General features: G+C 31.6%; 57 protein-coding genes and 1 other annotated feature (2 of these 58 cut by a window edge). Of the genes, 32 read left to right on the top strand and 25 right to left on the bottom strand.

Annotated features, from left to right (window positions below):
- The 11 genes from B9N53_RS05695 to B9N53_RS05645 all read right to left on the bottom strand — a co-directional run.
- Positions 1–207, bottom strand: the 5' end (the start) of a protein-coding gene (locus tag B9N53_RS05695; RefSeq protein ID WP_094204073.1) for a DUF3783 domain-containing protein. It extends 333 nt beyond the left edge of the window; 207 of the gene's 540 nt are visible here — the first part of the coding sequence; it begins with the start codon at positions 205–207; the stop codon falls past the left edge of the window.
- A gap of 9 nt (positions 208–216) precedes the next feature.
- Positions 217–633: a hypothetical protein gene (locus tag B9N53_RS05690; RefSeq protein WP_094204072.1), complete on the bottom strand. Its 417-nt coding sequence runs from the start codon at positions 631–633 to the stop codon at positions 217–219.
- A 25-nt stretch (positions 634–658) separates the two neighbouring features.
- Positions 659–1,525 carry a hypothetical protein gene (locus B9N53_RS05685; protein WP_094204071.1) on the bottom strand — a complete coding sequence of 289 codons (867 nt, stop codon included), beginning with the start codon at positions 1,523–1,525 and terminating at the stop codon, positions 659–661.
- A 9-nt stretch (positions 1,526–1,534) separates the two neighbouring features.
- The gene (locus B9N53_RS05680) at positions 1,535–1,942 is read right to left on the bottom strand and encodes a conjugal transfer protein (protein ID WP_094204070.1); all 408 of its coding nucleotides are present in this window, start codon (positions 1,940–1,942) and stop codon (positions 1,535–1,537) included.
- A 214-nt stretch (positions 1,943–2,156) separates the two neighbouring features.
- Positions 2,157–2,531, bottom strand: a complete 375-nt coding sequence (locus tag B9N53_RS05675) for a GNAT family N-acetyltransferase (protein WP_242432417.1) — start codon at positions 2,529–2,531, stop codon at positions 2,157–2,159.
- Between the two features lie 139 nt (positions 2,532–2,670).
- On the bottom strand, positions 2,671–3,201 hold the full coding sequence (locus B9N53_RS05670) for a GNAT family N-acetyltransferase (RefSeq protein WP_094204069.1): 531 nt from the start codon (positions 3,199–3,201) through the stop codon (positions 2,671–2,673).
- 345 nt (positions 3,202–3,546) lie between these two features.
- Positions 3,547–4,575, bottom strand: coding sequence for a S66 family peptidase (locus tag B9N53_RS05665; RefSeq protein ID WP_094204068.1), 1,029 nt, complete (start codon positions 4,573–4,575; stop codon positions 3,547–3,549).
- Between the two features lie 43 nt (positions 4,576–4,618).
- The gene (gene rlmD / locus B9N53_RS05660) at positions 4,619–5,947 is read right to left on the bottom strand and encodes a 23S rRNA (uracil(1939)-C(5))-methyltransferase RlmD (protein WP_094204067.1); all 1,329 of its coding nucleotides are present in this window, start codon (positions 5,945–5,947) and stop codon (positions 4,619–4,621) included.
- The gene (locus B9N53_RS05655) at positions 5,947–6,207 is read right to left on the bottom strand and encodes a hypothetical protein (RefSeq protein ID WP_002835237.1); all 261 of its coding nucleotides are present in this window, start codon (positions 6,205–6,207) and stop codon (positions 5,947–5,949) included. The genes rlmD and B9N53_RS05655 overlap by 1 nt, the downstream gene beginning before the upstream one ends.
- A 78-nt stretch (positions 6,208–6,285) precedes the next feature.
- On the bottom strand, positions 6,286–8,532 hold the full coding sequence (locus tag B9N53_RS05650; RefSeq protein WP_094204066.1) for an ATP-dependent DNA helicase: 2,247 nt from the start codon (positions 8,530–8,532) through the stop codon (positions 6,286–6,288).
- Entirely contained in the window at positions 8,529–8,999 is a 471-nt protein-coding gene (locus B9N53_RS05645; RefSeq protein WP_094204065.1) for an acyl-CoA thioesterase, read from the bottom strand. The genes B9N53_RS05650 and B9N53_RS05645 overlap by 4 nt, the downstream gene beginning before the upstream one ends.
- A gap of 145 nt (positions 9,000–9,144) precedes the next feature.
- Between B9N53_RS05645 and B9N53_RS05640 the strand changes: the two genes are divergently transcribed.
- From B9N53_RS05640 to B9N53_RS05620, 5 genes are all read left to right on the top strand, one after another.
- On the top strand, positions 9,145–9,564 hold the full coding sequence (locus tag B9N53_RS05640) for a PPC domain-containing DNA-binding protein (RefSeq protein ID WP_002835234.1): 420 nt from the start codon (positions 9,145–9,147) through the stop codon (positions 9,562–9,564).
- A 9-nt stretch (positions 9,565–9,573) separates the two neighbouring features.
- On the top strand, positions 9,574–10,536 hold the full coding sequence (locus B9N53_RS05635; protein ID WP_094204064.1) for a lipoate--protein ligase: 963 nt from the start codon (positions 9,574–9,576) through the stop codon (positions 10,534–10,536).
- Entirely contained in the window at positions 10,529–11,383 is an 855-nt protein-coding gene (gene lipA, locus B9N53_RS05630; RefSeq protein ID WP_094204063.1) for a lipoyl synthase, read from the top strand. Before B9N53_RS05635 ends, lipA begins: the two co-directional genes overlap by 8 nt.
- A gap of 55 nt (positions 11,384–11,438) precedes the next feature.
- Positions 11,439–12,980, top strand: a complete 1,542-nt coding sequence (locus B9N53_RS05625; RefSeq protein WP_094204062.1) for an ABC transporter ATP-binding protein/permease — start codon at positions 11,439–11,441, stop codon at positions 12,978–12,980.
- A gap of 105 nt (positions 12,981–13,085) precedes the next feature.
- Complete coding sequence (locus B9N53_RS05620) at positions 13,086–14,111, top strand: YeiH family protein (protein ID WP_094204061.1); 1,026 nt, start codon at positions 13,086–13,088, stop codon at positions 14,109–14,111.
- Positions 14,112–14,324: 213 nt separating this feature from the next.
- Here the strand turns inward: B9N53_RS05620 and B9N53_RS05615 are convergent, their stop codons facing one another.
- Positions 14,325–14,762, bottom strand: coding sequence for a DUF523 domain-containing protein (locus tag B9N53_RS05615; protein WP_094204060.1), 438 nt, complete (start codon positions 14,760–14,762; stop codon positions 14,325–14,327).
- An 11-nt stretch (positions 14,763–14,773) separates the two neighbouring features.
- Positions 14,774–15,412, bottom strand: coding sequence for a Maf family protein (locus tag B9N53_RS05610; RefSeq protein ID WP_094204059.1), 639 nt, complete (start codon positions 15,410–15,412; stop codon positions 14,774–14,776).
- A gap of 70 nt (positions 15,413–15,482) precedes the next feature.
- Here B9N53_RS05610 and pfkB point away from each other — a divergent pair, with 70 nt between their 5' ends.
- From pfkB to B9N53_RS05580, 6 genes are all read left to right on the top strand, one after another.
- Positions 15,483–16,406 carry a 1-phosphofructokinase gene (gene pfkB, locus B9N53_RS05605; protein ID WP_094204058.1) on the top strand — a complete coding sequence of 308 codons (924 nt, stop codon included), beginning with the start codon at positions 15,483–15,485 and terminating at the stop codon, positions 16,404–16,406.
- Positions 16,396–18,267, top strand: coding sequence for a PTS fructose transporter subunit IIABC (locus B9N53_RS05600; protein ID WP_094204057.1), 1,872 nt, complete (start codon positions 16,396–16,398; stop codon positions 18,265–18,267). Before pfkB ends, B9N53_RS05600 begins: the two co-directional genes overlap by 11 nt.
- Before the next feature lie 52 nt (positions 18,268–18,319).
- Complete coding sequence (gene fba, locus B9N53_RS05595; protein WP_002835224.1) at positions 18,320–19,186, top strand: class II fructose-1,6-bisphosphate aldolase; 867 nt, start codon at positions 18,320–18,322, stop codon at positions 19,184–19,186.
- A 136-nt stretch (positions 19,187–19,322) separates the two neighbouring features.
- Positions 19,323–19,561, top strand: a binding site (T-box leader).
- Positions 19,562–19,609: 48 nt separating this feature from the next.
- Positions 19,610–20,968, top strand: coding sequence for a branched-chain amino acid transport system II carrier protein (brnQ, locus tag B9N53_RS05590; RefSeq protein WP_094204056.1), 1,359 nt, complete (start codon positions 19,610–19,612; stop codon positions 20,966–20,968).
- An 82-nt stretch (positions 20,969–21,050) separates the two neighbouring features.
- Positions 21,051–21,614: a chromate transporter gene (locus tag B9N53_RS05585; protein ID WP_242432416.1), complete on the top strand. Its 564-nt coding sequence runs from the start codon at positions 21,051–21,053 to the stop codon at positions 21,612–21,614.
- Positions 21,601–22,152 carry a chromate transporter gene (locus B9N53_RS05580; RefSeq protein ID WP_094204054.1) on the top strand — a complete coding sequence of 184 codons (552 nt, stop codon included), beginning with the start codon at positions 21,601–21,603 and terminating at the stop codon, positions 22,150–22,152. Before B9N53_RS05585 ends, B9N53_RS05580 begins: the two co-directional genes overlap by 14 nt.
- A 30-nt stretch (positions 22,153–22,182) precedes the next feature.
- Here B9N53_RS05580 and B9N53_RS05575 read toward each other — a convergent pair whose 3' ends face one another.
- The 6 genes from B9N53_RS05575 to scfA all read right to left on the bottom strand — a co-directional run bounded on the left by B9N53_RS05575 (position 22,183) and on the right by scfA (position 27,024).
- Positions 22,183–23,019 (bottom strand): antibiotic ABC transporter permease, encoded by an 837-nt coding sequence (locus B9N53_RS05575; RefSeq protein WP_094204053.1) that lies wholly within the window; start codon positions 23,017–23,019, stop codon positions 22,183–22,185.
- Entirely contained in the window at positions 23,012–23,716 is a 705-nt protein-coding gene (locus B9N53_RS05570; RefSeq protein WP_094204052.1) for an ABC transporter ATP-binding protein, read from the bottom strand. Before B9N53_RS05570 ends, B9N53_RS05575 begins: the two co-directional genes overlap by 8 nt.
- Positions 23,713–24,069 carry a GntR family transcriptional regulator gene (locus tag B9N53_RS05565; RefSeq protein WP_094204051.1) on the bottom strand — a complete coding sequence of 119 codons (357 nt, stop codon included), beginning with the start codon at positions 24,067–24,069 and terminating at the stop codon, positions 23,713–23,715. Before B9N53_RS05565 ends, B9N53_RS05570 begins: the two co-directional genes overlap by 4 nt.
- A 60-nt stretch (positions 24,070–24,129) precedes the next feature.
- The gene (locus B9N53_RS05560) at positions 24,130–25,374 is read right to left on the bottom strand and encodes an aminotransferase class V-fold PLP-dependent enzyme (protein ID WP_094204050.1); all 1,245 of its coding nucleotides are present in this window, start codon (positions 25,372–25,374) and stop codon (positions 24,130–24,132) included.
- Positions 25,367–26,725 carry a thioether cross-link-forming SCIFF peptide maturase gene (scfB, locus tag B9N53_RS05555; RefSeq protein ID WP_094204049.1) on the bottom strand — a complete coding sequence of 453 codons (1,359 nt, stop codon included), beginning with the start codon at positions 26,723–26,725 and terminating at the stop codon, positions 25,367–25,369. The genes B9N53_RS05560 and scfB overlap by 8 nt, the downstream gene beginning before the upstream one ends.
- Before the next feature lie 149 nt (positions 26,726–26,874).
- Positions 26,875–27,024, bottom strand: coding sequence for a six-cysteine ranthipeptide SCIFF (gene scfA, locus B9N53_RS05550; RefSeq protein ID WP_002835215.1), 150 nt, complete (start codon positions 27,022–27,024; stop codon positions 26,875–26,877).
- Positions 27,025–27,158: 134 nt separating this feature from the next.
- On the opposite strand from scfA, the gene B9N53_RS09340 reads away from it, so the two are divergent.
- The 9 genes from B9N53_RS09340 to B9N53_RS09330 all read left to right on the top strand — a co-directional run bounded on the left by B9N53_RS09340 (position 27,159) and on the right by B9N53_RS09330 (position 34,055).
- Entirely contained in the window at positions 27,159–27,644 is a 486-nt protein-coding gene (locus tag B9N53_RS09340; protein ID WP_242432415.1) for a hypothetical protein, read from the top strand.
- 6 nt (positions 27,645–27,650) lie between these two features.
- Positions 27,651–28,778: an ATP-binding cassette domain-containing protein gene (locus B9N53_RS05545; protein WP_242432414.1), complete on the top strand. Its 1,128-nt coding sequence runs from the start codon at positions 27,651–27,653 to the stop codon at positions 28,776–28,778.
- A gap of 23 nt (positions 28,779–28,801) precedes the next feature.
- Positions 28,802–29,620, top strand: coding sequence for a hypothetical protein (locus B9N53_RS05540; RefSeq protein WP_094204048.1), 819 nt, complete (start codon positions 28,802–28,804; stop codon positions 29,618–29,620).
- Between the two features lie 137 nt (positions 29,621–29,757).
- Entirely contained in the window at positions 29,758–30,675 is a 918-nt protein-coding gene (locus B9N53_RS05535; protein WP_094204047.1) for an ABC transporter ATP-binding protein, read from the top strand.
- A complete protein-coding gene (locus tag B9N53_RS05530; protein ID WP_094204046.1) occupies positions 30,672–31,442 on the top strand; it encodes an ABC transporter permease in 771 nt (256 codons plus the stop codon). Before B9N53_RS05535 ends, B9N53_RS05530 begins: the two co-directional genes overlap by 4 nt.
- Position 31,443: 1 nt before the next feature.
- On the top strand, positions 31,444–32,214 hold the full coding sequence (locus B9N53_RS05525) for an ABC transporter permease (RefSeq protein WP_242430243.1): 771 nt from the start codon (positions 31,444–31,446) through the stop codon (positions 32,212–32,214).
- A 28-nt stretch (positions 32,215–32,242) separates the two neighbouring features.
- The gene (locus B9N53_RS05520) at positions 32,243–32,617 is read left to right on the top strand and encodes a hypothetical protein (protein ID WP_094204044.1); all 375 of its coding nucleotides are present in this window, start codon (positions 32,243–32,245) and stop codon (positions 32,615–32,617) included.
- Positions 32,586–33,197: an ABC transporter transmembrane domain-containing protein gene (locus tag B9N53_RS09335; RefSeq protein WP_242432413.1), complete on the top strand. Its 612-nt coding sequence runs from the start codon at positions 32,586–32,588 to the stop codon at positions 33,195–33,197. Before B9N53_RS05520 ends, B9N53_RS09335 begins: the two co-directional genes overlap by 32 nt.
- A 12-nt stretch (positions 33,198–33,209) precedes the next feature.
- A complete protein-coding gene (locus B9N53_RS09330; protein WP_242432412.1) occupies positions 33,210–34,055 on the top strand; it encodes an ABC transporter ATP-binding protein in 846 nt (281 codons plus the stop codon).
- Positions 34,056–34,057: 2 nt separating this feature from the next.
- Here B9N53_RS09330 and B9N53_RS05510 read toward each other — a convergent pair whose 3' ends face one another.
- The gene (locus B9N53_RS05510) at positions 34,058–34,966 is read right to left on the bottom strand and encodes a DMT family transporter (RefSeq protein WP_094204043.1); all 909 of its coding nucleotides are present in this window, start codon (positions 34,964–34,966) and stop codon (positions 34,058–34,060) included.
- A gap of 113 nt (positions 34,967–35,079) precedes the next feature.
- Between B9N53_RS05510 and B9N53_RS05505 the strand changes: the two genes are divergently transcribed.
- Complete coding sequence (locus tag B9N53_RS05505; RefSeq protein ID WP_094204042.1) at positions 35,080–36,621, top strand: ABC transporter ATP-binding protein; 1,542 nt, start codon at positions 35,080–35,082, stop codon at positions 36,619–36,621.
- Entirely contained in the window at positions 36,614–38,143 is a 1,530-nt protein-coding gene (locus B9N53_RS05500) for an ATP-binding cassette domain-containing protein (RefSeq protein WP_242432411.1), read from the top strand. The genes B9N53_RS05505 and B9N53_RS05500 overlap by 8 nt, the downstream gene beginning before the upstream one ends.
- 32 nt (positions 38,144–38,175) lie before the next feature.
- Here B9N53_RS05500 and B9N53_RS05495 read toward each other — a convergent pair whose 3' ends face one another.
- Together B9N53_RS05495 and B9N53_RS05490 are read right to left on the bottom strand one after the other, a co-directional pair.
- Entirely contained in the window at positions 38,176–39,327 is a 1,152-nt protein-coding gene (locus B9N53_RS05495; RefSeq protein ID WP_094204041.1) for an iron-containing alcohol dehydrogenase, read from the bottom strand.
- Between the two features lie 95 nt (positions 39,328–39,422).
- Entirely contained in the window at positions 39,423–40,865 is a 1,443-nt protein-coding gene (locus B9N53_RS05490) for a threonine synthase (protein WP_094204040.1), read from the bottom strand.
- Positions 40,866–41,087: 222 nt separating this feature from the next.
- On the opposite strand from B9N53_RS05490, the gene B9N53_RS05485 reads away from it, so the two are divergent.
- The gene (locus tag B9N53_RS05485; protein WP_094204039.1) at positions 41,088–42,662 is read left to right on the top strand and encodes an ATP-binding cassette domain-containing protein; all 1,575 of its coding nucleotides are present in this window, start codon (positions 41,088–41,090) and stop codon (positions 42,660–42,662) included.
- A 28-nt stretch (positions 42,663–42,690) separates the two neighbouring features.
- Here B9N53_RS05485 and hydF read toward each other — a convergent pair whose 3' ends face one another.
- The 3 genes from hydF to hydE are packed head-to-tail and all read right to left on the bottom strand — an operon-like array spanning position 42,691 to position 46,256.
- Complete coding sequence (hydF, locus tag B9N53_RS05480; RefSeq protein WP_094204038.1) at positions 42,691–43,842, bottom strand: [FeFe] hydrogenase H-cluster maturation GTPase HydF; 1,152 nt, start codon at positions 43,840–43,842, stop codon at positions 42,691–42,693.
- Positions 43,817–45,223: a [FeFe] hydrogenase H-cluster radical SAM maturase HydG gene (gene hydG / locus B9N53_RS05475; protein ID WP_094204037.1), complete on the bottom strand. Its 1,407-nt coding sequence runs from the start codon at positions 45,221–45,223 to the stop codon at positions 43,817–43,819. The genes hydF and hydG overlap by 26 nt, the downstream gene beginning before the upstream one ends.
- Before the next feature lies 1 nt (position 45,224).
- Positions 45,225–46,256 (bottom strand): [FeFe] hydrogenase H-cluster radical SAM maturase HydE, encoded by a 1,032-nt coding sequence (gene hydE / locus B9N53_RS05470; protein ID WP_158520788.1) that lies wholly within the window; start codon positions 46,254–46,256, stop codon positions 45,225–45,227.
- A gap of 185 nt (positions 46,257–46,441) precedes the next feature.
- Here hydE and B9N53_RS05465 point away from each other — a divergent pair, with 185 nt between their 5' ends.
- From B9N53_RS05465 to B9N53_RS05425, 9 genes are all read left to right on the top strand, one after another.
- Positions 46,442–46,909 carry a complex I 24 kDa subunit family protein gene (locus B9N53_RS05465; protein WP_094204035.1) on the top strand — a complete coding sequence of 156 codons (468 nt, stop codon included), beginning with the start codon at positions 46,442–46,444 and terminating at the stop codon, positions 46,907–46,909.
- A complete protein-coding gene (locus B9N53_RS05460) occupies positions 46,909–48,489 on the top strand; it encodes an NADH-ubiquinone oxidoreductase-F iron-sulfur binding region domain-containing protein (RefSeq protein ID WP_094204034.1) in 1,581 nt (526 codons plus the stop codon). Before B9N53_RS05465 ends, B9N53_RS05460 begins: the two co-directional genes overlap by 1 nt.
- A gap of 9 nt (positions 48,490–48,498) precedes the next feature.
- Complete coding sequence (locus B9N53_RS05455) at positions 48,499–50,238, top strand: NADH-dependent [FeFe] hydrogenase, group A6 (protein WP_094204033.1); 1,740 nt, start codon at positions 48,499–48,501, stop codon at positions 50,236–50,238.
- 110 nt (positions 50,239–50,348) lie between these two features.
- Entirely contained in the window at positions 50,349–51,488 is a 1,140-nt protein-coding gene (locus tag B9N53_RS05450; RefSeq protein WP_094204032.1) for a YibE/F family protein, read from the top strand.
- A gap of 102 nt (positions 51,489–51,590) precedes the next feature.
- Positions 51,591–52,706 carry a YibE/F family protein gene (locus B9N53_RS05445; protein WP_094204031.1) on the top strand — a complete coding sequence of 372 codons (1,116 nt, stop codon included), beginning with the start codon at positions 51,591–51,593 and terminating at the stop codon, positions 52,704–52,706.
- The gene (locus B9N53_RS05440; RefSeq protein ID WP_094204030.1) at positions 52,706–55,045 is read left to right on the top strand and encodes a cell wall-binding repeat-containing protein; all 2,340 of its coding nucleotides are present in this window, start codon (positions 52,706–52,708) and stop codon (positions 55,043–55,045) included. The genes B9N53_RS05445 and B9N53_RS05440 overlap by 1 nt, the downstream gene beginning before the upstream one ends.
- Before the next feature lie 112 nt (positions 55,046–55,157).
- Positions 55,158–55,880, top strand: a complete 723-nt coding sequence (locus B9N53_RS05435) for a hypothetical protein (protein WP_094204029.1) — start codon at positions 55,158–55,160, stop codon at positions 55,878–55,880.
- 105 nt (positions 55,881–55,985) lie between these two features.
- The gene (locus B9N53_RS05430; protein WP_094204028.1) at positions 55,986–57,059 is read left to right on the top strand and encodes an ABC transporter substrate-binding protein; all 1,074 of its coding nucleotides are present in this window, start codon (positions 55,986–55,988) and stop codon (positions 57,057–57,059) included.
- Positions 57,060–57,137: 78 nt separating this feature from the next.
- On the top strand, positions 57,138–57,671 hold the 5' portion of the coding sequence (locus tag B9N53_RS05425) for an ABC transporter permease (RefSeq protein ID WP_094204027.1). Its footprint extends 1,062 nt past the window's final position; the window shows 534 of its 1,596 coding nt (coding positions 1–534); it begins with the start codon at positions 57,138–57,140; its stop codon lies off the right edge, out of view.

Genomic DNA, 57,671 nt, shown 5'->3' with positions numbered 1-57,671 from the left:
CTTATTAATCATTAGAAAATTAATATCCACACCTTCTTCAGCACACTCAATTTTGTCACCGTCTTCTTCTTTTAAAAGCACAGATATTTTAGTGCACAAATCAGAATCGTCACATTCAATAATTTCAAAATCGTGCTTTTCAGATTCTATCATCAAAAATTCTTTAATATTTTCAGGCATATTGTAAATTAAAATCGATCTAGCCATAAAACCTCCTTAAATATTCATATCTTCCCAATCAAAATCATCACTCAAAGGCTTTTTATTATAAAAGTCCTTGAACAAATCCTTTGTGTCTTCGACACTCACATCATCGACACACTTCACCAAGCTATCAGCAATATCCTTCATATATTCAATATGATAGACACATTCATCTGCTGCAGGAATAAAAGTCGCCTGGATGAAACTTTTACCAACAAACTCCAAAGAGAAAAAGTAAGTCTTCTTACCAGATCTCACTTCCTTGTAATTTCTAAGTGCATCCTCTGAAATCTTGTCTATCTCATCTATAACCTTATCAAAAGGGGGAGAGTCAAATGTTTTTTCCGAAGTTTTTAAAATCAATTTACTCTTTTGTTCCAAAAACTCATCAGTTCCTTTAAAAACTCCTTTTTTCAAAAACTCAAGCATAAAAACCTCCTTAAAAATTATACATTTAATTGGTTAAACTAATAGTATATAATTCATACTTCGTTATGAAATTAAAACCCACACTTTCAACTATTTTTCTTTCCTTTTCTTCAACAAAAAATGTAGTATGTTTTTGATTATCTAACTTTGATATATTCAAGCATTTAATCAATAAATTTCGCATTATATTTTCGTCAAAATCATCCTTATAATCAATCCCGAAAACTTCCATAAGTAAAGGCGTGTACACAAAATAAATACATCCTTTTAAAATATTTTTTTCGTAATATAAAAAAATATTCCATTTCTTATTTGACTTTGAATTTAAAGCGCTGAAAAGTCTATCGGAATTCCAGTAAATATCACTTGTTTTATCATGTAAATTTCGAAAATCATTCCAATTCTCAATATTAACACTAACTATGTCTCCATCACATTCTAAAGGAGAATATTTTTCAAAACTTAAAGTGTATACGTAGTTTTCGTCAATTTTTTCAGAATTTATACTTTTTAAATACTCAATACTTAGTGTATTATCTGAAGGAAAACCAAAATAAATAGTATAGTTTGGATATCTGGATTTTGAATATTCAATAAATTCTTCAATAGCTTCTTGTTGATTATTTTGAATATTAAATACATTAAAGCCTAAATAATGGTCTTGTTCAATCCAATAATAATCAATCCAACCTAACACTTCATCATTATTTATAAATAAGAGTATTTTTGAATTTGATTTTGAAAATGATGAATATGCTGATTTGTAAAAATCATTTTTAGTTTTGATACCATCCAAATAAGTTGGGGATGCTGAAGTTGTCAAATCTTGTGATAAATTATATGAAAAGTTCAAATACTTTTCTATATCTTGCAAAGTCGCTTCTCTTAACATATACTACCATTAGAAATCATCCCTGAATTTAGGTGTTTTTCCATTTTCATAAGGATTGTAGGTGTTGATATCACATTGAAATTCTTTTAGTTCAATAATTTTGTCTGAATCATTCCATAAAATAAGCGAAATTCCTTCAAAACTTGAAAAGTCACCGTTACTCATTTTACATTCAAAAATCCACTGAACAACTGATTGGTTTTCATGATGAAATATTTGTAAAATATCCCATTTTATAACCTTACCGCGAGTATTCCATTCATCAAACCATATCTTTATAGTTTTTTTATCTGGGTACCTTGGACCCCAACATTCTGTGTAGACAACATTATCAGCAAAAATGTTATCTATTCCAAAGTCTTTTTGTTCTAGCCACATTTTAAACCACAATTTTATAATTAATTCTCTATTATTCATCATAATCTCCCTTAAATGATTTCTGTCATATATTAATGATACCACAAATCAAATAAATTACGGTAATTAAATCAAAAACACAATATCGTACAATGCAATATTACGATATTGTATATTACGATGTTGCATTTAAAATATCAATATAATAATGAGTTAAAAAGTTTTGAAATAGTTTAGTAAATTTTTGAAACAAAAAAAGCGACAAGTTCGTCGCTTAAAATTTGTATTCAAATAATTCTTCATCGATTTGCTTAAAGCCTACAGCTTCAAACATTTTTTTGCTTTGATGATTAAAAGCATAAATTTTTGCCGTAACAGATTTCAATCCCTTTTCTTTTGCTAATTCCAAAATCTTTTTGACACAATTTCGTCCGATATGTTTGTTTTGAAATTCTTTGAACACAACTATCGTTATTTCATTGTCATCAGTCAAGGAAATATCTCCAACTAATTCGTTAATATATTCAATGTAGTACAACTTTCCATGAGTATTCAAATAATTGTACATTTTTTGAAGCCTATCAATATCGTATACGAAATCAATGTTGTCGACTTTTTTGCACACATCCCTATCTTCGTACCACTTCAAAGTCGTTTCATAATTTTCAAAATAGGGAACAAGTTAGATGTTTTCATTTACGGTAATTGTGTCCATGTTATTTTCCTTTAAATTAGATCAAATTTTACGATCCATCACAATTTGATTAAATCGAAAAGTTATTTTATCTTCAATCAGTTATATCAATCCAATATCGTTGCATTGTCTTACCATCTGAGTTTACAAACTCATTTTCAAGTACTCCACCATTTTTTACAATAGACTTAGCTGATCCGATATTTTCTTTATCACAAATCATGAGTACTCTTTCAATTCCCAATTTTTTACACTCTATCAAAGCTAGTCTTACCATTTCTGTTGCATAGCCTTTTTTTCTCTCACTAGGTCTTATTCCATCTCCAATATGGCCACCTTCTTTCAAAAGTGACTCATTTAAATAGTGACGAATATTTACAGCTCCTAAAAGCTTGTCTCTTTCTTCATCTAAAAGAAAGAAAGCTGAATCTGGAACTTTATTTTCGGTTTTAGATTTTATTTCTAAGTTATTTAGATAATAGTCAAAATTATGGTAATCATTTTTAAATATTGACCACGGAGAAGTGTTTGTGTTATTCATTTCTTGGTCAATCTTCCATTCATCAATCATTTCACCAAGTTTTAATTCATACTCTTTAGTTAGTTTAATTAATTTTAGTTTCATATATTTTCCTTAACTCCATACTTACCGTGCACACAACCTACCCAATATCCAAAATGTAGCTACAAACAAGAATTTGAAGGAAATTTCCGATCACTAATTTCAAAATACTAACCTTTTAATAATAAATCCACAAAATCAAGGATTTACTTATTTCAAGCACTCAGGTTTTTCTAATTCTTCTCCAACAACACAACAGCTTCGCAGTGGCTTAGGTGGTCAGTATAGATAAGATTTGATGTTTTCAAAAACCTCGTATGTGGGAATAGGTCAATCAGTAAATATCATGTAATTTATTACGTCTCTCTAAAGTAAAGAAAAACAGCCCATAGCTCAGATCAATTTCGTTTAATAATTAAAGGAGATCATTTGTTTGCTTACATTTACTTCTGCTTCTACCCCAAAAGGAATTATACATCTTGGTGTTGAGTGTCCAATATTTATATTATAGACAATTGGTAAATCTTTATTAGTGATTTCTTCTAATAAAATAGATTTATACTCCTCGTAATAGATTTCATTTTGAGGTTTACCTACTAATACTCCTGCTAATACATCAAACAAGCCGTAGTCTTTTAGAGCAAGTATCATTTTTCTATATAAATCTGGTTTTGATTTTTCTTCGCTTGATTCTATTAGTAAAATCTTATTTTCCCATTCCTCAAGGGCTGGAAATAAATTATATTTACTACAAATTTCTACTGTATCGTTAAATCTAGAATTATCGAACATATCATATATTGTTTCTATGCATCCGCCTAAAATTTTTCCACTAAATATAGGATTTCCTCTTAAAAGCTCAAAACCGGTATTAGGATGACTTTTCATTTTTACTCCTATAGCTTTCTTGCTAAAATCTTTCCTTTCTTCATACCACACTTCACTTGGATGTATCTCATTTATTTTTCCTGTTTTTATAAATTCCAAAAAGTATTTTTCTGTATAAGCTAACATACTATCAGATAGTTCACATACATCTGGCAAAAAAGCTTGACCATAAAATGTTTTTATGTCAAGCTTATTTAGCATAAAGTGATTCATTGTTGAGTCAGAAAATCCTAAAAAAAGTTTTTGTTTAACAATATTTTTTAATCTATCTCTTTCAAATAAATAAGGAGCTAACCTATAGGTATCTTCTCCACCAATAGCACATAAAATCATATCAATAGTGTCATCTTCAAAAGCAAGCAGCAAATCATTCGCCCTAAGTTCTGGATTATTTTTTAAAAAGTCTATGCCTTTCAAAGAATTAGGTAAAAATTCTATTTCTACTCCTAGCTTATTTAATCTGTCTATTCCTATTTTTATTTCATGCTCAACAAAACTTTCTCCCAAAACACCACTTGATAAGCTCACAACTCCTATTTTCTTTATCATTATTTCCTCCAAATTTCTAATAAAGTAAAAATTTCCTATGTTCTTAATTTCTTGACATAAACACAACAGCTTCGCAGTGGTAAGTTCTTGGAAACTGATCGAAGAACTCCAATGACTTGATTTTATATTCTTTTTCGATAAATTTGTCCAGGTCCATTCTTTGTGTTATCGGATTGCATGAGATGTAGATGAATTTATCGGGATTGATGTCGATTAATCGATCGATTGCTTTTGGGTGAATTCCATCTCTTGGAGGGTCGAGGACTACTACGTCTTTTTTCTCAACTTTTTCCATAAAATTCAAGCAATCATCGCAGATGAACTCTGTGTTAGTCAATCCGTTTAGTTTTGCGTTTTCTTGTGCTTTTTCGACTGCTTCAGCAACTATTTCGACTCCAATCACGCTTTCGGCTTTTTTTGCAAAAATTTGTGCGATGGTTCCAGTTCCACAGTATAAATCGTAGACGTTTTTCCCTGACAAATCACCAGCTAATTCCAAGGCTCTGTTGTAAATTTGCTCTGCTTGTTGAGGATTTGGTTGGAAGAATGAAAATGGGGAAATCCTAAATTCCAAGCCATTTATTTTTTCTGTCAAATATTCTTTGCCGTACAACAATTCTAATTTGTCGACTATTACTGCGTCTGAAATATTATCGTTAATTGTGTGATAAATAGATACGATTCTGTTGTCGATTTGCTTTGCAAATTCAACGAAATCATTCACATCAAACTTATCACTTGTCGTTACCAAATTAATCATGTACTCATCATCACTGAAACTTTTTCTGATTATGAAGTGTCTCAAAAGGCCAGTGTGTTTTATTTTTTTGAAAAATTCGTAATTTTTGTCGCGAAAATATTCTTGGACAGTTTGTCTGATTTTGTTGAAGCCTTCATCAATGATATTGCAATCTACGGTGTCTGTTATTTCGTAGAATTTGTTTTTCGTGTGAAGTCCCAAAACAAGTGGACCACCTTTGACTGAATCTCCAAAAGTGTATTCCATTTTGTTTCTGTAGCCTTGTAAGATAGGCGATGGGTGAAACGTGATTTCTTCATCGTAAATATCTTTGTACAATTCTGTGAGTGTGTTTTTCTTCAAATCGCACTCCACATCGTACTCTAATTTTTGATAAATACAACCGCCGCATCTTTCGTTTACAGGGCAACCTTCAATAGTTTCAAGAGGGGAGTTTTCTAGTTTTTCAACTAGTTTTCCATCAATAAATCCTTTTTTCTTTCTTTTTCGTTGAAAAGAGATTGTCTGCCCTTGAATTGTGTTCTTTATAGAATACAAATTATCGTCTATTTTGCAAATTCCTTTGTTGGGAAATACATTGTATTCTACTTTTGCTTGTAAATTTTTCTTCATTATCCTTGTAGACCGTCTGCTTGTCTTTGCATATTTTCTACTACGATATCGTGAATATCTCCGATTGATTGGCCGTATTCCAATACTTGCCAAGGTTCGTTGGTATGGAAGTGGATTTTGATCAAATCATCGCCACCTACAACCAAAAGGCAATCGCCCTTGAAATGTTCTGTAATATATTCGCTAATCGTATCGCTTGATAAGTTTTCTCCTGCTATTAATAATTGTGTATCAAATCTAAATTCTATTTGTTCTGACATGATTTCACCTTCATTTTAAAATTTCCCATTGGGATTAAGTTAATTTTACCATATCGTATTGTTTTTTTCTCAAAAAATTTATTTCCAGCTATTTGGAAGAAGTGATTTGTAAGGATATGATTCAAATCTATCGTCAATCAAGAACAATTCTCCAGTATCGGTGTCTGTTCTAATTAATCTTCCACCAGCTTGGTGCACCTTGTTCATTCCTGGGTACACGTAAGCGTAATCGAATCCGTTTTTGCCATTTTCGTTGAAATATTTTTTAATCAAATCATTTTCTACGCTAATTCCTGGAAGTCCGACGGAAATTATCCCGACAGTATTTAATCTGTCGCCACTCAAATCCACACCTTCGCTGAACACTCCACCCAAAACACAAAACGCCATAATGTTTGAATTTGTTGTAAATTGGGACAAGAATTCCAATCTTTCCATATCGGTCAGCGTTCGTTCTTGCGTTAAAATATCGAAGCCACAAATCTCATACACAGATTCCAAGTATGAATAAGAAGGGAAGAAGATGAGTTTGTTTCCAGGTTTTTCGTTAATTTTTCGAAGAATTTCTGCGATTTTGTATTTCGTATCTTCGCGGTCTTTGTATCTTGTAGAAATATTGATGTGATTTACTTTCAAATTCTCTTTTGGGAATGGAGATTCCAATCTTATGTTGTAGAATTTTTCCAAACCCAATACATCTGCAAAGTAGGTCATAGGGGACAAAGTTGCTGAGAAAAATACATTTGATTTGCACTTTTTTAGAAGATTTTTGAAAATATTGTGTGTGTTCAAGCACATGATGTTATAAATAACGTCATCGTTTTCTGATTTTATCAGAGTGACAAAAGAATCGTCGTAGTAATCAGAAATTTTCAAAAACTTATTGATTTCAAAATACACATCTAAAACCTTGTCGTAGTACGGCTTGTCTTTGTCTTCAACCAAGAATTTCGTCATAGATTCTTTGCATCGGACGCAATAATCAATCAAATCAACCGACAAATCCTCGTAAGTGTTGACAGGTTTTCCCAAAGCTTCGTCTTTTATTTGCTGAGCGATTTTCTTCAAATTGCGTTTGATTTTGAGTTCTTTTTTATCATCTAAAAGCTCATCACAACAGTCCATAATTTGATTGAAACTCAATGAATATGAATACATATCACGTCCACGACTCACCAAATTATGCGCTTCGTCAACCAATAGTGACATTCTCAAATAAGGAACTTCGAAAAATCTTTTCAGATAAACTACCGGATCAAAAACGTAATTGTAATCGCAAATCACAATGTCACAGAAATTGGACAAATCCAGCTCCAACTCCAACGGACACACTCTGTATTTGAATGCGTATTTTTTGATGATTTCTTCCACTATAATATCTTCGTTTTCAAGCATATCCAGAATGCATTTGTTCACCCTGTCGTAGTGACCTTTTGCAAATTCGCAATCATTTGGATTGCATTTCACTTCATTATTGATGCAGACTTTGTTTTTTGCGATTATTTCGACTGATTTTATTATCAAACCTTTTTGTTTCATCAAATATAATTGGTCGTTGCAAGCTTTTTTGAGAGTGGATTTTGCAGTCAAATAAAAAATCTTGTCCGTCAAATCTTCTCCCATAGCTTTTATTGAAGGGAAAAGCGTAGAAATAGTTTTGCCTATTCCAGTTGCAGCTTCCATCATCAAATCCACGCCCTGCTTGGTTGCAGAGTATACGTTTTGGCTCAAATATTTTTGCCCAGCTCTAAACGCAGGATATGGAAATGACAAGTTCTGAATGGATTCGTCACGATTCTTTATGTGTTGTGTGATTAATTCTGTGAACACGGAATATTTTTCTAACAACGAAAAATAAAATTCCTTCAATTCCTCAAAAGTAAAGTTTTGCCTGATAAATTTGATTTTTTTGGTATCGGTTTGATAATAAGTAAGTTGCAAATCAATATCTTCCAAATCGTTGTCCAATGCGTAAAAATACCCGTAGCATTTTACTTGCGCCCAGTGATATTTGTTAGAATTGTATTCCAATTCTTCCAAATCACGCGTAGTTGATTTTATTTCATCTATTAAAGTTTTCCCGTTTTTTATTCCTATTCCATCAGCTCTTCCTTCTACGATATAATTTACTGATTTGTAGAGGGTAGTGTTTTTGAGAGTAACTTCCGGCAAAAATCCAATATCGTATTCTTTTTGAATCATTTTGTGGATTTTCTGACCTTCTTTTGCTCTGTCGAACACATTTCTGAACCTATCGTCTATGTCGCCACTTCGTTCAGTGTATTCAACCAAATCTCTGACAGAAAGTTTGATTTCTTTTTTCATAGTTTATAATTTTGTTGAAGCAAATTTACTTCCTTGTAGATTTTTCTTCTTTCAATCGCCAAATCGCGATACATTCTATCCTCGTCTGTTACGTATTCGATTTTTTCATTTACAATTTCAGATTCTCCTTCTTCATTTACACTTACCATTGTGAAATATCCCGAAGCTTTTATGATATCTGTGCCTTCGACTTTTGCACGAACGAAACATTCCATGCTAGTTTTTCCGACGTAATCTATAATCGCTGTGATTTTTATGATTTCTCCTAGCTTTGTTGGAGCGTTGAATGTAAGATTATTTACGGCTTTGGTCAATGTTTTATTGGAACAAAATCTTCTCGTACATACACCTGCGATTGTGTCCATCATTTTGAATAATTCTCCTCCGTGAAGAAGTCCATAAAAATTTCCCATATCACCGTTTGCTCTGAATTTTACAATTGTTTTTGTATCTTGTTTTGTTTTCATATTTTCCACCTTTTAATTGCTACTTCTATTATAGTATAAAATTTTATTTTCGGGAAAATGAAATCAAACGTACGATTTATAAATTGAAACAAAAAGAAATTAAATGTATAATTAGATTGTATGAACTTTACAGGAGGTTAATGATTTGAAATATAGAGAATATTATGATAATGTTTTAGTCCGAATTGAAAAGGGCGAAGACGTTGTAGAAAAATTATTCGAATTAGTTGAAAAACTTCAGCTAAAAAATGGTTCTATTTCTGGTATTGGTGCCAGTGATAATATAACTGTGGGATTATACAGTGTTGAAAAACAAGAATACACTAAGAAAAATTTCACAGGTGAGATGGAAATCACGAGCATCCTTGGAAATATCTCTACTATGAATGACAAACCTTATTTGCACATGCACATTACATTTGCAGATGAGAACTTGAATGTTCACGGCGGACATTTGAACGAGGCTATCATATCGGCAACTTGTGAAATCATAATTAATAAAATAGACGAAAAAGTTGATAGATTCAAAGATTCTGAAACAGGTTTAAATTTATACGATATTTAAAGGAGATAAATGAAATATTATTTTAATAATGACAGCGTAGATCCGTATTATAATTTTGCGGTGGAATATTTTTTCGCAAAGCACAACATTCCTGTGTTCATTTTGTGGAGAAATAAGGATTCAATCTTACTAGGCAAAAATCAAAACATTTACAGAGAAATTAACTTAAAATACGCAGAAGAAAATGGAATTAATCTAGTTCGTAGATTGTCTGGTGGTGGCTGCATATATACTGATGAAAAAAATATGCAATACACTTTCATTGAAAGTCAAAACTACGCAAATGACTTCAAACATTTTGCCAACATGATTATCAATCAAATGAAAAAAATGGGACTTAATCCAGAATTCAGCGGTAGAAATGATATTTTGATTGACGGTAAGAAAATAAGTGGCAACGCACAATATATGAAAAACAGCATGGTTGTTCATCATGGTACAATTCTTTTCGATATTGGAGTCGAAAAGATGATGAATTCACTTACTCCGCAAAAAATAAAATTCGAAGGAAAAGCCATAAAATCTGTAGAATCCAGAATCACGACTATTAATGATATGATTGATATGGAATACGATGAGTTTTTCAATAAAATTAAAAACGGAATCATTGAAGATAATAACTTAGAAGAATACGTGCTTAACGATTCTGAGATAGAAGAAGTGAATAAATACATTGATTTATTTAAAAATGAAGATTTTATTTATTCAAAAGGGGAAACTACTGCAAATTATCAAAGAAAACACAAGTTTGGAGTTGTGGAATACAGCTACAACATCAAGGATAATTTGATAGATAGTTTCAAAATAGAAGGGGATTTCTTTTCGAACAAAGATATTTCAGAATTTTGCGATATGTTTGTTGGAAAGGCTATGACGATAGATGGTTTCCATAATGTTTTGAATGATGTTAATATCGGTGAATACATTGTGGGAATGGATGAGAAAGTGTTTTTAGGTGATATATTTGATTAGAAAACCAAAATGGATGAGAGTAAAGATAGAAGGTAGCCAAAACCTTCACGAAGTAGAAAGTTTAGTAGATGGTTTTGAATTGAACACAGTTTGCAAGGAAGCAAATTGTCCTAACAGAATGAAATGCTACGAATCACGTACAGCTACATTTATGATTTTAGGAGATATTTGTACTAGAAACTGTAGATATTGCAACGTAACCACAGGAAGAGGAAGGGCTGTTGATGAAAAAGAACCTGAAAATGTTGCAAAAGTTGTGCAAAAACTAGGTTTGAAATACGCAGTTATTACTTCTGTTGACAGAGATGATTTGAAAGATGAAGGTGCAACTCAATTCAAAAATGTTATCAAGGAAATTAGAAAATACAACGAAGGAACATTGGTTGAAGTTTTAATTCCAGATATGCACGCAAAGCATGAATTGTTGGATATTGTTTTTGATGAAAGACCAGATGTATTAAATCACAACGTTGAAACAGTTCGTTCTATCTTCAAAGAAATGAGACCACAAGGTAACTTGGACAATTCGTTCGAAGTTTTAAGATACGCAAAAGAAAAAGGACTTGTAACTAAGTCTGGATTTATGGTTGGACTTGGCGAAACAAACGAAGAAGTTCATCAAATGTTAGATAAGTTGAACGAATTAAAAGTCGATATAGTTACAATTGGACAATATTTGATGCCAACATTAGAACATGCAGAGTTGGACAGATATGTTACTCCGGAAGAATTCGAAGAATACAAAAAATACGGAGAATCAATAGGAATCAAACACGTAGAAAGCGGTCCATTCGTAAGAAGTTCCTACAATGCTGGTAATGTATTTAAATCCTTAGAAGAAAAATAAAATGAGTAATGCGAAATAGGGCGCAAGCTCTATTTTGTATTATATGAGGGAATATATGAATAAGTACATTTTTAGAGAGAAAATCAATTTATTTATGCAAATTTTACTGACAATTTTATTGTCGTGTTTTTTAGCGGTGGCGATTGTATTTACTAAAAGATTATTTGAAGTTGAGAACAAGACATTCACACTGATTGTAATTAGTGCGTCGTTGATTTTGTTCGCAGGAATAAATTATCTCAAGGACAGAACGATTTACAACATGGGACTTTTGTTTGTAGAAGGATTTAAACAAGATTTGTTTCACAACGTAATCTCACAAAACTTTTACGAAATACAAGAAAAAGAAAAAACTTTTTCGAACGACATAACATCTACATCGCTTTACTTAAAGGAATATTACATTATTCCGACATTGGAGCTGATATCTGATGCGATTTTATTGGCTGTAGTTTTTATAACAGCAGGATATTGCGTATCATTTATCCCAGTGTCAATTATAACTGTGGGAGTGTTGATTTTCAGTTTAATTAACGTGAGAATCGATAAATCAATTTTAGAAAAGAAAACAAATACATCGAATTTGAGAAAAAGATACGTGTATTTTCTTGATGATATGCTCAACTCCAAGAAAGTAATCAACTCAAAGGCTAATAAAGCACTTGAAGTTGTCCACAGTAAATTAATTGAAGACATATCAGAAAAAGTTATCGAACTTGACAAGGAAGAACTCACAAAATACAACCTAAAATTATTATTTATCGGAGTGTATTTTATAATAAGTTTGATTTACATTATTAAACAACCAAACATCAACATCGGTGAAGTTATAATTCTTATTAGTTCAATAATGTTGCTTCACCATATGATTAAAAAAATCGTAAAAGAACGTTCAATGATTGTGCAATCTGAACAAAAAGTTTTTGAAATGGAAGAAATTTTTGGAAATAAAGAAAAATCAGATAAAATTGTAGACCACATCAAAGACATTGAGTTCAGAGATGTAAAATTGTATTCTTCAAATGTTAAAGTTAAAATCAACTACACATTTTACACTGACAAAAAATACTTAATTATTTGCGATAATGACGAAGTTGTAAACTTACTAGCAAAATCATTTATTCAGACATTGTCTCCACAAAGCGGAATGATTTTGGTAAACAACGAACCTTTAGAGGAGTTTGATTTGTCTTCGAATATGCTTGTAACTTACGATGAAAGTTACATCTTCGACACTGATTTCAGAAACAATGTCACATTGTTTAATTCTTTTCCCGATAAGAAAATTCCTCCATTGCTAAAAATATTTGATGAAGAATTGACATCAAAACAAAGATATTCTGAATACAGTGATAGAGACAAGAATTTGATCAGATACAAGAGAATAATAAATCAAGATTCTGAATTCAACATGGTAGTTAATTTGTTTGAGAATTTGGACGAAAATACTGGCAATATTTTGTTGGAAGATTTTATTTTGAGATTCAATGGATCAATCTACTGCGCAAAGAACGTTCATCCATTTATCAAAGAAAAATTTGACGAAGTGTTGTATGTAAAAAATATCGACAGCGACTATTTGTTAGTTCAAGAATAAATACGAACATCACGGTAAATTATTTATCGTGGTGTTTTTTTGTGAAACTTTACATTAAATATTTTTGAGTTAAAATATATAGGTAATTAAATTTTTGGAGGAATTATGAATTGGTTAAAGAAACATTATAAAGGATTAATGCTATGTCTTTTAATAGCTATTCCTTGTCACTTCTTAGGGAAGAAATTCCCTGTAATTGGTGGTGCAGTTCTAGCGATTTTGGTTGGAATTGTAATGGGGTATATTATTAAAGACAAATCACAATTTGAAGTCGGAATGAAATTTGCATCGAAAAAAATATTGCAGTATGCAGTAATTTTACTTGGTTTTGGAATGAATTTGGCAGTTGTTATGGAAACTGGAAAACAGTCATTGCCAATAATTGTACTAACTATTTCCACATCTTTAATAATTTCTTATGTACTTGCAAAGAAAATGAATATTAAAAAAAACATCGCCATATTAGTAGGTGTTGGATCATCAATTTGCGGTGGTTCTGCAATTGCAGCGACTGCTCCAGTAATAGAAGCTGATGATGAAGATGTTGCACAAGCAATTTCTGTAATATTTTTCTTCAATGTAATCGCTGCGTTGATATTTCCTTTATTGGGAAGTGTTATTGGATTTTCGACTCATTCGGGAGAAGCATTCGGAATTTTTGCAGGAACTGCGGTAAATGATACATCATCGGTAACGGCAGCCGCTGCAACTTGGGATGGATTATATAATTTGGGAACACAAACATTGGACAAAGCTGTTACTGTAAAATTGACTAGAACATTGGCGATAATTCCAATCACTTTGGTGTTGTCGTATTTGAGAACTAAAAAACAAGAACAATCAGAAAAAGTTGAACTCAAAAAAATATTTCCTATGTTTATTCTGTATTTCGTTCTTGCAAGTATTATAACTACAGTTGCTTTGAAGATGGGAGTAGATGCGAAAGTTTTCAATCCGTTAAAAGAATTGTCGAAGTTTTTCATTGTAATGGCAATGGCTGCAATTGGATTTAAAACTGATATTGTAAAATTAATAAAAACAGGCGGCAAACCAATCTTACTTGGATTTTGTTGCTGGATTGGGATAACTATAGTTTCAATTGCAATGCAATTTGCACTTGGACTAATATAGTATAAAAGCTACGCAAAAATTTTGCGTAGTTTTTTTCATAAAAAAATCACGGCTTTAGGGGGAGCCGCGATTTCTTAAGTACAATTTTATCTTACAAGGGGTTTGTTTGATATAAATTGATATCTATTATCATTATACTACGGTTTTTTAATTTGTCAACTAAAAATGATTATCAAATTAAAAAAATCAAACAAATAGTAATATTTTTATATTTTACAGTAATATTTTTATATTTTCTTCGTTGAATAATCTCACATATTCTTCTGAAAGTTTTCGTGCAGCAATTCCCATTCCTTTAATTTTTTTGTTATTGAAAGTTCCATCGTAAATATAATTGGATCCACAAGATGGAGAATTTTCTTTTAAAATGGCGATTGTAGGGTTGTATAATTTCGCTAATTTCACCACTTCGTCGCTTCCTTTTTCAAATTCTTCTATGAATTCTTCTCCATCATAATCAAAAACTTTTCCATCCTTAATCTCAACAGGATTTCTTGGCGTTGGTAATCCTCCCATAATTTCTGGGCACACTGGAATCAAATTGTATTTGTCTTTGAGTGAATGAATAATTTCATCGTCTAATTTGTTATTGGAGCCATTGTATTTGCAATCCACTCCCAATAAACAAGCGCTAATTAAAACATTTTGCATATTTTTCTCCTTTATTTATCGTTAATTCTTTTATTAATTTCACTGATAGGAAGGCCAATTATAGTGTTCAAATCACCTTCGATGTATTCTATAAGAACTGGATTCAAATCCTGAATTCCGTATGCACCGGCTTTGTCGTAAACTGTGCCTTCGTCTATGTAATCTTTGAGTAATTGGATATTTTTGTCTGTTTTTTCTGAGAATTTTACGTTACTAAAAGTGTAGAATATTTCTTCGTAGTTTTTTGATTTCAAACAAACAGATGTCACAACTTTGTGAATTTTTCCAAGATATGATGTTAGCATATCCAACGCTTCGTCGTAGTCTTTTGGCTTGTTCAAAATTTTCCCGTCGTTAATTACGATTGTATCAGAAGAAATGTAGAGCGTGTTTTCTTTTAATTCTAATGGAAGAATTTTTGCTTTGGATATTTCACAGCAAACGAGTGCAAGTTTATCGATTATTTCACGGTCTTTGTATTTTTCGTAAGCCAATTCTTCGATTTTTCTCTCATCAATATCTGTAGAAGTGCTTTCAAATTCTAAGATGTTTTTCAATAATTCATTTCTTCTTGGAGATTTGCTAACCAAAATTACGCTAGTAAATTTATCTAATTTTCCAATTTTTGTAACATTTTTTACGTATTTCATTTTATCACCAAATATATTGTCTTATCTTTTTATTAATGTGTCAAATGGGTATATATAGTATGGTGATTATATGATATATACAGTGACATTAAATCCGTCGATTGATTATATAATGCGATTGGATGATTTTCAAAATGGAGAAACAAATAGAGCGAAAGTTACGGAGCTTTACGCAGGTGGAAAAGGAATTATGGTTAGCAAATTGCTACATAATTTGGATGTGAAATCCAAAAACATTGGATTTTTGGGAGGATTCACAGGAGAATACATCGAAAAATTATTAGATGATATGAGAATTCTCCACGATTTTACAAAAATAAATGGAAACAACAGAATTAATGTAAAACTAAAAATGGATTCTGAAACAGAAGTTAATGCACCGGGGCCTGACATCTCACAAGATGAATTGGAAGATTTCTACGCAAAACTTTCTGGAATTGATGGTGGAATCGTATCTTTTTCCGGATCTGTGGCAGCGAATATGGACAAGGATATCTACATTGAGATGATAAAAAAATTATCTCCAAATACTAGATTTACTTTGGATACTACCGGTGATGTGTTGCTGAAAAGTTTAGATTATCATCCTTTGTTGTTGAAGCCTAACCAAGCAGAATTAGAAGAAATTTACGGAGACAAGTTCAATTCAAAAGAAGAAATCATTTCGTATATAAAATCGACTATGATTCCAAAATCAGAGAATGTTATTTGTTCTTTGGGAAGTGATGGCGCGATTTTTGTGAGTGCAAATAGTTCTTTTTACATTCCTATCGTTAAGGGAGAAGTTATCAACAGCGTCGGCGCCGGAGATAGCATGGTTGCTGGATTTATCTACGCTTATTTGAACGAAATGAGTGAAGAGGATATGTTCAAAATGGCTGTAGCTAGTGCGACTGCGACTGTTTTCTCATATGACATGGGAGAAAAGGATCAAATAAATGAAATTTTTGGCAAATTAAAAATAATAAATATGGGGGAAAATAATGGAAATTAAAGATTTGCTTTCAAAAGATCTAATGATTATGAATCTTCAATCTACAACTAAAAAAGATGTTATAGATGAAATGATCGAAAAATTGTACGAAAACAATATTATTAACGACGTACTAAAATTTAGATCTGAAATTATGAAAAGAGAGTTGGAATCTTCGACAGGACTTGGCGAAGGTGTTGCTATGCCTCATGCGAAAACATCTGCAGTGAATAAACCTGCGATTGTGTTTGCAAGAAGCATAAATGGTGTGTATTATGAAGCGTTGGATGGAGAAGATACTTATATATTTTTCATGATTGCTGCAACTGAAGGACAAAACCAAATGCACATTGAAACTTTGGCGAAATTGTCAAAGCTTTTATTAAAAGAAGGATTTATAGATAGATTAAAATCTAGCGAAACTCCAGAAGATGTTTACAAGACAATTGATGATTACGTAGAAGAATCCGAACCAAAAGTCGCACCAGTTGAAACTAGTTCTATTTATACAGAAAAACCATTCGTATTAGCTGTAACTGCGTGTCCAACGGGAATTGCGCACACTTACATGGCAGAAGAAGCTTTGAAGGAACAAGCGGCTAAAATGGGAGTTGACATCAAGGTTGAAACAAACGGCTCTGATGGTGTTAAGAACAAATTAAACGCTGATGACATAGAAAAAGCTACGGGAATTATAATAGCAGCGGATAGAAAAGTGGAAACAGCACGATTTAACGGAAAAAACGTAATTGAATGTCCTGTTTCTGATGCGATTAGAAACCCGAAAGATTTGATTGAAAAAATAGTAGACGGCAAAGCGAAGATTTATCACGCAGTTGAATCAGAATCAAAAGAAGTCGAAGAAGAAACGACTAATTGGAAATCAAAATTATACCAAGATATTATGAATGGCGTAAGCCATATGTTGCCATTTGTAGTTGGTGGTGGAATTTTATTGGCGTTGTCTTTCTTGGTTGAAAGATTTTTCTCAGATACTTCACCAATTTACAATTTATTCTCAGTAGGCGGAAAAGCTGCGTTTGGATTTTTGATTCCAATTTTGGCAGGATATATTGCGATGAGTATTGGCGATAGACCAGCGTTGATGCCTGGTATGGTTGCAGGTTTCATTGCAGGTCAAGGCGCAGGATTTTTGGGAGGATTGTTAGGTGGTTTCTTAGCAGGTTATGTAATTTTATTCTTGAAGAAAATCACTAAAAATCTTCCAAAATCACTTGAAGGAACAAAACCAATGTTGATCTTCCCAGTATTTGGATTGCTATTAACATCTTTGGGTATGATTTTCGTAATATCTCCAGTGTTTACGACAATTAACAAAGCAATCAACGGATTTTTGGCAAATATGGGAACCACGAACTCAATTTTGCTTGGAGCATTGCTAGGAGCGATGATGAGTGTGGATATGGGTGGTCCTGTTAACAAAGCAAGTTATACTTTCTCAATCGGAGTTTTCACAGACACAGGAAACGGGGCATTCATGGCAGCTACAATGGCTGGTGGTATGGTTGCACCTCTTGCAATAGCTATCGCATCTAGTCTATTTAAAAATAAATTTGACGAAAAAGAAAAGAAATCAGCCGTGACTAATTATATTTTGGGCGCATCATTTATCACAGAAGGAGCGATTCCTTTCGCGGCAAAAGATCCATTGAGAGTGATCGTGTCATCTGTAATTGGTAGTGCAATCGCCGGTGGACTTACACAAGCATTTGGAGTAAAATCACCTGCACCACACGGAGGAATTTTCATTTTACCAGCTATGGAATCTGTAGATAAAGCGTTGTTATTCGTATTATCTGTAGCGGTTGGATCTTTGGTTTCAGCAATCATTTATGGATTGTGGAAACAAAAAGCAGAATAATGTTATAATAATATTGTAATTTACAAATTTTCAAATTTTCAAGGAGGAAATTATGTTAGTAGCAGCAGACAAAATGTTAAAAGATGCATTAAAAGGAAAATACGCAGTAGGTCATTTCAATATCAACAACTTAGAATGGACTAAAGCTATCTTGGAAACAGCACAAGAAAACAACTCACCAGTTATTTTGGGAGTTAGCGAAGGCGCTGGAAAATATATGGGCGGATACAAAACAGTTGTAGGAATGGTTAAAGGAATGATTGAAGAATTAAATATAACAGTTCCTGTAGCAATCCACTTAGACCACGGATCATTCGAAGGTGCAAAAAAATGTATCGAAGCAGGATTTACTTCAGTAATGTTTGATGGTTCTAAATATCCAATCGATGAAAATATAGAAAAAACAAAAGAAATAGTTGAACTTGCTCATTCAAAAGGAATCAGCGTTGAAGCAGAAGTTGGAGCTATCGGTGGAGAAGAAGACGGAGTAATCGGTCAAGGTGAAATCGCCGATAAAAATGAATGCAAGAGAATTTCTGAATTGGGAATAGATTTCTTGGCAGCAGGAATTGGTAATATCCATGGAGTTTATCCAGAAAACTGGAAGGGATTAGACTTCAATGCGCTTGGAGAAATCAAAGGAGAAATCGGAGAAATGCCTCTAGTTCTTCACGGTGGAACAGGAATTCCAACTGATATGATTAAAGAAGCAATCAGCCTAGGAGTTTCCAAAATCAATGTAAACACTGAATGCCAAATCGTATTTACAGAAGAAACTAGAAAATACTTCGAAGAAAACAAAGATAAAGAAAAGAAAGGATTCGATCCAAGAAAAGTTTTGAAACCAGGTTATGAAGCAATCAAAGCAAAAGTTAAAGAAAAAATGGAAATTTTTGGATCAATCGACAAAGCAAACTAATTCGAAAAAATCAAAAATCAAACCGAGTCTATTAATTTAGATTCGGTTTTTTGATTAAAACAATAAAAAATTTAAAAAATTATAAAAAACACTTGACAAAAGAAAAAATAAAGTTTAATATATTATTATATTAATTCAAAAAGTTGAAGAAAGAGTAATAATGAATTATTTAATTCAGAGAGCTGTTGTGTGGTGAGAAACAGCGTAAATATCATTATGAAAATCATCTTCTGTAACTGGTATACTGAAGAAAGTAAGTGTACACGTTGAGGCACATCGTTACCAAAACCGTATATTGATAGATATACTAAGCGTCTGTAAATATTCATAATATTTGCAGGAACAAAGGTGGTACCGCGATTATTCGTCCTTTATCTTTTTATAAGATAGAGGATTTTTTTATTGGAAATTAGGAGGATATAAATGAAAAAAAGTTTGACCAAAGCAGAAATGCTAACTGTTAGTTTGATGTTATTCGGGATGTTTTTTGGAGCAGGGAATTTGATATTTCCTCCAATGTTAGGAAAGTTATCGGGAGGAAAAGTTGCAATCAGTTTATTGTTTTTTTGCATAACAGCAGTTGTGTTTCCGATTTTAGGAACATTAGTTGTAGCAAAAACAAAAGGATTGACGAACTTAGCTAAAAAAGTGTCGCCAATGTTTGCGTTGATTTTCCCAATGTTAATATATTTATCAATAGGACCAGGACTTGGAATACCAAGGGCTGCGACACTTCCATTTGAGATGGCTTTTATGCCGTACTTGCCAGAATCTTTTAACGTGAATGTTGCACGATTTTTGTACACATGTGCGTTTTTCGGTTGTGCTTATTGGTTAGCTCTTAATCCTAAAAAAATCGTAGACCGTTCGGGGAGATTTTTGACACCATCACTTTTGATTTTGATAACATTATTATTCGTTGGAGTTTTATCCAAGAAAGTTTTTATGCCGATGAATCCATCACAAGCTTATATGAGTTCACCTCATTTTACAGGATTTTTGGAAGGATATAACACAATGGATACAATAGCAGCGCTTAATTTCGGATTGGTAATAAGCTTGGCGATAAGAGCTATGAATATCAACGACGACAGAGATGTATTAGCTTACACAAAAAAGGGAGGAGTAGTTGCTGGTACATTTTTGGTGATAATATATGCAATGCTTTCTTTTGTAGGATTTTCTACAGCGGGATTATTTCCTAAAACTACAAACGGAGCGGAAATCTTGACAAACGTCGCAAGATTTACATTTGGATCATTCGGAGCAGTTTTATTGGCAATGATATTCACATTGGCATGTCTTACAACTTGTATAGGACTTATAACATCTGTTAGCCAATATTTTTACGAATTGACACACAAAATGTCTTACAAGAAGTGGGCGACATTGTGGAGTGTGACAGCACTTGTTCTAAGTAATTTTGGATTGAACACAATACTTAAATTATCAGTTCCGATATTATCTGCAATTTATCCAGTAAGTTTGGTGTTAATAGTTTTATCATTAAGTGAAAATCTATTCAAAAGCTCAACTGCTGTATACAAATGGACATCATATGTTACAGTTTTTGTGAGCGTATTTAGCACAGTTGTAAATACACTTGAAGCAAACAAAATTTCTACAGGTATAGTGAATAATTTCTTGAATAGTTTGCCGCTTTACAAACAAGGTTTGGTGTGGGTAATACCAGCATTTTTCACAATGTTTGCAGGATGCGTTTTAGTTAGATTATTATCTTCAAGAAACGAAAACTTGGAATTAGAATTGGAAAATCAATAAAAAATTTATGAGCATAATCTTGTAATGAGGTTATGCTTTTTGATTTGAAAAATTTTTTATTGTATAGGATAATATTATCTAGGTGATAAATTTGAAAAACATTGATTTATTTAAAACTCTTCTGAAAATTAATGCCGTGACGTTTGGCGGAGGATATACAATTGTTCCTATAATTAGAGATGAGTTTGTTAAGAACAAAAAAATAATTGACGACGATGAAATGATGAAAATAATCGCCTTGGCACAAAGTTGTCCAGGAGCGATGGCTATTAACACGTCGATTTTATTGGGATATAGGATTAATAAAACAAAAGGAGCAATCGTAAGCGTGTTAGCTGCGACTCTTCCTTGTTTGGTTATTATTTCGATTGTAAGTTTGATTTACAACAAAATTCACGACAATCCATTTATCAATATGATGCTCATTAGTATGAGTGGTGCGATAAGTGCGATATTACTGTTAACTGTTGTGGATTTGGCGAAATCAAATTTGAAAAAAGACAGAGCACTTGGAATTGGAATAATGATTTTAGCATTTGTAATGGGATTTGTGTTCAACATAAACGTTGCGATAATTTTACTTGCGTGTGCTTGTATCGGAGTGATGTATTCAAAGATTGTAGGTGGCAAATATGATTTTGATTAAATTATTCTGGGTGTTTTTCAAAGTAGGGTTATTCGCTTTTGGTGGAGGATATGCGACACTTCCACTTATCACGAATTTTGTTGTAAATGAAAATCAATGGATCAGTCTTAGAGAACTTACAGACGTACTTACGATTTCGCAAATGACGCCAGGACCAATAGCTATAAATTCTGCTACATTTGTTGGAATGAAAATCGCTTCTGTGTTTGGCGCTGTTGTCGCTACAACTGGGTTGGTGTTTCCAGCGTTGATAATTCTACTTCCATTATCCAAGTTGATTTTTTCAGGAAAAGAATTAAAGTTTTTGGATTATATCCTAAAAGGAATCAAACCTGCAGTCGCAGCACTTATATTCATTGCATTTATAGATTTGTTCGAATCAGCAGTGTTTAATGGTAAATTCAATTCTACAAATATCAACATTATTGCAGTTGTTTCATTTGTCGTGGGATTTGTAATGTATTATAAAAAAGTTTCTATCATAAAAATAATCGGCGTGTGCGCAACTATAGGACTAATATATAAATTTGTAATTTAAAAAAAGCCTCGTAATGAGGCTTTTTGTCGTTTAAATATCTATTGAATTGTCCATCATTTTTATTGACGCTTGGTATAAGCCAAGTCCTGTCAATATCCAAATAATAGTACTTGAAATTGGTATTCCCATTATTTTTGTGAACGTGCTCATTGTAATTGTATCTGAATTTTTTATCGCTATTAATTCGCTAGCATTTACGATTCCTTCACCTACATATGAGATTAAATAAGGGAATCTTGTGAATATTTCTTGGTCAATTAGAGATATAACCACGTTAATCACAATCATAATTATAATCCATGAGTAACCAGTTTTGTTTGATGGGAACAATGATTTTGTAGCAACTACTGAAAAATACATTACAATGTATCCAATAAATGAATTTACAATAAAGTTTAAAGTCAAAATTATAAACGTGAATGGAGAAACCGTAAAGTAGGGATTTTTAAATGCCAACTTAATCATTTCTAAGAATTTCGATTCACCTACAAAATACATTCCCAAGAAGTTTATTAAAGAAAATGCTATTGCAAAGATTACTGTCCAAATAAGAGCAAATAATAATTTACTCATTAAAATGTCGTTGCTTTTAACAGGAAGTGTGAACATCAAATAACCTCTGTCAGAATAATAATCGCGTCTGAACACCATGACGATTTGTACAGCTAATGCCAAGAAACTTCCGAATACTGCAAGAATACATAAAATCAAGAAAAGCATTTCGACAAATCCCATCGTTTGAGAATTTACGATTATTGAATTTTTAAATAACGCATATAACAAGCTGTTTCCCAACAATCCTACAAATAATGATATCAAGCATAATTTCAAGTTGTTTTTCAAATCGTGTTTTAAAAGTTTAAGCATGGTGACCTCCAAAAATTTGTTTGTACACATCTTCAATGCCTTTGTTGTAAGTTGATCTCAAATTTTCTACGCTATCATTTAATTCCACAGAACCTTTGTTGAGCATGATTACTCTGTCGAAAATTCTTTCGATATCTCTAACCAAGTGAGTAGTAATCACTAGAGTGGAATCAGGGTCGATGTTATCAATGATTGCATCCAAAATTTGCTCACGCGCTACAGGGTCAACTCCTGCGATTGGTTCGTCAATTATGAAAAGCTTAGCGTGACGCGACAATACAAGTGCCAAGTTCAACTTTTCAGTCATACCTTTTGATAGATTGCTGACTTTCATTTTTTTGTCCAAACTCATTTGTTCAATAAATCTAGTGAATTTTTCTGAATCAAAATCAGAATAAAAATCTTCGAACAATGCTTGTGTTTGAGCGATTGTTAGGTTAGGGTCTAGGAAAAATCTGTCCGGCAAATAACTTACGAACTCTTTTGTCTTGTAATTTACATCTTGCGAATCAATCTTCACTTCGCCCTCGTATTTTTTTATGATTCCAGCTAAAATTTTGATTAAAGTTGTCTTGCCAGAACCATTTGGACCTAGAAGTCCGATGACTTCTCCTTTTTCGGCTGTAAATGATACATCTTTAAGTGCTTGCTTGTTGCCGTATTTTTTCGACAAATTTTTTATTTCGAGTACGCTCATTTTTTCCACCTTTCATCTATAAGTTCCATTAATTTTTCTTTTGGCATATTCATTTGATACATTTCGTTTAAGAAATCATCTATCAGTTGTTGTGCCATATCATTTTTCAAAGCTTTTAATTTATCCTCGTCTACATCGACAAATGAACCAAGTCCTCGTTTACTCATAGTTATTCCACAGATTTCCAACTCTGCATAAGCACGTTGGACTGTGTTAGGATTTACATTCAATTCTTTCGCAGTTTCTCTGACAGAAGGAATTTTATCAGAAGACTTTAAATCTTGCCTAATTATTTTGTATTTAAAATAATCTACGATTTGAATGTAGATAGGCTTATTATCATCAAATTGCATATTATCTCCTTTCTCATCTGTTCTATAACAATAATACACCGTTACAATAAAAAAGTCAAGCTATTTTAATAAAATATTTACGCCCTTTGATGATAAATCGTTCAGCTCATCGATTTGTTCTTGATTAATTGTGGAATTTTTCTTAGCAAAAATTTTTCCCGGTGGATAAATCACGATATCATTGGCAATTTTTTTGTTCAGTAAATAATCGTACGTTTTGTAAATTTTCGTAGAGTCTGATTTTTTATATGAACGCAAAGCTTCCAGCAAAATTTCAAAATCTTTTTTCTCATCGGCAATCGTTGAAATCAAAACCAAGTTTTTGTCGTCAATCATTTCTATATATATTCCGTTTCTTATCAAATGCCCATTGACATCACTTGGGTTGTCACATTGAAGGACAATTCTTGTAAAATCTCTCTTGCAATTTTTTTGAATCGGAGATTTTCTGATATAATCCAAGCCTTCAATCTCACTATAAAACCAGTCTATTATTTCTTTTAATTCAGCGTATTTGCTTTCATTTTTGGTACAATAATCAATTGCATATTCCACAGATGTCATGAAAATATACGATGGGGAAGATGTCATGATCATTTGTAGATTACTCATAGTTTTATCTATCAATTCATCTTCGCAGTTAAAATTAATCGCAGCAGTTTGTGTGAACGCAGGCATCGTTTTGTGATACGAATTAATCGAAATATCACAACCCAACTGCATTGCATTTTTGTCAAAACAGTCCAGTGCAAAATGCGTTCCGTGTGCTTCGTCAACGATTATCCTTATATTATTTTCGTGACAATATGCTACAAGTTCTTCGATTGGCTGATAAATCCCATAATAATTGGGGCGAGTGATGAGAACTGCTTTGATTGATGAATCTTTCTTCAAATTGTCTATCAATACTTCTTGTTCACATACTCCATCACAGTCAATCTCCACAGATTTTCCACGAGCAAGTCGTACACCGTTGATGACAGATTTGTGGCAATTTTTCTCCACCAAAATTTTTTCGTTCTCCTCTAATACGCTCATTATACTTGCAACTATTCCAGATGTTGAACCATTGACAAGATACATCGATGATTTTGCATGCGAAAAAAGGGCAAGATTATTCCTGCCCTCAGCTATAATATTATTTGCATGGTACAAATCATCTGTATCAGATAATTCCGTTACATCAATCTTCAAAATATTTTCAAGAAAATCGTTCATGCCTTCCAACATCTTGCCCTTATGACCAGGCATGTGAAAGCTTACTTTTTCTTTTCTATTTATAAGATTTTCATACAAATTACGCATTCAACATTTTCTCCACTTCTACCATAATTGCACATTCAGTACGTTTCTTTTGCATTGCGCATCCCAATTCGTATGGCTTGTAAATATCGTGATTAAAATTGTACGCATTTGCATGGCAACCACCAGAACAGTAGAATTTGCACCAACAATTTTTGCAATCTTCTTTTGTAAATACGTGACAATTCAAGAATTCTTCACGCAAATCTTCTGGTAAAGTTAGATTTTCATCCAAAATATTTCCCATTTTGAATTTTTCGTTGCCGACAAATTGGTGACAAGGATAAATGTCACCTTCTGGAGTTACTGCAACGTATTCGCAGCCTGCTCCACAACCTTGCATTCTTTTTATTACACAAGGACCTTGAGTCAAATCAACCATAAAATGGAAGAACTTGAAGTTAGAACCATTTACTTGATCCTTTGCATAATCCACTGCCAACTTTTCGTATTCATTCAAAACAGTGTCCAAATCTTCCTTAGTAATAGCGTAATCGTCATAATCGCTGTCTACAACAGGTTCAATACTTGACAATTCAAATCCCAAATCCTTGAAGTGTTTTACATCTTCTGAGAAATCCAAGTTTTTCTTAGTAAAAGTTCCTCTTACGTAATAATATTTTCCTTTTCTTCCTTTAATAAGCTTTTGGAATTTAGGAACGATTAAATCATAAGATCCCTTATCGTTCAAAGTTTTTCTCATATTATCGTTGACAGATTTTCTACCATCAAGACTAAGAACAACGTTGTGCATATTTTCGTTGATAAAATCAATCTTGTCATCGTCCAACAAAACGCCGTTAGTAGTTATTGTAAATCTGAATTTCTTACCTTTTTCATCGGCTATTTCATTGCCGTATTTTACTAATTTCTTTACAAGTTCGAAATCCATCAAAGGTTCTCCACCGAAGAAATCCACTTCCAAGAATTTTCTTGAACCGCTATTGTCAACCAAATATTTCAAAGCTTTCTTGCCAACTTCTTCTGTCATATAAGCTTTGTGTCCACCAAAATCACCTTGTGAAGCAAAACAATATTCGCACTTCAAATTACAATCGTGAACAACGTGAAGGCACATTGCCTTTAACACAGGTTCTCTCTTTTTGAAATCTTCAATGTGAAGATAATCATCCGATGAAAAAAGCATATTAGCTTTTTCCAATTCTCCAATTTCCTTGATAGAATCTCTGACAGATTCTTCAGGATATTGATCTAATTTTTCTACTATTTCATCTGCACTTAAATCTTTGTAATAATCAAGTACATCGTAACTTATGTCGTCAAAAACATGGACACTTCCACCGTTTACATCTAAAACAATGTTGTGGCCATTCATTTTGTATTTATGTATCATATAATTCTCCTTTCAGCTACCGTACTATTTTATAGAAAATTCTGAATTAAGTCAATAAAAAACGAAAACCACTCAAAAGAGTGGCATTAATTTAATAATCGCATATCTGATTGTTTACTTAAAAGTCTTCAATCATTATGTAAACAAGATTATCTATTTTCGTTTTCACATTCTTGGTTAGCAACTGTGCAAGAAGTTTTGCAAGCTGATTGGCAAGATGTTTGGCATTCACCACAACCACCTTTGCAAGCTGATTCTTTCAAAGTGTTAGGTGTTAAAGTTTTAATATGTTTTTCCATAATATTCACCTCAAAATAATTATATCATAAATTTAGAAAAAATGTGAGAAATAATATATTATCTGAATAATAAAATAAATGATTGAATAAACATAAGATAAGTGATATATTTATTTTATAAGGAAGAGATTAAAATGTTCAAATACATTACACACAACAAAAAATTATTCTACTTAACACTTCTTACAGCGCCAATAGCCGTTGGATTTGACATTGGATTGGCGTGGCTTTTGAGAATTATAACAGATGCAGGAACTAATGGAGAAGAACAACTTTTGCCCAGATTAATTCTGATTTCTGTGTTGTACATAATTTTTGCAAGTATTTCCGATTTATTATATCGAAAAAGCACAGTAGAACTTACGAACAATTGTATATATAATGTTAGAAATGATTTGTTCAACAGTATAACCGACGAATCTCTAATCAAAATATCCAAACAAAATAGCGGATATTATATATCGATGTTTTTGAATGATTTGGAAGATTTGAAGATGGATTATTTCAAAAATATGGTGTCTTCTTATCATGAAATTCTCAATTTCGTAATTTCCTTAGCGTTGCTTGTCAAAATCGACATAATAATGGCAATAACCATAATAATATTTTCTGTGGTGTAATTAGCAGTGCCATTTATTTTCGAAAAATTAATCGAAAAAAGACAAGAAGAACTTATGAATATAAGAAATGAGTACACATCGAGTTTGCAAGAATTCGTGAACAATTTCAATTTGATTAAGTTTTTCAAAAAAGAAATTATTTTTCAAAAAATTAACCAAGATAAATCCATTGAATATCGTGACGCATCAAATACCAAGGAAACTTTGAGCAAAACTATTTATGTTTTATCATTTGCCAGTTCATTGGCAATGTATTTGGGTTGTATGTTGGTCGGAATTTGGCTAGTGTTCAAAGATAGAATAACCATCGGTCAAGTAATAGAATCTAGTCAATTGATGGCTTATGTGACAGGACCGTTATTGAATTTCACAGATATAATGACAAGTTTCAAATCATCAAAACCAGTCCAAAACAAAATTATGAATTTCATCTCAGAAGAAAAACCTGTTGAATTAGAAGATGAATTCGAATTTAATAATTTGAAATTAAACAATATTTCGTTCAAATATCCAACAAGTGACAAATACGTGTTGAAAAATTTGGATTTTACATTTGAAAAAGGCAAAAAATACATTATTATCGGAGAAAGTGGAACAGGTAAATCAACCATATTTAAAATATTGCAAAAACAAGAAATTGCAACAGAAGGAGAAGTTCAGCTTAACAATAAAAATATTTTGGATATTACAGATAGCACATATTATTCTAAAATCGGATTTGCAACACAAGACACTGGAATATTCACAGCTAGTATCCAAGACAACATATCCTTGTTTGACAACAAACCTGTAGATGACACAATTATTGAACAATTGGGGTTAAATACTTTGATTAATTCCAAACCAAAAGGAATTGACACTGTAATATCCAGCGAAGACAAATCTATCTCAGGTGGAGAAAAACAACGAATAGCCATTGCAAGACTTCTCAACGAAAACTTCGACTGTATTTTATTAGACGAATCAACATCTTCATTGGATAAAAATAGTGTGGATATCGTTGAAGAATGCATACTTTCGAAAAAAGATTTGACAGTAATTGCAATTACACATCACTTGACAAGTAAAGCTATCGAAATGAGCGATTGTATTGTAAAATTAGAACAAGGGAAATTAGTACCAGTTACAATGTAAAAAAATTAAAAGAGGTTAATAATATGGAAACTAAAAAAACATATAACAATTATCAATTCTACGAAACACCTGCATTGACTAAATATTTGGAAGAACAATCAATAAAAGGTTATAGTTTTTCAGGTGCAGTGGGAGAATTTTTAGATGTATTAAAGTTTAATCACTTGGAAGATAAAAAAAGTAAATCTTTTATTATTCTGCGTAAGCGCTTGGACGAAAATATCGATGAAAAAATCAAAGAAATGAAAAACAACAAAACAGAAATTATACACGAAAATAATACGTATATTGTATTTAGAAATAATTCTGAGATTGTGGATACGGAGTTAGAATCCATTATAAAAAAGCAAAATGTTCTCCAAGCAGTTTCCATCAAAAAATCTGTAGCATTTATCAGCATATTATTGATTATCTCTGTGATTAGTTTGGTTTTGAATAAGTTATGGCCACAAAACACAAACGTAGTGGTAAATAGTTTGAATGTGGGAGTTTGTATTTCTCTAATTATTAATTTCTTGATTTATTTTATTGGAGATTTGCACGATTATTTTTCAGGAAAAGCAGTAAAAACAGACGGGAAGATAATATTTAATGACCGTAGCAAATTAAAAGATATGCTATTTCGAATTGGAGATGTACTTAAATTCGCAATATTATTGGTAAGTATATTTCTTAGCATAAAAGTTGTGCTACAAGCAAGTGATCCTGCGGTTACAGTTAATGTTTTAAAAATGTGGTCGATATTTTGTATTGTGGGATTTACTTCAAGGATAAAATTCCAAAAATCATATATCGCATTGCTTTTTATCGAAGTATTTCTGATAACACTTGGAGCATTTTAGAGAACAAAAATAAATTTCTATGTAAAAAATTGCGCGATTAATTTCGCGCTTTTTTAGTACACATTTGTTGTAGGAAATTGGTTTTTTTTATAATATGCTCTATAATTATATTTGAGAGTATAATTATGGAGCAGAATATGATAGAAGTAAACAACCTGAAAAAAGATTATGAAATAGTTAAGAGAAAAAGTTTATTGAACAAAGAAAAAACAATCGTAAATGCAGTGAAGAAGATTTCTTTTGAAATTGAAGATGGAGAAAGAGTAGGACTCATTGGGCTTAATGGAGCTGGAAAGACCACTACGATTAAAATGATGACTGGAATTTTGTATCCAACGGATGGTTTCATAAAAGTGAATGGATTCACTCCGTCTGATAGGAAAAAGGAATTCTTGAATGAGATCGGAGTATCAATGGGACAACGTTCTTGTATGTTTTACGATATTGACGTGATAGAATCATTCAAATATTTCAAAGAAGTTTATGAAATTTCAGATGAGGATTTTGAGGAAAGGTTACAAGAATTTGATAAAGTTCTTGGACTTTCACAACTTTTACATACTCCTGTAAGAAAATTGTCTTTCGGTCAGAGGATGAAGTGTGAATTGGCAGTGAGTTTTATTCATTTGCCACAAACGATATTTTTGGATGAGCCTACTATTGGTCTTGATGTTGTGGTTCAAGAAAATATATTTGAGTTTTTGAATATGATAAACCAAAAATACAATTCTACGATCATATTGACCACACATGAAATAGAAAATATAGATAAATTTTGCCCTAGAATTAGAGTATTAAATCATGGAGAAGTGATTTACGATGGAATGTGCAATAAATTTTTGGATAGGGATAAGTATAGAAAACTTACCGTATCTTCCAAATACGTTGAGTATTTGAAGGATTTTAATCCAGACATTGACAATGAGAAGGCGACAGTTTTATTGACAATAGACCAGTTAAATAGTGTAGACATTTCAAACTTTTCTAAGTCCGAATTTACTATCGAAGAATTGAGCTTGGAAGATGTTTTGAAAACTAAATTGAGGGATGAATGATGAAATTATTTGCATGTTCTCTAAGAATCGCTCTGAAAAAGATGTTTGCTTATCCAAATGAAATAATCATGATATTTTTTCACAGCCTTTTCCAATTATTGTCGACGATTTTGTTTTGGGTTGTGTTATTCGACAATGTAGATTCTTTTGGATACGACAAATCTTTCATATATTTGTTGGCAATGGTCGGGATGTTATCGTCAGCCATTGAAGAAATGTTTTTCGGACTCAGAGATTTTGAGTGGTTAGTGCGTGACGGAAGTTTGGATAGGTATTTGTATCGCCCTCAAAATATTTTGTTTATGATAATGATAGAAAATATTCCACTTGTTGCATTTATTGAACAACTAGTGCTTGGAATTGTTGGAATAATTTTGGTAGTAGTGAAATTTGATATCGCGATTTCTTTTGTATCTGTATTAAAGATGATAATTCTTTTAATAATAGGAAACGTGTATTATCAAACGATTTATGCGACAATAACTATGCTGAGTTTAAGGTTTGAAAAAATATCGACATTAAGGGATTTGATTTTCAATTTTAATTTTTCAAAAAATTATCCTACTACGATTTTCCCGAATTTTTTGAGAAAATTTCTGACTTATGTAGTTCCTGTTTCATTGATAGCATTTGTTCCAACATTAGCTTTAAGCGGGAAACCTACTAGACATTTTCCTATAATAATAATTTGCTTAGTAGTGAGTTTGATGGTTTTATACATTGTGTACAATCGTGGACTTAGAAGATATTCTTCAAATGGAGGTTAGAATGAAAAAATACTTAAAGTCTTTGAAAATAGAATACCTAAATTCAAAAGAATACTTTGTTTCTTTTGTTTCCTCCATATTTTATATACCAATCACAATAATTGTTTATTATTTTTTGTGGAAATTCATAATGAAAGGACAAGCTGATATTGCTGGAATGAATTTTGACGATGTGATTGCGTATTTCATAACGATTTTGGTTGTAAAAAATTCAATATCAAATACAATGGCTGAAACGTATTACATATTCCAAGATATAAATTCGGGAAACATTGACACGCTGATAACTAAGCCAATATATTATCCTCTTACTAGATTTTTCATATCTCTAGGAAGAGTTGTAATATCAATGCCTTTGGGGATAGCTTTTTGGATAGCAGTTCAGTTGTACTTCGACAAATTTTCATTTGTATCACTTGGATATTTTATAATATCCTTGTTTTTGGGATTTTGCTTGATGTTTCAAGTGTTGTGCATTTTAGGGTTACTAACATTTTGGTTAAAATCTGTACTTAGTCTCAGAGATATATTTTGGTATATATTGGCAATATTTTCAGGAGAAGTAGTTCCCTTAGCGTTTTTCTCTGGGAAATTTGAAATTATACAACACAATCCACTTGCCGGAATTTATTATATCCCTGCAAACATAATTAACTCAAACAATATAAAGGCTTTGATTTTGGAACAAGTAATTTACATCGTGATTTTTTCCATAATAATTTATTTTATGTGGAGAAGAGGAATAAAACATTACGAATCACAAGGCGGGTAAATATGATTTTTACATTGCTGGAAACTGTATGGCTAGGAATAGTACTAGCGTAACAATAACACCAGAAGGAAAGTTATTAAAGTGTTATTCTATGGTAGGAGATAATAATTTTTTATATGAAAAAGATGTGTATAATAATGACGTTGAAATTAAGAATATACCTCCTATATTAAAAAATTGCGATATCATGCAATGGCCACTATATAGCAAGTGTATGGGAGGATGTGGGTACAAAGAATATTCAAATAAAAATGGGTTTAAAATAAATTGTAATTATGAATCTATAAATTATTTGAATAAATTATATTTTTTGTTTGAATTGTCAAATGAATTTGGTGTTTACATAGAAAACCCATTGGAGATGATAAATAATGTTGAAATTAAAAAGATATGTTTCAAATAAAAGCCTTGCTATTTATTGTTTGATAAATGGTCTATTAAAAATTTTGTTTTTAGTATCTCCACTTGTTGCAAAAAAGTTTATAGATAATGCAATGAATAAAAATTTTAATAATATGTTGATTTTTGGACTGATAGATGTTTTCTTATTTTTATTAACTCAGGTTGTATCTTATATATTTGATATTTTCAGTAAAAAAGTAGAAACATCAGCAATATCTAATATTTTCAAAGAGGTAAATGAAAATTTGGATACATATAGAGTAAAAGAACATTCAATTAATAGAGATAGGATTAATCAAGAAATAACAAATAATCTTACATTAATAAAAGGCTTTATTGTAGATATACCTGTTAGTATTGTATTTTCTGTTATTACTATGATAGCAATATTTTTAATAATGTTAAAATTGTCTATTAGCTTAGCATTAGTTATGATAATTGTAGTCCCAGTAGGTGCATATATATCATATAAATTAGGTTATTTGATTTCAGATTATTCGGAAAAGGATTTAACGAATAATAGAGATATTAAGGGATATCTGCTAGATAAATATTCTATTACAAAGTCAGAAAGACTTTAAAAAAAAAAGCAGATGTTTGATATAAAAATTTTATTAGAAAATTATGAAAATACCTTAAATAAAAAATATAAATTAGAATCTCTTGTAAATAATATGATGATTTATTTTGTTTTAAATGGTGTAATAATTTCTATGTATTTGATTTCTGGATATTATGTGTATAGAAATATGATTACAATAGGTACTTTTTATGCTACACAACTTTATGTGTCTAGATTTTGGACACCAGTAGAATATTTGTTTGACATAAGAAATCAATATTTAACAGCAAAGCCAGCAATAAATAGTTTTTTGAATTTTATGGAAGTAAAAAAAACAAGATACAATTATGATATTATAAAAGAAATAGAATTGGTGAATTTTGAATGTTTGAGTAATAAAGGGAAAGTATTAAATGAAAAAATTTCTATGAAATTTGATAATAAAAATATAAATATAATTTCTGGAGATAATGGTGTAGGAAAAACAACTGTGATAGAATCTATTTTGAATTATACTGATAGATACAATGGAGATATATTAATAAATGGAAGAATATTAAAAGAGAGCTACTATGATATGGTGTACATATCATCTGAATATAATATATCTAATTTTGGATTGTTATCTGATAAAATAAATTTTTCTTCTGGACAAAAGAAAAAAGCACAAATAGAGTTAGCATTAAATACGGATAAGAGTGTTTATATAATAGATGAACCTACTAATTTTTTAGATGAAGAAAATAAAATCAAAATAGCGAATATGATAAATGAGTTGTATTTTAAAAGGAAAATAGTGATTTTGATTACGCATGATAGCGAAATTATTAATATGATAAAAAATAAAAAAATGTATTTTTTAAAAAAATCTGCATGAGATTATACTCGTGCAGATTTTTCATTTATTAACATTCTTTGTTTTCTCCTATTGTTCATAAAATTAATTAAAGCTCCACTGAATATTAAAATATATCCAATTATACTCAAATAATCAGGAATTTGATGTAAGAATAAAAATCCGAACAATCCTGTAAAAATTATCGTAGAATAATCAAACACTGAAATTTCAGAAGCAGGAGCGAATTTGTAAGCCAATGTTATTCCAAATTGTCCTATAAGGGCTGCAAGTCCAACGCCGATAAGAGCAAGGATTGATGATGTGCCCATTGGAACAAAATTAAATATCATAAAAGGAATACATATTATACACGAAAATCCCGAGAAAAACGCAACGATAAACGAACTATTAACTCCAAGGGTGTTCAATTTTCTAACGCAAGTGTAAGCTCCACCTGCACAAACTCCACCCAAAATTCCTATTAAATATGGAAGGATTTCATGGATTTGTAGTGTAGGTTTTACAACAAACAAAACCCCTACAAATGCTATCAAAATCGAAATTATGTGTTCTTTCCTCAAATCTTCTTTTAGGAAAACCCAGGACAAAATCAATGTCGCAAAAGGAGCTAGTTTGTTGAGAACTGATGCATCAGAAATAAACAAATGATCCAACGCATAATAATTACAAAAAATTCCTGCAGTACCCAAACTTGCTCTCAAAATCAAAGTTTTCCATGGGATTGATTTAACATCGTGAAGCTCTTTTACTTCTTCTTTTTTATTCGATTTTAGTAAAATTGCGAAAGCCACCAAAAAAGCAATCAAATTTCTGAAAAAACTTTTTTGTATAGTTGGCAAATCTCCAGCAAGTGGTATGAATAAATTCATAAGAGCAAATCCAAATGCTGACAATAATATTGCTATAATACCTTTAGTTCTATTATTCATTTATTACCTCCGTATTAATAAATGATATCATAAAACAATGTAGATTTGAAATTTATTCTATATCGCTAGATTTTATTAGGTGGTATAATCAAAAAAGAGAGGAATTTGTGATTATGAAAACTAAAGAGAAAAAATATTTTATTTATTCAAGTTTGTTTTATGTATTTATTTTTGTGCTTGATTTTTTAGTGTCTGTAATTACATCAAATTTTGCAGACGAATTTGTAAAACTAAATACAGTAGAATTTCAAAATACAATAAAAACTATGTTAATTATAATATTAGTATTTGGTGTGAAATTTTTATTAGAAAAACTGATACCTTATAAATTAGAATTAATAAAACATCAATTAAAATTTCAGTTTAAAAACAATATACTAAAAGATATTTACAATTTACGAAAAGAATTGTTATTCGAATTGTCAGGAGAGCAAGTTTTGCAAATTGTAGATAAGGATAGCGAAATCGTAGCAAGTTTTAGGTATGAATATTTGGTAGAATTCTTTTCTTCATTATTTATTTTTGCGATGGTACTTGTTTCATTTTTGGTTTTAAGTTATAAGGTGACTTTTATTTTTGTTTTATTAGCTATTTTGCAAGTAATACCGCCAATAATTACTAAAAATAGCTTATATAAGATTTACATGGATACTAGAAAAATAGAACAAGATACTACTAACTGGATTATTTCAGCATCAGAAGGAAGAGATGTTTTGAAAACTTTTAATGCGACTGATTGGTATTTTAAAAATAAAAGGAATTTAGATGAACTGAATGTAAATGCTGGTACTAAGGCTGAAATTGCATTTGCTCTTGAAAATGCGATGTATTCTCTGTTAGATTTGATTTTAAAAATAGTTAGTTATGCAATTATTGGTATAGCAATCTATAATCAGGAAATTACCATTGCTGATTCGGTGTTTATGATTATGTTACTGAGTACGTTTTATTCCAATTTTGAGAATATAACAAAATATATTTCGAAGGTTCAAGAATTCAATGTATCAAAAACTAGAATAAATAATATTTTAAATAAAGATATTAATAGTAACGATGTAACAGTTTCAGATACTGATTCTCTAATTGATTTAAAAATTAAGGATTTAGATTTTTGTCAAAATTTAAATGGAACGAATCTTAAATTAGAAAAAGGAGATAAAATTCTAATTTCTGGGAGTAATGGCAAAGGAAAAACAACAATTTTCAATTTGATTTTAGGACTTTTACACTCAAATAGCAAATTGGTTATTAGAGATATTCCAGAAAGACTTATAAGTTATTTAAATCAAAATGATTTATGTATTTCTTTTACAATGAGAGAGATTATGGGTATGCTTGAAGGAAAAGAATACGTTAAAAAAGTCAAAGAACTCTGCAATTATTTTGGGATTAAGGAGCTTGATTGGGATAAATACTTAGATGAATTATCAGGTGGAGAAAGAAAAAAATTCGCATTAGCAGTGTGTATGGCATCTGATAAGAATATACTTTTGTTAGATGAACCGACAAATCATTTAGATGATAAATCAGTGGAAAAACTAATCGGTGTTTTAAGATCTGATTCACGAGAAATGATTGTAATTAGTCATGATAAAAGATTAAATAAAATATGCAATAAAACTTTAGATTTAGATAGCGGTGATAATTATGTATAAGGATTTATTCAAGTCTATGAGACTTGGCGGAATATTAGGGCTGATTAGCAATATAATTCAAGATGTGTCAGCAGTTTTCATAGCGACAGTTTTGGGAACTTTTACATCTGCGGTATTGAATTCAGATATAAAAATGATGAAATCTTCAATATATAAGTTGCTCATTGCTATTTTGATTACGGTAGTTTTGATACCTTTATTTCAGATTTTATCAAATAAAATTATCCTGAAAAATAGTTTTACTCACGAAAATTTGCTAATAGACAAATACTTAAAATTTGATGAAAGTATTTTAAGGGATATAAAATCTTATAAATTTGACAATATTATAGAAAAAGAAGCTACCATGCTTAGATTGAATTTTATATGGGCATTTCAAAATATTTCAGAGGCTTTAATAATCGTGTTAATTTCTATAATAAGTTTGAGTGAATTACCAATTTATTATTTCATGTTCATAGTTGCTATGGGATTTTTAAGATTCGCATCATTTACTACTTTTAAGAAGGAAGTTTCTGAATATACAAGAGACAAATATACATTTAAGGAAAACGAAAGAAAAATATTATTTTCTTGCTCTTTTGAAAAAGATTGGTTGAAATTTAATAATTTGTACACAAAATTCATACAGATATACAGAGAATTATTTGATGAATTTATGAAAGATAAAGTAGTAAGAGGGGAAATGTATACTAAAACTCAATACGCAGTAAGAAATTTAGCAGATGGATTGTTTCTAATATTAGTAGTGGGATTTGGAATTATTCTATGTTCCAAGCAAATTATAGGAATAAATTCAATAATAAAAGTTTTAGCTATGTCTGTTGTTATCAATAAATTTTTCGATTGTGTCAAAAAGTCTGTGGACTCATTTATTCAATTAAAAAGTTTAAAAGTTAATGTTGGAAAATTTTATTCAGATATTTCTCAAAAAAAGAATTTCGATAATAAAACGAATCATATTGAAATTATTGCAGAAAATCTAGCTTATAGTGTAAATGACAAAAACATTTTAAAACCTGTAAATTTTTCCATAGAAAATGGAGATAGGGTAAAAATATCTGGGGAAAATGGAACTGGAAAAACAACTTTAATTAAAATTTTAAGTAACATTTATACCGATTATAATGGAAATATTAGTATTAACAACACAGAGTTAAATAACGCTAAGAATATCAACATAAATTATTTTTGCCAAAACTCCTATGTTTTTCCAACTACTGTGAAAGAGAATATTTTCCTTTGTAAGAAAAAAACAGATACTGTATTCACAGATAATAAGTTACTAATGAAAACAAATGTGAATGGTCTATCTGGTGGGGAAAAACACAAAATAACTTTGGATAGGGCGCTAATTGGAAACTCAAGAATATTTATATTTGACGAACCACTCAATCACTTGGATAGTGAATCGACAGAAAAATTTCTGAAAGTTTTTGATGAAATTGAAGGAATAGTAATTTTTGTCGACCATAAAAATATCATTAAAAACTACAATAAAGAAATAATATTATCTCACTAAAAAATCTGCCTGTTGCAAGGCAGATTTTAGTTTTAATATGCGTTATTGTAAATTGTTTCGATGTCTGATGTTGACAAATCTGAGTAGCTTGTTTTATATGCAGCTGTGTTTTCAGCCATTTCTTTGATTTTATCTTTTGGAATGTCGAGTTCACGAAGTGTAGTTGGAGCTCCGATTTCTTTGAAGAAGTTTTGTAGTGCTTCGATTGATTCTAGTGCTAATTCTTCATCTGTTTTTCCTTCTGGATCTATATTCCACACGTTGATTGCAAAGCTTCTGAATTTTTCCAAATGATTTTTGTAGACAAATTTCAAATAATTTGGATGAACTACTGCAAGACCCATTCCGTGCGTTACATCAAAATATGCAGATAATGTGTGTTCTAATTTGTGGCTTAACCAATCTGAGCTTTTGCCAGTGGCAGTAAGTCCGTTGATTGCAAGTGTACTTGCCCACATTAAGTTACTTCTGGCTTGGTAATCTTCAGGATTTTTGAGAGCTACTCTGATACTGTCGATTACAGTTTTCATCAAGCTTTCTGATATATTATCTGTTGTGTTTTCGTAATCTGGTTCTGAAAAATATTCTTCCATTATGTGGCTGAACATATCGCAAGTTCCACTGATTAATTGATATTTTGGAAGTGAATATGTGTATGTTGGGTCGATTATTGAAAATACTGGATACAATAATCTGTGTCCGTAGCCGTATTTTTTCTTTCTTTCGATATTTGAAATTACACAGCTACCGTCCATTTCACTACCAGTTCCAGCCATTGTAATTACTGTTCCCAGTTTGATAGCGTCTGTTGGTTTGTTTTTTTCTTCGAAGAAATAATCCCAGAAATCTTCATCTGTTTTTGCGCCCATTGCGATTGCTTTTGAGCAGTCCAATGTAGATCCGCCGCCTACAGCTAATATAAAATCAATGTCATTTTCCTTACAGATTTTGATTCCTTCATATACTTTGTCAGTTCTTGGATTTGGAGTAATTCCAGAAAGTTCGAAAACTTCTTTGCCTTTCAAATTTTCCATAGCATCATCGTAAACTCCGTTTTTCTTGATGCTTCCTCCACCATAAGTTACCAAGATTTTATTGTAATCTTTTAATTCTTCGGCTAGATTTGTAACTTGATTTTCACCGAAATGTACTCTTACTGGATTGTAAAATGTAAAATTGTTCATAGTGCCCCCTTGTTTTATCTCAAAATTTCTCTTAATTTAATATATATCCGATATTTGATTATTTAAAACAAAAAAGCAGCGTAAAATTACGCCGCTTAATTCATTTCTTGTATTATCTTGTAAACTATATCTTTGATTTCTGTTGAATCGAAAATCGTAGTGTCAATTTTTTTGATGTTTTGCAAATTATCGGGAATAGGCGATTTGATAAAAGAGTTTAACTTTTCCAAAGCCATATTTATATCCAAATCTTCATTGTATCCGAATGATTTCAAAAGCTTATCTGTCGATGAATATGGAGAAGTTGTAGCCATAATTATCGAAGGCGTGTAATCATAAGAATCGATGACGTATTTGTCGTAGGCAAGAGAAGCCATTGCAGTTTGAGGGGATAATGGATACTGACATTCCAAAAATAATCTCAAAATTTTCTGACTGGCTTCATCACTTGTCATGCTGTACGTTTCAATACAACTTAGTTTTTCAAGTTCTTCTGGATACAAAGTAAACTTATTGTTTTCTCTAAAATCAGTGTAAATCTCTCTTATTCTATCTTGATTATTGATCAAATGATGCAGTAATCTTTCGATATTTGCCAAGACCAATCTCTCAAATGATGTGGACTCTTCGCCAAAAACTTCGTCGTAGACAAATTCTCCCGTATCCAAGAATTTTTTGAAAGATAGTGGACTTTTTGTCGCGCAAATTATTTTATTAATAGGAAGTCCCATTCTTTTTGCGTAGAAACAAGCCATTATGTTGCCAAAATTTTCCGTAGGAATACTAACGTTGATTCTTTTTCCAGCTTCTATCTCTCCGTATTTTACCATAGTCACATAACTGTAAAAATAATAAATAACTTGAGTGAGAACTCTGATTATATTCAGAGAATTGCACGTAGAAATCACGGATTCTTTTTGTGCAATCAAGTCTTTGATATCAGAATCATTTATCAAACTGTCCACTAATTTTTTGCATTCATAAAAATCACCATTCACGCCAATTGCGCAAACATTGTCGGATAGCGTGGATAATAATTTTGATTTTTCGATATCCGAAATATTATTTGGATAAAACACGAAAACTTTTGTGTTCATCTTTTTGAAATTCTCAATCGTAGATACAGAAATATCAGTAGAAGCAGTGAACAAGTATAGGTTTTTCACATCTTCATTATTATTTAAATTAATATCTATAAATTTAGAGATAATACTCAATGACAAATCCCTATAAGACAGACTTTTGTTGTTGAAAAGTTCGACGTAGCATCTATCATTTGTTTTTCTCAAGAAAACATTAGGTTCATCTCCGTCGTAAGCGTTATTCACAATGCTAACTATCGAATCTTCGTCAATATCAGTCAAAAAATGCTTCAAAATATATATCGCAAGTTCGTTATATGTCATATCTCTAAGCACATCAATATCGTACAAATTATCTAAATTAAAAGGAACGTAAATATCATCATTTATACAATTGAAGATTACTTCTTGAGAATCGATAGTTATTGAATTATCCCTAGTGCTAATAAATTTCATATTTCCTCCTAATATTATTCTAATTATATCATTTTATGAGATTTAAGTTAATCTTTTTAAATTTTGACAAAATTTGAGTAAAAAATACCAAAAATATAACGAGAAGCTTATAACTATTGTTTATTTTTTTTTGAAGAGTATAATAATAGTAAAGCGTTTTCTAATTACTAGAATTGATTATCGCTTTGGGTAAGAATTATAAAGAGAAGGAGAGAGGACATTATGATAAAAGTAATTCTTAAAAAGAACATCAAGTTTATGGCAGTATCTTTGATTATGAGTTTAATTATGGTTGTGGCGACGTTGTCAGTACCATTTTTAAGTAATAAAATTTTCAGAGATATTACCAACATTCAAAGAAGTGATTTGTACTTATTGTTTGGAATAATGGTTTTAAATTATTTTATTCAAATAGGGCTGATTCTTTTAAAAGAAAAAGTAGCAGTGAATGTGAATTCAGAAAATTTGGGCAATTTTATGCAGGATTTATTTCACGTGAAGTACGATACTATGATAAATTTGGGAAACAATTCACTGATTACGAAGATTTCGAAGTTGACCAATTCCATTTACAGTTTTTTAATTGACGATGTAAATACAATGGTTAGTTCCATTTTGATAATCATTGGATCTTTGATTTTTGTTTCAATTCAAAATATTTATTATGGTTTGATTTTACTGGCGATAATACCATTTACATTTTTTGGATTTAAATTAATCAATAAAAAATTATCCGAAAAATGTGTTTCATTATCAGCGATTACTTCGAAAAACTACCAAGATTTTAACAATATTTACAGCAATCCAGATTTCTTGAAGCAATATTCCAAATTTGATGGCTTTGATAATCTTATGAATAAGAAAATCGTTGAGATTTTTGAAGCACACAAAAGCGTCAACCAATTCGCTGGTGCAGCAAGCAGTAGTATTAGAATGTTCAATGAACTTGTCCAAAATGCTATTTTAATCTGGATAAGTTACAATGTTACGATAGGAAACGCTAAGTTATACTCAATCGTTGTGTTTACTTTGGTTATTAATGTGTTTTTCGATTCGTTGTATTCATTAAATGGAGTGAACATCGATTTAACTAATTTGAAAGTGGATTCTGGATTTTATAAGGAAAATATTTTAGATAATTTGGAAAACAAAAATGGTGTTGCAATTGAAAATACAATTAGCAAAGTTAAATTTGAAAATCCAGTTGTAAAAATTTTGGATACTGAGTTCAAATTTGAAATTAATGAAGAATTTTATCCTTCAGATATTGTATACATAGATGCAAAAAGTGGCGCTGGTAAAAGTACACTTCTACGTTCGCTGTTGAATATTAGAGATGTTGATGGAATATTCATAAACGAAAAGGACGTCAATTCATTATCTTTGGATGAATTAAGAGAGAAGGTCGCATACGTTCCACAAAATCCACTTATTATTCCAGCAAGTTTGAGGGAAAATATTTTGGTGGATACAGTCAAAGACAAATCTATCGATGAAAAAATATTGTCTATGGATGTTTTGAAGCCTGTGTTGAAGAATAAAAACTTGGATTCAGAAATTTTGGCAAACGGAGAAAACTTGTCTGGAGGAGAAAAACAAAGAGTATCCATCGTTAGAAGTCTTATGAGAGATGCCGATGTTTATATTTTTGACGAAATAACTAGTAACTTGGATTCAGAATCACAAGAAGATTTCTTCTCCAATTTTATTAAAGATATCGACAATAAAATCGTGTTCATAATTAGCCACGATAAAAAAGTTCAAAAATATTGCAACAAGACAATGCAAGTAAAATAAGAAACGAGCTGATTTAATTCAGCTCGTTTTAATATGTGACTCTGTCTAATATTTTATTCATTTTCGCTAGAACTATTCCGTAATTTGTCATTGGTATTTGGTGTGATTTTGCGAAATTTGTTTTGCTTTGCATATACATTTTGTTTTGCATACAACCACCGCAATGAATTATCAAATCGTATTTGTCAGCTACGTTGAAGAAATCTTCTCCTCTCACGAAATCAATTGTAACATTTGGATTGATTTTGTGAATTAGAGATGGGATTTTTACTCTTCCGATGTCTTCTTCCTTTGGTGAGTGAGTACATGCTTCTGTTATCAATATTTTCGCATCATCTGTCAAATTATCAAGCACTGATAATGATTGTATAAAATAATTGAGGTCGCCTTTGTTTTTTGCGAAAAGTATTGAAAATGATGTTAGTTTTATTTTTTTGTCCAAAATATTGTCGACTTCTTTGAAAACTTTTGAATCTGTGATTACAAGGTCTGGACTTGATATCATTTGTAGTGATTGTTCTAATGTTTCTAGTCCTGTGCTTAAAACCAAGCATTCCTTGTCCGAAAGCTCTTTCATTATTTGAGATTGGGGAAGGATTAATCTTCCTGTTGGACTGCTTTTGTCTTGTGGCATTACTAACAAAACTTTATCGTTGTAATCAACCAAACCATCAGTTATTGATGACGATTTGGGTATGAGATTTTCCGAAATCTTTTTTAATAGTAGGTCGACATTTTCTCCAGTTAGTGCATTTACTGATAAAACTTCTGCAATTTCTGAGTTTTTCATATCAGATGATTTGTCGTTGAATACTTTTATTATTTTGACATTTTCGTTGATCTCTACATTTATATCTGTTTTGGTTACATCATCTGTAACGTAGATTATCAAATCAGCAGATTTGATTTCATTGAGTGTTTTGGATTTTCTATCTTCTCCAAGAAAAGTATCGTCGTTAAGTCCTGCGGTATCTACAATTGTGCAAGCGCCAATACCGTCGATTTCGATGGTTTTCTTCACGTTATCTGTGGTAGTTCCTTTGATGTCGGAAGTAATCGAAACATTTTGGTTGCAAATTTTGTTGATTAAAGTAGACTTTCCAACGTTGGTATCGCCGACGATTACGATTCTGTTTTTCATAGATTTGTGAGCGTTAGAATCTGAAATCTCTGTTGCCATTTTCTATTTCCTGTAAATATTCTTTAGTTTTTTCGCGAACTTTTTCTTTTGGAATATTTGCCAATTCTTTTTGGATAATTTCTTCGCCTTTTTTCTTTGTGTCATCACTTGCATAATCCATCAAGTATTCCTTCAACGTTAGTAGTGCGTTCGGACCGCAGACATTGAGGATTTGTTTTGATTTGCACAATGACATGAATCTATCTCCGGTTCTTCCTTCTCTGTAACAAGCTGTACAGAAACTTGGAATGTGTCCCATATCCAACAGCCAATTAACAACTTCATCTAAGCTTCTCTTGTCTGATGTGTCAAATTGTGAAGTTTCGTCTTCTTCGACGCAATATCCACCGACAGATGTACGAGATCCACCAGAAATTTGGCTGACTCCGACTTTTAATGCTTTTTCTCTGCTTTTTTGTGATTCTCTTGTGGAGACGATGATTCCAGTGTATGGAACTGCAATTCGCAACAATGAAACTATTTTAATGAAAATATCATCTGATAGTGCGTTTTCAAAATCGTTCGTGTCGATATCATCAGCAGGGCAAATTCTTGGAACGCTGATTGTGTGAGGACCAACGCCAAATTTTTCTTCCAAATGTTCCTTGTGCATCATAAGCCCAACGAGCTCGTAATCGTAAGTATCCAAACCGAACAACACACCAACACCAACATCGTCAATTCCGCCTTCCATTGCACGATCCATCGCTTCAGTGTGATAATCGTAGTTGTGTTTTGGTCCAGTTGGGTGCAAGATTTCGTAGTTTTCTTTGTTGTATGTTTCTTGGAATAAAATGTAAGTTCCAATTCCAGCTTCTTTTAATTTTCTGTAGTTTTCAACAGTTGTAGCTGCGATATTTACATTGACACGTCTTATGGATCCGTTTTCGTGTTTGATGGAATAAATTGTATTGATACTTTCCAATAAATAATCCATAGTATTTATTCGGTCGTCTTCTCCCATTTCAAGAGCAAGTCTTTTGTGGCCCATATCCATAAGAGCGATAGTTTCTTTTTTGATTTCTTCTTGTGTAAGTTTTTTTCTTGGAATAGTTTTGTTCTTAGCGTGATAAGGACAATATGTACAGCCGTTTATGCAGTAGTTTGATAAGTATAATGGCGCGAACAGAACAATTCTATTTCCGTAATAATCGTTTTTGATTTTGTTTGCTAATTTGAAAATCTCGTCCCACACTTCATCATTATTGCAATTAATTAAGTAAGCAACTTCTTCGTGAGTTAATCCTTTTTCCTGTTTTGCTTTTTCGACAATATCCATGTAAAATTCCAATGGTTTTTGTTTCTTAGATTCATCCAAGCATCTCAAAATTTCTTCATTAGATATAAATTCGACAGCTTTATCGCTTTTTTTATCGTACATTTTATTCACCATAATTTCCTATACTCATATTTGGGTTAAAACCAAGTGCTTTGATTTTTTCTTTTAATTTTTCAAAATTGCCAGATATTTGAATTTCGAAATCTTTTTTATCGTTGTATATCGAATAATTTTTCCTGTTTTCAACAGGAGAAACATTCGGCATTAAAACATTCCCTCCAACACTCAAACCTTTTTTAATTGAGTCCTTGTCCAAAGTTGAAAGTGCTGTTGTGATTGGAATAAGAGCCTTGTGGTCGATTAACCTTATCATCGCCAAAAGAAAATACGTCAAATCCAAATCACCATGCTGATAATTTTCAAATGGAGTATTGTCAGCGGGAATAAATGGACCAATTCCTACCATTTCCGGCTGAAGTTCTTGGATAAAATACAAGTCCTTTGCCAATGTTAAATCAGTCTGGAAGGGAGAGCCTACCATCATTCCGCAACCAGTTTGAAAATGAAGACTTTTTAGTTTTCTAAGGCAGTCCTTTCTGTGACGAAGGCTCATTGATTTGGGATGAAGCTTAGAATAGTGATTGTCATCATTTGTTTCGTGACGAAGCAAATATCTATCAGCTCCAGCGTTTTTTAATTTTGCGTAGGAAGAAAAATCTCTCTCGCCTAAAGAAAGTGTTACCGCTGCATCAGAATATTTTGATTTGATTTCTTTTATTAAATCTATCAAAAATTCATCAGTGATTTCAGAATCTTCACCGCCTTGAAGTACGAATGTCCTGAAGCCAGTCTGGTATGAGTTCTCTACGGATTTCATTATTTCTTCTTTGGATAATCTGTAACGGTGAGCGTTTTTGTTAGAATGTCTGAGTCCACAATAGAAGCAATCATTTTTGCAGAATGAACTTATCTCCACCAACGCTCTGAAATAAACGTCGGTTTTGTAATAATGTTTTCTTATTTTTAAAGCTTCGTTTGCAAAATTATCATACAAATCATTTCTGTTTTGTATCAAATATTCAAATTCTTGTATTGTTAATTTGTCATTGTTTTTTAATTTTTCTAATAGCTCCAAGCCTTGTATCTCTCCAATTATCAAAAAAAATATCTAGCAAAAATTTTCAATATTATATTATTATTAATGCAAGTAAATGTCAAATTTTATTTATGTAGTATCAATTTAATAATTAAAAAATTTTTGATTGACAACATTTGCATACTTTGCTATGATGAAGTTAACAATAAAAATAAGGGGGCAATATGTGTAATTGTTGCGAAAACAAATTTGATATAAGTTGTTTTCTAAAGGGGAAAGACAAGACCGATTTGATTGAAGTTTTGCATAAAGTTCAAGATAAATACGGTTATATTCCACAAGAAGTTGTGGGAAAAATTTCAGAAGAATTTGATATTACACCAGCTAGTATTTACGGTGTAATCACTTTTTACTCAAGATTTACCTTGAAGCCAAAAGGAAAGTACGCGATTTCTGTGTGCATGGGTACAGCTTGTTATGTAAAAGGCGCTGAAAATTTGTTGGATGAATTTTCCAAGAGATTGGGAATAGAAGTAGGCGACACTACAGATGATTTGATTTTTTCTTTAGTTGAGACGAGATGCGTAGGAGATTGTGCATCGGCGCCTGTGGTTACTGTCAACGATACAGTGTATAAAAATGTTAAGCTTGAAGATGTAGCTGAAATTTTATCAAATGTTAAGGAGTCGTAATGGAAAAGACTAATGTAATTGATCAAATTATAAAAGAAAATTCTTCGAAATTTTACGATAGAATTAAAAATGATGATAATTTTGTAGTTGATGGCGAAAAAATAACTAAAAAAGGTGATTTTTTCCAAAAACAAACTAGAATCGCTTTAAAAAATTACGGGATAATCGATCCTGAAAGTATCGAAGAATACATAGTGATGGGTGGATACAAAGCTTTAGAAAAATCCATTTTTGAACTTAGTAATCAAGAAATAATCGACATAGTAAAAGATTCTAATTTGAGAGGTAGAGGTGGAGCAGGTTTCCCAACAGGAAGAAAATGGGAAGGTGCAATGCGTGTAGAATCTGATCAAAAATATGTAATCTGTAACGCAGACGAAGGCGATCCAGGTGCATACATGGACAGATCGATTCTAGAAGGAGACCCTCACAGCGTAATTGAAGCGATGGCTATCTGTGCGAAAGCAATCGGCGCAGACAAGGGTTATGTTTACATAAGAGCAGAATATCCAAAAGCGGTAGCTGCTTTGAATAAAGCGATTGATGATGCAAAAAAATACAATCTTTTAGGAGATAACATATTAGGCTCTGACTTTAGTTTTGATTTGAAAATAAGACTTGGAGCTGGAGCATTTGTGTGTGGTGAAGGTACTGCACTAATTCAATCAATTGAAGGTAAAAGAGGAATGCCTCAAGCGAAAGTTTTTAGAACTACTGAAAAAGGTTTGTTCAGAAAACCAACTGTACTTAACAACGTTGAAACATTTGCAAATATTGCTTCGATAATTAATAACGGAGCTGACTGGTTCAAATCAATCGGTACGGAAGATTCTCCAGGAACAAAAGTTTTCGCATTGGTTGGTAAGGTAAATAATGCTGGACTTGTAGAAGTTCCAATGGGTATGACAATCAACGAAATAGTTTTTGATATCGGTGGAGGAATTCCTGACAATAAAAAAGTAAAAGCTGTTCAAACTGGAGGACCATCTGGTGGTTGTATTCCAGAAGAACTTTTCGATACAAAAGTTGATTTTATTTCTCTTGCAAGAATTGGTTCAATCATGGGTTCAGGAGGAATGGTTGTAATGGATGAAACTGACTGTATGGTCGACATTGCAAAATTCTTCATGAAATTTACTGTTGATGAATCATGTGGAAAATGTACTCCATGTAGAATTGGTAACAAAAGAGTGCTTGAAATTCTTGAAAGAATCACATCTGGTCAAGGCGAATTAGAAGATTTGGATTTGCTTGACGATTTGTGTTCTGTAATTACGGATTCTAGTTTGTGTGGTTTGGGAAAAACTGCGACTACTCCTGTTATTAGTTCTATGAAATATTTCATGGATGAATACAAGGAACACATTGTCGATAAAAAATGTCGTGCATCAGTGTGTAAAGATTTATTACAATACACAATTACAGAAAAATGTGTTGGCTGTGGATTATGTAAGAAACAATGTCCAGTTAATGCAATTTCTGGCGAAAGAAGAGAAATGCATCATATCGACACAGATGTTTGTATTAAATGCGATAATTGTCGTAGCGCATGTCCTGTTCATGCAATCGTTAAAATGTAGGAGGGGAATATGTTAAATATTAAAATTAATGATGTAGATGTTCAAGTAAAAGAAGGCACTACGATACTTCAAGCTTGTGAAAAAATAAATATACACATTCCTACTTTATGTCATTTGGATATGCATTCATTGGGATTTGTAAATTCAGAAGCGAATTGTAGAGTTTGTATGGTGGAGTTAGCTCACAATCACAAATTAGTTCCAGCGTGTAATACTTTAGTTAAAGATAAAATGGAAATCAGAACTGATACTCCAAGAGTTATCAGAACAAGAAGAACTAATATCGAACTTCTTTTGTCAAATCACCCAACAGATTGTTTGGTTTGTGAGAGAAATGGTAACTGCGAATTACAAGATTTGGCAGTATTGGCAAATATAAAAGACATCAGATTTAAAGGTGAGAGAAAAATATTCGAACCAGATACAAGTTCTTTTTCAATAATTCGTGATCCTAACAAATGTATTTTGTGTAAAAGATGCGAAACTATGTGTACAAATGTGCAATCAGTTGGAACATTAACTTCAATTGATAGAGGTTTTGAAACAGTTGTAGGAACTCAATATCACAAACCAATGATTGATACTAACTGCGTATTTTGTGGACAATGTTTGTCAGTGTGTCCAACTGGTGCGTTGACAGAAGTAAACAATGTAAGAAAAGTTTACAAAGCACTGAATGACGAAGAAAAAGTCGTTTTGGTTCAAACAGCTCCAGCGGTTAGAGTTGCTCTGGGAGAAGAATTTGGAATGGAAGTTGGAAGTGTAGTTACAGGCAAAATGGTTACTGCGCTAAGAAAAATCGGATTCGATTATGTTTTTGATACAGATTTTGCCGCTGATTTGACAACTATGGAAGAAGCTTACGAATTTGTAGATAGATTCAAAAAACAAGAGAATTTACCAATACTTACAAGTTGTTGTCCAAGCTGGGTTAAATTTATCGAACACAATTTCCCAGATATGTTGAATATTCCATCTACTTGTAAATCACCACACGAAATGTTTGGTTCAGTTGCCAAAACATATTTTGCAGAAAAAATTGGCGTTGATCCAAGAAATATAGTAGTAGTTTCTGTAATGCCTTGCGTTGCGAAAAAATATGAATCTGCAAGACCAGAACTTGGTTTGACTGAAGATATTTCTGATGTAGATTATGTAATCAGTACAAGAGAATTGGCTCATATGATTAAAGAATATTCACTAGATTTTCCAAACTTAGAAGATTCTGAATTTGATGATCCACTAGGAGAATCATCTGGCGCAGGTGTAATTTTCGGATCAAGTGGTGGTGTGTTGGAAGCTGCTGTGAGAACTGCTTACAATATGTTAACTGGTGATGACCTTGAACAATTAGAGTTCAAAGAACTTAAAGAAATGAGAGGCATTAAAGAATCCAGAATAGAAATTTTAGGAAAAGAAGTTAAAGTTGCTGTTGCAAGTGGACTCGCAAATGCTAGAAGGCTTTTGGAAAGCATCAGAGATGGAAAAGCTCACTACGACATTATAGAAATCATGGCTTGTCCTGGTGGATGTATAGGTGGAGCTGGTCAACCTCTTCTTAGAGGAAATGTTTCGAAATTAGAAAAGAGAATGAATGCTATTCACAAAGAAGATAGGGACAAACCAATCAGAAGATCATACGAAAATAAATCTATCAAAAAGATTTACGATGAGTATTTGGATGCTCCTGGTTCAGAAAAAGCGCATCATTTGCTTCACACAGAATATTCTTCAAGAGAAAAATATTAATTCAATAATAGATAAAAGTTCTTTGGCGATTGCTGAGGAACTTTTTTATTGAAACCAATTATCAAACAAGCTCTTTTGTAGTATTATATATAGATGGAGTTGGTGAATAATTGAAGAAAATTTGTAATATATTTTTGGGACTAATTTTGGTCTTGATTTTTGTAATAAATTTAAAATGGGGAAATAATGATCATTTGGTAAGTTATGATGGAATTGAACTTGATTATGTAAGAGCTACTGTAGTAGATATTGTAGATGAAACGCTGGATTATCCTTACAATTCAAAACCTGTAGGAATACAAAACATCAAAGCGAAAATCAGAAAAACCGGAGAGATTGTGGATGTGGAGAACAAATTAGAAGCATCTCATAGTGTTTTAGTAAAAAAGAACGATAAGGTGATTTTGGCGAAGAGCAGGAATCCTAATCATAATTCTGAAACTTTTTATAGAATGTATAACTACGATAGAAGTTTTAGTACAATCTTATGGATGGGGTTATTTATAATTTTCATAGCAATTGTTGCGGGAAGTAGAGGAATAAAAAGTACGATTGCTCTTGTGATTAGTATATACATAATTTTGTTTTTCGATATTTCGCTTATCATGAATGGATATAATAATGTTTTGATTACTATATTAACTGTAATTTTGTGTACTATTTTTTCGACATTGATTTTATATGGTTATTCTAAAATGAGTTTGATTAACATGATTTCAGTTTCGGTATCATTTGTATTTGTGAGTATTTTGGTTAAGCTAATGAGTATCGGACTCAATATTTCGGGGTATAATCTGGAAAATGTTGGTGAATTGATACTAGTAATAGGAAAGGTATGGAAATTAAATATTGAAAATTTACTGTTTTCCACTGTTGCTATTTCAGCTTTGGGAGCGTCAATGGATGTAAGCGTATCTATAGCTTCTGCATTAAGAGAAATTCAGTCATTAAACAAAGATGTATCGAGCAAAAAATTATTTAAGAGTGGGATGAGTATTGGCAGAGATATTATAGGAACAATGGTCAACACATTAGTATTTGCATTTATTGGATCATCACTTGTGAGCATAATGATTTTTATTTTGCATGGGACAAATACTTTTAATAGAGTTGTAAGTTCTGATTTTTTTGCGGTGGAAATTACGAAAGCATTAATCGGAATAAGCGTTGTGATTATAATGGTTCCAGTGACTTCTTTTTTTGCATCGAAAATATACAATGAGAATAGTTTTATTAAGCATATCAAATGATATGCTTTTTTTAATGTTTTTTTAACAAATTTTTACAATTTATTAACTTTGAAAAACATAAATTTAATATTTTAATCGTACAATGTATTTGGTGATGAAATATTGAAGAAAATTGTTAATGTAATTTTAATCTTGCTATTGATAGGAATTTTCTTTTTGAATAGAAAGCTAGATGTAAATGAAAGCTTGATTAATTACAAGGGAGTGGAATATCTGAGGGCGAAGGTTGTGGAAGTTGTGGATGAATCGCTAGATTATCCAGACAATTCTAAACCTGTCGGTGTTCAGAAGATTAAGGCTAAGATTTTAAAAACTGGAAAAGTTGTGGAGTTGGATAACGAACTTGTGAATACACACAGCATTAAAGTTCACAAAGGAAGTAATGTTATTCTAATTCAAAATCAAAATTCAGGTTCAACTGATGATTATTACTATTCCGTGTATAACTACGATAGAAGTATAAGAATTTTTGTAATTATAGCATTATTTGTAATATTTTTGGCTGTAATTGCTGGAATAAAAGGAATCAAAAGTGCGATAGCGTTGTTTGTAAGTATTTACATAATTTTATTTTTTGATGTGGCACTTTTGATGAATGGATACAACAATATTTTGATTACGATTATAACGGTCATTTTGTGTGCAGTTTATTCTCTAGTGGTTTTGTATGGATACACAAAAATGACTTTGGTAAATATGATTTCGATAGGAACGTCGTTTTTGATAGCGGCGATAATGGTCAAAATCATTGGAAAAGTTTTGTATGTTTCTGGACACAATATGGAAAATGTAGAAACTTTGATTTTGATAGGAAAAACTTGGGGACTTAGAATTGAAAATTTATTATTCTCCGCAGTTTCCATAGCATCTCTCGGCGCTTCGATGGATGTTAGCGTGTCGATTTCATCTTCTTTGAAAGAAATTAAATCATTAAATACAGATTTGGATAGCAGGAAGCTTTTTGAAAGTGGAATGAATATAGGCAAAGATATTATTGGAACAATGGTAAACACTTTGGTGTTTGCGTTTATTGGATCATCTCTAGTGACGATTATGGTTTTGATATCGCATGGAGTAAGTTTTAATCAGCTTGTAAATTCGGATTTCTTTTCTGTTGAAATCACAAAAGGGCTGATAGGTACGGTCGTTGTGATTATAATGGTGCCGGTGACATCATTATTTTCATCAATTATATATAATCTTAAGGAGGAAAATTAATGAACAAAGCGGCAAAAGCGTTATTAGCATTGGGTATGGTATTTTCAATAGCAACAACAGCTACATACACAACTACATTCGCTGAAACTAATGGAAAAAATGATATTAGTACAACAGCAACACAAACTCAAGATGAATCTCAAATAAGATTTCCAATCTTGACAATTGGTAAAGATCAAAGTGAAAGAAACTTCACTTGGTACAGCAAGAGCAAAGAACAAGGTTATTTGGAAATCGTAGAAGCAAATGATCAAAAAGATTTTTCAAATGCAACGAAAATCAAAGCTGTAACTTCTGATAAGAACACAACATTTGATATCAATGACAAATCAAACGAAAAAGTAAAAATCGAAAAAGATATGAAAGATCAAGCTTTGAAAGATTTGTATGAACTTAAAGATATGTCAAACTCTCAAGTAAACATCAAAAACTTGAAACCAAACACTAAATACATGTACAGAGTTTACAATGGTAATGGAAAAAAATCTCAAGTTTTCGAATTTACAACTCAACCAAAAGGTGACTTTACATTTGTATTAGCAGGGGACCCTCAAATCGGTGCTGGTAAATTCTACGCAGACAGAGACAAATGGGAAAAAGCATTGGGAACTATCAAAAAACAAGTTCCACAAATGAGTTTCTTGTACAGCTTGGGTGACCAAATCAATGAATACACTTCTAAATCAGAATTAGAATACAGTGGATATATTGAAAGAGAAAATGCAAAAGGAATTACATTTGCAACGTTAATTGGTAACCACGATTCACAAGCAAATTCTTATTCACAACACTTTGCACTTCCTAATGTTCAAGCTGAAGGAGCAACAGAAGCAGGATCGAACTATTACTTTGTGTACAATAATACGCTATTTATTCAATTAAATTCTAACAATATGAATACTGCTGAACACAAAGCTACAATTGAAAAAGCAATTGAAATGACAAAAAATCAAAACATCAAATGGAAAGTAGTTGGCTTCCACCACGCTATTTATTCTGCAGCAACTCATGCAAATGATGACGATATCATCAAAAGAAGAGCAGAATATCCAGCATTGATGAAACAATACGGTATTGATTTAATAGTAGCAGGTCACGACCACGTATACACTAGAAGTCGTATGATGGATGGTGGAATAGCTATTGAAAGTGAAAGAAACTTTACTGACAAATCAAAAGAAGAAGGAAAAGTTCCATCAAAATACGTAAATCCAAAAGGACAATTATATTTAACTGCAAACTCTGCATCAGGTTCAAAACACTATGATTTGGTAGAATTCAAAGACTACATGGCAGTTAGAGACCAACATTACAAACCAAACTTCACAGAAGTTAAAGTGACTGACAAGTCAATCGTGGCTACAACTTATGAAACAGACTCATTAAAAGTTGTCGATCAAGTTGAAATCGAAAAATCAACTGCAGACACTACAAATGAAAATGTTCAAAGAATTTCTGGAGAAAACAGAGTACAAACAGCTATCGAAGTTTCTAAAAAAATGTTCAAAGAAGGAACTAACAAAGTCGTATTAGCTAACCAAGATAATTATTCTGACGTTTTGACTGCTGCTCCATTTGCAAAAGCAAACAACGCATCTTTGTTGTATGTATCTTCTAATTCAATCAGTAAAGAAGTTATGAGTGAAATAGCCAGATTAAAATCAAAAGAAATCACTATTATCGGTGGAGAAAAATCTGTCGATGAAGGATTGAAAAAAGAATTAGAAAAGAGAAACTTTAAAGTAAATAGACTTTCTGGAGCTGATAGATACAAAACAAGTGCACAAATCGCATCTAAACTTATCGACGGTAAGACAACAACATTAGAAATCGCAAGTGGAGAAAATTATGCCGATGCATTATCACTTAACAACGCTGCTGAAAAAGATAAAGCTCCAATACTTTTAGTAAGAGTTAACGCTATCGACAAATCAGTTGAAGATGTTATCAAATCATCAAAAGCATCATTAATAAACATAGCTGGTGGAGAAAAATCAGTATCTGAAAGCACAAAAGCTAACATCAAAAAAATCTCCAATGCTACAGTTAACAGAATTGGCGGAGCTGACAGATACGAAACAAGTATTCTTCTTGCAAAATATTCTGGAGCAAAAGAAGTTGTTGTAGTAGCAAGTGGCGAAAACTTTGCAGATGCATTAGTTGCAGCACCATTCTCAGCAAAACAAAAAGGAGCAATCCTTCTTACTAACAAAGACAAATTAGGACAAAAAACAGAACAATTCATCAAAGATACTAAATTCAACAAATCTTATGTAATTGGTGGAGAAAAATCAGTATCTGAAGATGTAATTAATCAATTAACAAGTATCATAAAGTAATCCCATAAACTTCTAAATTTTAGGTATCCTCTCAATTTTTATTGAGGGGATATTTTTTGATATAAAATTAAGGAATCAGGGTATAAATAAACCAAATAAAGGGGGAGTATCTATGAAAAGATTACATAAATTTTTAAAAGTTTCGGTTGTTTTATTATTTGCGATAATATTTCTAGCATCTTGCGATAAAAGTAAAGACAACAAAGAAAATATCAAATTAACTGAAGAACAACAAAAATGGGTTGGAAATTACTTTGAAGAAGCTTTCAAAGGGATAAAGGCAGGAAAAGATAGAAAGCTAACAGATGACGAGGTAAATCAAATTAAAAAAGTTTTTGTGGAGAAAAGGCCTGGATCAGAATTTGATGAAATTAAAAACATAACTTCGAATTTCTTCAAGGCAGGAAGTTACAACGATCCAAAAGAAATAGATTTGGATAGCTTTATCAATTATTTTCCATCGAAAAATTATGAAGAAAATTCAGATGAGCACAAAGCTATAATAGAAAAATTGAAAAAACTAGATAGTTTTTCAGAATTCGAATTATCAGCTAAACTAATGCCGTTAGTTGAAATCGATAAAAATTTAATAGATGCTACGTTGAAAAAATATGCAGGGATTGTTTCAGACGATGTTAAAAGTAAAGGAAAATGCTTGTATTTGAAAGAAAACAACGCTTATTATACATTTGTAAGCGATGTTTCTATAGGCACTTTTTATCCAACTGAAGGAGAAATCAAAGGCAATGATTTAGTATTAAAAAACAACTATGCGACTCTTACTCTTGAAAATAAGGATGGTAATTACTTTATCAAATCATATATTGAGAAATAATTTACACGAAATGACTCCAAAAATTGGAGTCATTTTGTGTATTTGTAAAATATTTCAAAATAATATATACTATCTAATGATATAATTAAAAAATATGGAGGGATTATGAAAAACAAATTTTTAAAGATGTTAAGTCTTTCTTTAATGTTAATTTTTGCGTTGGCTGCTTGTCAATCAAAAGATAATTCAAAAGAAACAACATCAAAAGAATCTACAAAAACTGAAGAAAAAGTAGACGACGCTAAAAAGTTTGAAGGTAAAACTTTGAATGTTGTTGCAACAAGCGACAAATACGTAAAATTATTCGACAAGTTCACTGAAAAAACAGGAGCTAAGGTAGAATTCTTATCTATGTCAAGTGGTGAAGTTTTATCAAGAGCAAAAGCTGAAGGTAAGGCTATGGCTGATGTATGGTTTGGAGGCGGAATCGACGCTTTCATGAAAGCTAAATCAGACGATATGTTAGAAAAATATGAATCTGAAGCTTTGAAACAAATTCCAGACGATTACAAAGACAAAGATGGTTATTGGTTATCAAAAGGAATCACAGTTGTTGGCTTCTTAGCAAATAACGAAGTATTAAAATCTAAAAACTTAGAAGTTCCAAAAACTTGGGATGAATTAGCAGATCCAAAATACAAAGGCGAAGTAATCATGAGCGATCCTTCAATCTCTGGTACAAACTACGCCGCAGTTAAAGGATTGTTGGACAAATACGGCGAAGAAAAAGGTTGGGATTATTTATCTAAATTAAATGATAACATCAGCTTCTACGGAAAAAGAGGAAAAGATCCTCAAGAAAAAACAGCTGCTGGAGAATTTGGAATTGGTATTATTCCAGTTGACAAATCAGCGTTTGATACAGCAAAAGATAACAACTTAACTGTTGTATATCCTGAAGATGGTATTCCATGGGTTCCAGAAGGAGTAGCTATTTTCAAAAATTCACCTAACACTGAAGTTGCAAAAGCATTCATCGATTTCATGTTAGAAGATGAATCTTTACAAATGTTAGCAGAAATAGACGGAAAAGATTCTAACCAAATGGTTAAAGATGGAATCAAAGGTCTTGATTTAGGTTTGAAAAAAGAAAACTTAATCAAACAAGATTTGTCTACTTTCGGTGAAAAGAGAGAAGCTATTTTAAATAAATTCTCAGAATTTGTAAAAAGTAAGTAATTTAATAGGGAGAAATCTGTTTGGTTTCTCCCATTTAACTAGCACCTTAACGGGTGCTTGTTTTATATGGAGTAAATCATGAAAACATTAGATAAATTTATTAAATACATAATTTTCCTACTCATATTCGTGTTTATTGGACTGCCATTTTTATACGTATTTAAAGAAGCTTTTACAACAGATGGTGGCAATTTCATAGATTTTATTTTAAATGTATTTAAAGAAAATAAAAAACTGTTTGTGAATTCAATTACAGTTGGTTTTATTGTATCGGTTTTAACGACGGTTTTTTCTGCGATAATTGGCTTGTATTGTTTTTTGAGTGGTAAAATTCATCAAAAAATCATCAGCGCAATTTTATTGGTGACGATGATTTCACCTCATTTTGTAACAAGTTTGTCTTACATAAATTTATTCGGGAGAAGAGGATTCATCACTTACAATTTGTTGAAATTAAACACCAATCCTTATGGAATGACGGGAATTATTTTGATGGAAACATTGGGATTTTTGTCGTTGAGCAGTTTGATGGTAATATCTTATCTGAATAATTTGGATTCAGACTCTATTAATTCAGCGGTTGATTTGGGAGCAAATACGAACCATGTAGTC

This window comes from Finegoldia magna (assembly GCF_002243175.1).
Lineage (GTDB): Bacteria > Bacillota > Clostridia > Tissierellales > Peptoniphilaceae > Finegoldia > Finegoldia magna_J.
The sequence above is the reverse complement of the archived record's forward strand: the minus strand, read 5'-3'. Positions and strand labels throughout refer to the sequence as shown.

Coding starts and splice junctions, on each gene's coding strand:
- B9N53_RS05690 (WP_094204072.1), bottom strand. CDS start 633: ATGCTTGAGTTTTTGAAAAAAGGAGTTTTTAAAGGAACTGATGAGTTT.
- B9N53_RS05685 (WP_094204071.1), bottom strand. CDS start 1,525: ATGTTAAGAGAAGCGACTTTGCAAGATATAGAAAAGTATTTGAACTTT.
- B9N53_RS05680 (WP_094204070.1), bottom strand. CDS start 1,942: ATGAATAATAGAGAATTAATTATAAAATTGTGGTTTAAAATGTGGCTA.
- B9N53_RS05670 (WP_094204069.1), bottom strand. CDS start 3,201: ATGAAACTAAAATTAATTAAACTAACTAAAGAGTATGAATTAAAACTT.
- B9N53_RS05665 (WP_094204068.1), bottom strand. CDS start 4,575: ATGATAAAGAAAATAGGAGTTGTGAGCTTATCAAGTGGTGTTTTGGGA.
- rlmD (WP_094204067.1), bottom strand. CDS start 5,947: ATGAAGAAAAATTTACAAGCAAAAGTAGAATACAATGTATTTCCCAAC.
- B9N53_RS05655 (WP_002835237.1), bottom strand. CDS start 6,207: ATGTCAGAACAAATAGAATTTAGATTTGATACACAATTATTAATAGCA.
- B9N53_RS05650 (WP_094204066.1), bottom strand. CDS start 8,532: ATGAAAAAAGAAATCAAACTTTCTGTCAGAGATTTGGTTGAATACACT.
- B9N53_RS05645 (WP_094204065.1), bottom strand. CDS start 8,999: ATGAAAACAAAACAAGATACAAAAACAATTGTAAAATTCAGAGCAAAC.
- B9N53_RS05635 (WP_094204064.1), top strand. CDS start 9,574: ATGAAATATTATTTTAATAATGACAGCGTAGATCCGTATTATAATTTT.
- B9N53_RS05625 (WP_094204062.1), top strand. CDS start 11,439: ATGAATAAGTACATTTTTAGAGAGAAAATCAATTTATTTATGCAAATT.
- B9N53_RS05620 (WP_094204061.1), top strand. CDS start 13,086: ATGAATTGGTTAAAGAAACATTATAAAGGATTAATGCTATGTCTTTTA.
- B9N53_RS05615 (WP_094204060.1), bottom strand. CDS start 14,762: ATGCAAAATGTTTTAATTAGCGCTTGTTTATTGGGAGTGGATTGCAAA.
- B9N53_RS05610 (WP_094204059.1), bottom strand. CDS start 15,412: ATGAAATACGTAAAAAATGTTACAAAAATTGGAAAATTAGATAAATTT.
- pfkB (WP_094204058.1), top strand. CDS start 15,483: ATGATATATACAGTGACATTAAATCCGTCGATTGATTATATAATGCGA.
- B9N53_RS05600 (WP_094204057.1), top strand. CDS start 16,396: ATGGAAATTAAAGATTTGCTTTCAAAAGATCTAATGATTATGAATCTT.
- fba (WP_002835224.1), top strand. CDS start 18,320: ATGTTAGTAGCAGCAGACAAAATGTTAAAAGATGCATTAAAAGGAAAA.
- brnQ (WP_094204056.1), top strand. CDS start 19,610: ATGAAAAAAAGTTTGACCAAAGCAGAAATGCTAACTGTTAGTTTGATG.
- B9N53_RS05580 (WP_094204054.1), top strand. CDS start 21,601: ATGATTTTGATTAAATTATTCTGGGTGTTTTTCAAAGTAGGGTTATTC.
- B9N53_RS05575 (WP_094204053.1), bottom strand. CDS start 23,019: ATGCTTAAACTTTTAAAACACGATTTGAAAAACAACTTGAAATTATGC.
- B9N53_RS05570 (WP_094204052.1), bottom strand. CDS start 23,716: ATGAGCGTACTCGAAATAAAAAATTTGTCGAAAAAATACGGCAACAAG.
- B9N53_RS05565 (WP_094204051.1), bottom strand. CDS start 24,069: ATGCAATTTGATGATAATAAGCCTATCTACATTCAAATCGTAGATTAT.
- B9N53_RS05560 (WP_094204050.1), bottom strand. CDS start 25,374: ATGCGTAATTTGTATGAAAATCTTATAAATAGAAAAGAAAAAGTAAGC.
- scfB (WP_094204049.1), bottom strand. CDS start 26,725: ATGATACATAAATACAAAATGAATGGCCACAACATTGTTTTAGATGTA.
- scfA (WP_002835215.1), bottom strand. CDS start 27,024: ATGGAAAAACATATTAAAACTTTAACACCTAACACTTTGAAAGAATCA.
- B9N53_RS09340 (WP_242432415.1), top strand. CDS start 27,159: ATGTTCAAATACATTACACACAACAAAAAATTATTCTACTTAACACTT.
- B9N53_RS05540 (WP_094204048.1), top strand. CDS start 28,802: ATGGAAACTAAAAAAACATATAACAATTATCAATTCTACGAAACACCT.
- B9N53_RS05535 (WP_094204047.1), top strand. CDS start 29,758: ATGATAGAAGTAAACAACCTGAAAAAAGATTATGAAATAGTTAAGAGA.
- B9N53_RS05530 (WP_094204046.1), top strand. CDS start 30,672: ATGATGAAATTATTTGCATGTTCTCTAAGAATCGCTCTGAAAAAGATG.
- B9N53_RS05525 (WP_242430243.1), top strand. CDS start 31,444: ATGAAAAAATACTTAAAGTCTTTGAAAATAGAATACCTAAATTCAAAA.
- B9N53_RS05520 (WP_094204044.1), top strand. CDS start 32,243: ATGGCTAGGAATAGTACTAGCGTAACAATAACACCAGAAGGAAAGTTA.
- B9N53_RS09335 (WP_242432413.1), top strand. CDS start 32,586: ATGTTGAAATTAAAAAGATATGTTTCAAATAAAAGCCTTGCTATTTAT.
- B9N53_RS09330 (WP_242432412.1), top strand. CDS start 33,210: ATGTTTGATATAAAAATTTTATTAGAAAATTATGAAAATACCTTAAAT.
- B9N53_RS05510 (WP_094204043.1), bottom strand. CDS start 34,966: ATGAATAATAGAACTAAAGGTATTATAGCAATATTATTGTCAGCATTT.
- B9N53_RS05505 (WP_094204042.1), top strand. CDS start 35,080: ATGAAAACTAAAGAGAAAAAATATTTTATTTATTCAAGTTTGTTTTAT.
- B9N53_RS05500 (WP_242432411.1), top strand. CDS start 36,614: ATGTATAAGGATTTATTCAAGTCTATGAGACTTGGCGGAATATTAGGG.
- B9N53_RS05495 (WP_094204041.1), bottom strand. CDS start 39,327: ATGAACAATTTTACATTTTACAATCCAGTAAGAGTACATTTCGGTGAA.
- B9N53_RS05490 (WP_094204040.1), bottom strand. CDS start 40,865: ATGAAATTTATTAGCACTAGGGATAATTCAATAACTATCGATTCTCAA.
- B9N53_RS05485 (WP_094204039.1), top strand. CDS start 41,088: ATGATAAAAGTAATTCTTAAAAAGAACATCAAGTTTATGGCAGTATCT.
- hydF (WP_094204038.1), bottom strand. CDS start 43,842: ATGGCAACAGAGATTTCAGATTCTAACGCTCACAAATCTATGAAAAAC.
- hydG (WP_094204037.1), bottom strand. CDS start 45,223: ATGTACGATAAAAAAAGCGATAAAGCTGTCGAATTTATATCTAATGAA.
- B9N53_RS05465 (WP_094204035.1), top strand. CDS start 46,442: ATGTGTAATTGTTGCGAAAACAAATTTGATATAAGTTGTTTTCTAAAG.
- B9N53_RS05460 (WP_094204034.1), top strand. CDS start 46,909: ATGGAAAAGACTAATGTAATTGATCAAATTATAAAAGAAAATTCTTCG.
- B9N53_RS05455 (WP_094204033.1), top strand. CDS start 48,499: ATGTTAAATATTAAAATTAATGATGTAGATGTTCAAGTAAAAGAAGGC.
- B9N53_RS05440 (WP_094204030.1), top strand. CDS start 52,706: ATGAACAAAGCGGCAAAAGCGTTATTAGCATTGGGTATGGTATTTTCA.
- B9N53_RS05435 (WP_094204029.1), top strand. CDS start 55,158: ATGAAAAGATTACATAAATTTTTAAAAGTTTCGGTTGTTTTATTATTT.
- B9N53_RS05430 (WP_094204028.1), top strand. CDS start 55,986: ATGAAAAACAAATTTTTAAAGATGTTAAGTCTTTCTTTAATGTTAATT.